Raw genomic sequence first — 55365 nt, 5'->3', positions numbered from 1 at the left:
AGCTGGACCGCGCGCGAGGCCTCCCACACGGCGTCGTCGAGCCTCCCGAGGTCCGCGAGCGTGGATCCCATGCGCAGCAGCAGGTTCGCCTCGGCGTGGTCGTCGTCGAGCGAGCGCGCGGCGTGCAGGCCGACGCGGAAGGCGTTGAGCCGGTCGACCCGGTTGCCGCGCCGGAAGTAGAACGCGTCCAGGCACAGCGCGAGCTTCCACGTCCGCTCGTGCTGGCGGCCGTGCGCGGCGATCTCCAGCAGCAGCCGGAGGTTGGCCTCCTCCATGGCGAACCACCGCACGGCCTCGTTGTGCGAGGACAGCACGGGGAAGCTGGCGGGCGGGTGGTCGAGCGCGCCGAGCGGGCGCGCGTGGTCGGCCAGGTGCGCACGGGCGGTGTCGGCGACGTGCAGGTAGTAGTCGAGCAGGCGTTCGGTGCTGATCGCGTTGTCCTCGCCCGGTTCGGTGATCACGAGGTGCCGGGCGAACAGCCGGACCAGGTCGTGCCGGGAGTACCGGTCAGGCGTGGACTCGTGCAGGAGGTTGGCGTAGGCCGCCGTGCGCAGGTGGGTGCGGGCCGTGGCGACGTTGATGTCGAGCAGCGCGGCGGCGGCGTAGCAGTCGAGGTCGGTGCCGGGGTGCAGGCCGAGCCTGCGGAACATCCGCGCCGCGCCCTCGGGCAGTTCGCGGTAGCTGACCGCGAGCGCGGCCCGCACGCCCCGCCGGGCCTCGGGCAGCGACAGCGCCGCCAGCCTGCTCTGCTCGTCGTGCAGTTCGTCGACCAACGACCTGATCGTCCACTTGGGACGGGAGGTCAGCCGGGCCCCCGCGATGCGCAGCGCGAGGGGTAACCGGTCGCACAGCTCCACGAGTTCCGCGGTCGCCTCGGGTTCCAGGTCGGTGCGGCGCCTGCCCAGCATCCCCACCAGCAGGTTCTCGGCGGCCTCGTGTTCCAACGTTGCAACAGGAAGGACGGAAGCGCCCTCGGTCACCACGAGGTCGTTGAGGCCGTGCCTGCTGGTCACGAGCACGAGGCAGTCGGCGGACCCCGGCAGCAGCGGTCGCACCTGGCCGACCGACCGGGCGTTGTCCAGCACCACCAGCACGCGCTTGCCCGCCAGCAGCGACCGGTACCGGGCCGCCTGCCCCTCCAGGTCCGTCGGGATCTGCGCGTCGGCGAGGCCCAGCGTGCGCAGGAACCCGATCAACGCCGTCCTCGGGTCGACCGGCTCGGTCTCGTCGAACCCTCGTAGGTCCAGGAACAGCTGCCCGTCCGGGAAGTCCGCCGCCACGCGGTGCGCCCAGCGCAGCGCCAACGCCGTCTTGCCGACGCCGGGCGGGCCGACCAGCAGCCCGATCGCCGAGTCCTGCCCGGTGAGGTGGTCGTCCATGTCCGCGAGTTCGCCGTCGCGCCCGACGAACCCGCGGTGCTCGCGCGGCAGTTGGGCCGGGCCGCTGAGGGGCGCCGTCGGCGTCTCGACGGCCAGGACCGACTGGTACGCCGCCCGGAGTTCGGGGCCGGGGTCGACGCCCAGCTCGTCGACCAGCCGCTTCCTGGTGCGGTGGAACAGGTCCAGCGCCTCGGCCTGGCGTCCCGCCCGGTGCAGCGCGAGCACCAGCCGCGCCACCACCGGTTCGCGCAACGGGTCGTTCTCCACGACCTGCGCCAACGCGGTCACGGCGTCCGCGGGCCGGTCCAGCCGCAGCAGCCGTTCGGCCATGTCCTGCACGGCCACCAGCCGCAGCTCCTCCAGCCTGGCCGCGGTCGCCTCGCCGAGCCCCGGACTCGGGACGTCGGTGAGGAAAGGTCCACGCCACAGGCGCAGCGCGGTCGTCAGCTGCTCGACGGCGTCCTCGTCGCGCGCGTCGCGGGCGGTGCGCACGAGGTCCTCGAACACGAACACGTCCACCGCGCCCCGGTCGCCCTCGAGCAGGTAGCCCGGCGAGCGCGTGACCAGCTCCAGGCCCGGCCCGAGCACCTTGCGCAGCTGGGCGATGTGGCCCTGGAGGGCCGCTTTCGCCTGCGGCGGCGGCGATCCGTTCCACACGAGCGAGAGCAGCCGGTCACCCGACACCACCCGGTTCAGCTCGAGAGCCAGCGCCGCGAGCACCGTGCGGCGTTTGGCGGCGCCCAGTTGGACCGGGTCGCTGCCGGAGGCGACGAGTTCCACGGTGCCGAGCAGGTTCACCCGCATCCGGAAATCCTATCGGCCATAGATGAAGTTCCCTCGCAATATTGACACAGCCGATCACGCGTTGGAGACACGTTGGTCGGGCGTTGGCGGTTGCCCGGAGGCTGGACGGACCACCGGAGAACCGTGCCCGCAGGGGGACCAGAGGACATGCAGAACGCGAACGAGCCCGCACCCCCGTCCATCAACGGCCAGGCGATCGAGCTGAGCGAGAACATCAAGTCCGGCAAGGTCATGCTCGACCCCGCCACCGGCGAAGAGCTGCGGAAGCTCCTGCGCGAGCAGGTCGAGCAGGTCGACTCGTGGCTGGCCCGCGCGGGCAGGCTCGCCCGTCCCGCGCCGCTCGGCGCGAACCCGGTCAGCGACGCGATGGCGACGAAGTTCGAGGCCCGCGCCGAAGGCGACCCGCTGTCGTTCGTGAACGTCATGTCCGCGTACCGAACGGTCCTCCAGGACACGCACGACCAGGTCAGCGCGGCCATCACCAAGTACCAGCAGGTCGACGAGGACCACCGCGCCGGGCTGACCAAGATCAACGGCATCTGAGGCGAGAGGCGCACCGCTCATGGCTCCCGAGGTCGACCCGGTACTCAAGGACACGCAGAACTGGGACTCGCACTCCCACCGCGCCCTCTACGAGGCCGTGCACGTCAACAACGACCCCGGCCAGTCCGGCGAGATCGGCTCCGAGTGGGCCCAGTTCGCCACCGAACTGGCGGAATCGGCGCAGGTCATCACCAGTCGCATCGTGGCGACCGAGACCGGGTGGACCGGTGAGTCCGCCGACGGCGCGCGAACAGCGGTGAAGAAGCTGTCCGACTGGATCTCCGGCACCGCGCAGACCGCGGGCCAGGTGGGCGACCGGGTCGCCGACCAGGGCCGGGTCATGCAGGACGCGCGGGCGAACATGCCCGAGCCGATGGAGTTCACCTGGGCGGGCGCGACCGGCACCATGGTCGGCGGCGGCCTCCCCGGCCTGCTCGCGTCCACCGCGGACGTGCAGGCCGCGAACGCGAAAGCCCAGGCTGCGAAGGAACTCGCGGTCACGGTGATGACGAACATGGAGGCGAGCTCCCGAGCGATCGACCAGTCGACGCCGGTGTTCACCGCCCCGTTCAACCCCGTGACCGGCAAGACGCAGGAACCGCAGCTCGTGGCGCTGCACCGGGTCGAGGCGACCCGCGAGACCGGCGTCCTGCAACCGTTGCAGATGGTGGGGATGGAGTCCTCGCGCCGCGAGGTGGGCGAGCTGTCCGCGCGCCAGGAGGCGTTGCAGGCAGGGCAGACCACGACCGCGGCGGCCGCGTACGCGCCGACGCTCATGCCCGGCTCGGTCGACGCCGGGGCGAGCGGAGCCGGTGGTTATGGCGGCGCCGGCGGTTACTCCGGTGCGGGCGCTGGAGCAGGTGGCTACACCGGTGGCGCGGGTGCTTACCCGGGTGGTTACACCGGTGGCGCGGGAGCCGCCGGGTTCACCGCGAGCGGGGCCTATGCCGCTGGTGGAGGCGGTTTCCCGGCCGCGGGCGGTGTCACAGGAGGCTCGTACGCGGGCAGCCGCTACCCGGTGGGCGGCGAGGACTCCGAGGACGAGTCGGTCTACCGGTCGAGCGGCACGACGACGGCCGCGGACGCCGCGGCGTCCATCCCCGTCGCGAACACCTACCACCCGCCCGTCGCGGGCGGCGGTTACGGCTACTCCGACCCGACGAACTACGGCGGCCCCGGAGGCGCGACCGGGTACCCCGGAGCACTTCCGGGCACCGGTCAGAAGGGCTCTGCCCCTTCGCGCACTCCTGCACCCGGTTCTGCCGGCAATCCTGCTGGTTACCTCGGCGTGCCGGGCGCTCGTCCGCCCGGTGTGCCCCTCGAAGGCATCAGCGGCACGGGCCCGACCGGGCGTGGCGCGGGCGGTTTCGGCGGCGGTGGCTCGGGCTTCGGTGGCGGCGCTGGCAGTGGCGCCGGCTTTGGCGGTGGTGCTTCCGGTGGCGGCTTCGGCGGCAGTGCCGGGGGAGTCGGTGGCGCGGCGGGCGGCGGTTTCGGTGGCGGCGTAGGCGGTTCCGGCGCGGTCGGCGGGGCGGGTGGCGCGACCGCGGGCGGCGCGACCGGCGTCGTGCAGCCGGGTGCCCGTGGCCAGATGCCGACCGGCGCGTTCCCCACCGGGGCACCGGGCGCGCCCGGCACGCCGGGCATGGGCGGAGCGCCGATGGGTGGCGCGGGTGGCGCACGGTCCGAAGAGGACAAGGAGCGCAAGTCCGCCTCGTACATCATGGGCGGCGACCTCTTCGACATGCCGGGCGAGAACCTGCCGCCGTCGGTGATCGGCGGCGTCAAGGCGAAGAAGAAGAGCGGGGACCAGCAGTGATCACCCCGGAGTACCTGCTCAGCCCGGCCGAGCTGGACGTGCTGTGGCACGACCTCGACCAGGGCAGGCTGCCGTACCCGTTGGACGTCCCGAGCCTCGGCTCCACCATGGAGGAGCGGTCCAGGCTGCGCCTCGACGTGCTCGACGGCCTCCAGCGACGTGGCCTGGCGAACGACCAGCGGCTGCTGGACCTGTTGCGGCTGCTGGCGAACCACCGGGTCGCGGTCGACGCCGTGGCCAACATGGAGCGGCGTCCCGTGCGGGCCGTCGCCGCGTCCGACGGCGACCAGGCCGTGCTCGCCGTCATCGACGAGGAGCAGATCGGCCTGCTGGAGGTGCGGCCCACGTCGTTGGCGAAGTCCATCGTCGGCGTGCTGTCCGACGGCACGGCCGGACCCGGCAGCGCGCTGTCGCTGCGGGTCGAGACGCTGACCGCCGCCGTGGCGCTCCAGGAGGAGCCCGAGGAGTCCGACGACCCGTGGGGCGACGAGGACCTGGACGAGAAGCAGGCCCTCCAGCGGGCCGGACTGTCCAAACAGGACGCCGCGGTCATCGGCGAGCTGGCCGAGAACCGGGTGGCGGGCGGCCAGTTCGGCGTCACCCGGCGCGACGGCTCCCGGTACCGCGAAGAGCGGTCCGACGTGCTGGTCAACTGGTTCGACACCCCGCAGGGCCGGTACCTCATGGTCCGGGAGAACGGCTGGTTGAGCCTGTCGCCGACCGACAACGAGCGGATCGCGAACCGCATCGACTCGGTGCTCGCGTCGGTCTGACGCGACCCGCTCGACACGAAAGGGAAGACGTGGACCCGCTGGGCCCGATCGACGCCAACCGGATGAAGCACGTGGATCCGGATCAGTGGCTGACCGACATGCAGACGCGGATGGCCGACCTCCAGCAGAAGTCGGCCGACCTGGCGGAGAACCTCGCGCAGGCCAGCGCTACCGCGACGTCCAACGACGGCGCGGTGACGGTGACCATCGCGCCCACCGGCGCGCTGCAGAACCTGGAGCTGACCCAGCGGGCCGCGGGGATGAACCCCGGCAAGCTGACCGCGTCGATCATGGAGGCCGTCCGGAAGGGGCAGCACGCGGCGTCGGCGAAGATGGTCGAGGCGTTCGCGCCGCTGGGGGCGGGCACCGAGTCCATGGACCTGGTGCTCAGCTACCTCCCCGCCGACGAGGAGGACGACGAGGTCGAGGAGCACGACCTCAAGGCCGTGGACGCCCTCGACGAGGACCAGCCCCCGCCGCCTCCTCCTCCGCACCCCCAGCCGTACCAGGCGTACCCGCCGCGGCCGCCGATGCCCCCTTCCCAGCCCTTCCAGCCGCCCCAGCCGTCCCAGCCCTTCCCACCGCCCGTCCAGCCCCCGCCCGCCGTCCAGCCCCCGCCGCCGGTCCGCCCGTCGCGCGCGCAGCCGGACTACGAGGAAGACGAGAACCACCCGTGGTGACCGCTGTCCGTTCGAGTGGAAGGAGTTGGCCGTGGCCGCGGGCTTCGAGGTGAAACCGGACGACCTGGACGAGTTCTCGAAGAACCTCCAGTCGCTCGTGGACAGCCTGGCGGAGTCGAAGAACGTCCTCAACGGCGTCCACTTCGACCCGCTGGTGTTCGGCATCATCGGCCAGTTCTTCAGCATCGCGGCCCGCAACAAGGTCAACGAGGCCAAGGACTGCATCGCGAAGTACGAGGGCTCGATCGCCAGCGCCAAGGAGAACACCAAGTTGACCGCGGACACCTACCGCAAGGTCGACCAGGGCAACGCCGACACCTTCAAGGGGTAGGAGATGGCCGACACGGCCACCGAGGAGAAGAAGGACATTCCCGGCCTCACCCTCACGCCCGGCTTCGGCAAGGGCACGGAGTGGGTGGACGGGTTTTCCGGCGCGGGCATGGTCGACACCGTCGCCGGCTTGGTCAAGGCCGTCCAGGACGGCAACAAGGCCGCCATGGCGGCGTACGGCGTGGGCCTCGGCTTCGACGTCGTCGGCGCGGTGCTCAACCCGTTGGGCGCGCTGCTGGGCGCCGGCGTGGGGTGGTTGATCGACCACCTGTACTTCCTGCGCGAGCCGCTGGACCTGCTGATGGGCGACAACATCGCCGTGCGGCAGGAGACCGAGAAGATCAAGAGCGACGCGGAGAAGTACCAGGCGATCGCCACGACCCACGTCGAGGCCCTGAAGAAGCTCGACCCGTGGACCGGCCAGACCGCGGAGGCCTTCAAGGCCAGCATGAAGAAGGTCGCCGACGAGCTGGAGTCCATCGGCCTCGCCATCAACGGCTCGGCCGAGATCATGGCCACGATGGGCGCGTGCGTGACCGCGTTCCGCTCGCTGGTCCGCGACATCATCGCCATGGTCATCGGCAACCTCATCGGCGGCGCGCTCGTGGCGGCGGGCCTGGCCCCGTTCACCTTCGGCGCGTCGATCGTGGCGTTCGTCGGCGTCGCCGTGGCCACCGCCCTGGAGGCACTGGGCCGCATCATCCGCCACATCACCAACCTGAAGTCCCTGCTGGCCGTGAACAAGACCGCGGGCGACCAGCTCGGCACGGCGCTGGTCAAGATCTCCGACGACGCGGGCAGGCTCAACAGGGGCGGAGGCGGCCCCACAGTTCCTTCCAGCGCACCCCCCGTGAAGCCACCGGCCAGCAAGCCCCCAGAGGTCCCAGGGGCGAGCACGCCTCCGCCCAAACCCCCGGACACCCCACCGGCCCCGCCGGTGAACAAGCCCCCGGAGGTCCCCGGCGCGAGCACTCCGCCGCCCAAGCCCCCGGAGACCCCACCGGCCCCACCGGTCAACAAGCCCCCGGAGGTTCCGGGCGCACCGCCACCCAAGCCGCCGGACTCTCCGACGGTGCCCGCCAGCGCGCCTCCGGTGACGAAGCCGCCGGAGATCCCCGGCACGCCGCCACCCAAGCCGCCGGACTCCCCGACGGTCCCCGCCAGCGCGCCTCCGGTCACGAAGCCCCCGGAGATCCCCGGCACCCCCGCGCCCAAACCGCCGGACCCGCCCACGGTGCCTGCCAGCGCGCCCCCGGTGTCCAAGCCACCGGAGGTCCCCGGCACGACCACCCCGTCGAGCGCGCCCCCGGCTCCCAAGCCGCCGGACCCGACTCCGACCCCGACGCCCACCCCACCCGCCAAGCCCCCGGCCGCTCAGCCGCCCAAGTGGTCGCTCCAGGACATCAAGGACATCGCCAACAAGATCAAGAACGGCCGCAAGGACGGCATGGAGCAGTTCGGCAAGTTCGGCAAGGGCAAGCTGGAAGCCCGCCTCACGGGCCCACCGCACAACAAGACCCCTCAAGAGGCAGCCGACATCGCCCGCTGGGTGAAGAACTTCGAGGAGATCGCCGCCCCCGGCGGCACGGTCAACGTCGGCGGCAAGGTCATCGCCACCGGCACCCTCCTCCACTTGGCACACGAACTGTGGAAGGAAATGGCTCCAGACGTGGAGAGCCGCAAGGAGAACGAGGGCTTCATGGGCGACCTAAGGGACTACAACAAGAACAACTGACACGGCATGCACCAAGGCGGCTCCCTGCTTACCATCTCGTCACCCGACGAGAGCAGGGAGCCGCCATGGTCTTCCGCCGCACCCTGACCCCCTACGAAACCACCATCGCCCAGAAGGTCTTCGGCGACGCCCTGGACACCACCACCCTCAGGCTCGCCGAAGGCGGCCTCCTGGGCAGCTTCGGCGTGGCCAGAACCCTCCCCACCCTCGTCACCTTCCCGAGGGGCACCCTCACCACCCCACAAATCCAGGCAAGGTACGAACGCTGGCTAGTACACGAGCTAACCCACGCCTACCAGTACCAACACGGCCACAACATCCTCAGCCTGATTCCAACGGCACTGGCAGGCTTCTTCAAGAAGGACCTCTACAACTACGGCGGCCCCACAGCCCTACAAACAAAACCCTTCACAGCCTTCAACACAGAACAACAAGCAAACATCATCGCCGACTACTACTACCTCAGCACCTACGAACCCCACCAAGACCTATCCCCGTACACCCCCCACATAACCCACATCCGCACCCAATCAACCTGACCCAACAAGAAGTTCGCTGGTTCAACAACGCCGGTGGCTTGAAAATCGTCGCCAAATTCCCTGCACTGCCTGCTCAAGGCGTGGGGTAGGCATAGGTCGGGGTGTGTAGTGTCACGAAGCGTGACCTACACGGATGAATGGGCTGCGGCGGTCGAAAGTCGTCTTCGCGAACGACTGGACACTCTCGACTTCGAGACCACGCGGATACGATTGGTTTCGTTCGACCGCCAGGGAGGTCGGTTTCGGATCATCATCCAACGCCAGCCAGATGCGCAGCTCATCGGATTCACCAGAAACATCGAAGGATGGTACGACTCGGCCAAAGGTCATCCAGCGAGCGTTGCGGATGCTGAATTCTGGACCATCGTAGAGCCTTTGGGCAATGCTCGAGTCGTCGAACTCGACGGCGTACTTTGGCACGGTGATGTTCAAACCGACCCAATGTTCGGGGAGATGCATCCCTGATGACTCGCCTAGTTCGGCGTGGCTGACCCGGACGAGCGAGCCAAGCTCTTCGCCATCAACGACCGTCGCGACAGTGTCCACAGCACGGATTGAAGATCAACTTCAGCACCCACTGAAAACTAAGGCCTCTGACCGTATCTGCAGGTCAGAGGCCTTAGGTCACCCGGCGAAAGGTGAGTGCCCCGGCAGGATTCGAACCTGCGACACACGGTTTAGGAAGGCACGACAGACAAGCGGTCCCACGTACCCCGTTACCTGCGGTCGAGCGGTCTTCAGACCCTCCCGCCCACGGCGTCAGTCCGTCAGGAGTCCGCAGTCCGCGCGCCATATTCCTGACGTCACCCCGATCCGAAGCCGATCACGCGGCCGGTAGCGCTGGGTCAAGGTAAGCCCTCCGGCCTTGACGCGGCACTACCGGCCGTCGCCATGCTCACCAGTCGGGGTGACCGCCTGGCTCCTCATCCCGTCGCCCTGGCCCTCGATGTCGTCCACTCGATCCCCGTGGCAAGGCGGCGCAGCCGTCGCGGCAGCCGAGCGCCCTGCCCCATTTCGCGGTGACCCCTCGGCGCTCGTAGGGACCGTGGACGAACGGCCTCATGGGGTCAACAGCTCCTCGTCGGCAACCGGCCCTCAGTACGGCGCTCCGCGCCGCCCGGTCGCCCGGCGCAGCGAAGCGGAGGCCGGGCGTGCCGGGATGGATGTGGCCAAGCTGCCAGCGCAAGGACCCGCACGCGCCGCCGGAGGCGGCGCTCTTGATCCTGTAGAGCCAGATTCGGCAATATTGAGTTCAACACAGAATCAAGTGGTGATCCAAAACAGCCCTAGGAGGAAGCATAAAGAAGAGGTTGAGTTATAGTCTATTTCGTAATCGACTACTCTGCTATTACGGATGTGCGGTCTTCGGCGCGTACCTCTGCAGCTTCCCAGCATCGTCGGAAGGGGTTGTTATTGATTCTATCTCGACGTTGCGCTGTTAGTGAACAGAAAATTCCGAAAATTGCAGACAGTGCCATTGCTGGCAGTGTCGGCCACGGCATTGAGCTCTTTATTGTTCCGAAGCCAATCCACATTAATGCCACAAGCTCAATAATTCCAAGTGTAAATATAATTGCTGAGATCAAATCCAAAAATCCGCTGAATGTTCTAGTTGCAAGATACAGTCCGGCGGGTGGCGCCAAAAATCCTACTATTAGCAGGTAGCATAGCCAGATTGGAGTAAAATTCAAGGTTCCGATCAAGGATAGAACTAGTCGCCCAGCGCCTATAGCTATCACGCCAGAAATGATGACTGTCATCACTGAAATGAAAGCGCGCCGGAGGGCTTTTGTGGCGCGTCTAGGTGTACGTACAGTTGTCCAGTCGCTTGTGCGAATTCTATTTTCTGACAAACTGTCGGATTGGCTCAGTAAAGTGCCGAATAGTGTGGCCTGCACTGGCCAGCTAAGCATACTGATTAGCTTCCGGTGAAGTGGATTAAGTTTACATGCAGTTATAATTGCTTCTTGAACTTGGATTGTTGTCAAATCTGGGCCTGATATTATCCTTTCGGAGAAGTAGCGGCGAATAATCCCCCGGTGTCTGTATGCGCTGGCATGCACGGGGGCTTTATCGCGCCCTCTATACGTTCCTTTTCCCAGTAAAGATGTGACCCCGGCCAAATTTTCGGGCGCGATAGGGTTTGCATTTTTGAGTAGGCTAATTGTGATGGGCAATGCAAGTCGTGGATCAATGTTATTTTGTTCTTTTGGTATCTCATCAACGCTGGAATGTGTAAGTAGTTGACCAATGCGACCAGCGATCTTTATCATTGGATCATTTTTATTTTTTGCAAACGGGCTCCAGATCCAGGTTGCTTCGCTCTGGGTTAACGAGGATGGTGAATTTCGACGCAGCTCCTCTTCCACGTTTGGGTTCTCTATTAGTGACGCCAGCAGCCACGCTGCATGGGTACTCGATGACTTATCAGTCCATAGTAGATCGACCAGAGCGACTGCTGCGGCAGGCGTGCCCACGAACGCAAGGTCGTCTGCTGCCCACTCGAATCCAAGTTTCGCTCGAGATATGAGTACAGGCAGTGCTAGTTCACCCATTCCACGTAGGGCTGCTCGCGCGTCGTCATCAAAATGATTAATTGATGTGTTGCCTGCCGTTTGAGGTGCTAACACCTGCGCTGCCTCTGGTCGTCCTGATGCGGATAACGCAAGAAGTGCATCAGCTCTTGCTGGAGTGTCTGCCCATCGGATTATTTCTGCCAACTGGTTCAATAGTCCGCGGCCACGCGGCCTACTGTCGGCAGCTACGGTACCTAGCGCACGAACGATTGCCAAATGATCTATTCCAGCATTGCCCAGTCGCACCAAAAAGTAATTAATGATCTCCTGTGCAAATTCGTTATCTACGCGGATAACCTCGGCCAAGCATTCTAATGCAAGAATCTTGTGTTGAATCTCTGATGAGGCAAATATATCTGCGATTACTTTCGTGCTGTCTTGGCTACTTACGCCACACCAGAGCTTCACGGTCTCCCGCCAAGCAAGAGGATCGTTACGGTACCGCCGCAGCAATCCTTCTGGGTCGCCGGCAAGTTCCATTGCGGCTAGATACTCTTGCAGGGTTAAGTGACGGAACATAAAATGGGATTTACGTTTGTCGACAGCAACAAGCAACTGACTGCGGTCAACGATTTCTTCGAGTAGACTTTTAATCCTGGCTGCATCCATGTTGAGATCAGCCAGCAGATTCTCTGCGGTTTTGGTCAATGCGCCCCAAGAGATTGTAAGCCGGTCGACTTCGCTGTTGGACTCCATTGTTGTCAGTGCCATTCGTTGAAGCACGGAAAACTTCTCCGCGACCTCATATACTGTTAAAGAACCAGCCCGCCCCATATCGGCATCGCGACCTAGTAGGTGTGTGATCGCCTCTTGGTAAAACGCTGATCGTGAAGTTGGAAGGCTGCGCCCACTCACGCTGAGCTTTTCGGTGTGCAGATAGGCAACCATTGTAAGTAGTAGCGGACTGCGAGCCAATCTCATCAGGGCCGGGTTATTACGCAGACTTGCATAGAGTTCCGCGCGTGCAGACGGTTCGGTTAGGCCGCGCCAATTTCCAAGGAGCCGGATTACAGCTGCGTCGTCTAGTTCGGCTACTCGCACTACGTGCGAGAATCGTTCACCAAGCGGCTGTCCGTTATAGACAACATCGCGTGATGTAACGATGAATTGACACTTCTGGTATTGCCTGGCGAAGTCGCGGATCGCCTGAAATACTCGATCCCGATCTGCTTTAGATACTTCATCAAGCCCGTCAAGGAATAGCGACATTGCGCCATTTCGCAGTCCGCGTTCAGCTAGGGCTTGAATTCTGTCAACTCGGCCTTCCTTGTCTACTCGCGACCGAGCGAGTTCGGCGACAACCAGATCGGTCAGTGTGTGGGTTGTGCCGTTGCAGCGATGCAATTCGATCAGTACTGGCACTTGCTCGGACTGCCCATTTCCGGCTCTCCGGGCCCACATCAACATGGAGTTCTTTAGTAGCAAAGACTTTCCCGCACCTGCTGGGCCCAGTACAACTGAGCAAGAGTGCTGGCGAATATTCTCGTATAGATCTTGGCGGTTACCTTCGACTTCATATTGCAGCGGAACATACACCTCGTCAATGTCAACGACGCCACCGGTAACAAAGCCCATTGAGTGCTTACTGAAATCACGTTCGACCGCTTGAGCATATCGACGGACTAGGCGCCTGCCGAACTTCGTACTTCGAGAGAAACGACGTTGCGATCGATCAAATGCGCTGGCCCCTGATTTTTTGAAAAATTCGCCAAGGTACTGCTTCGCGGCCCATGCGAGGAAAGCAAATACGATTGTCCCAACTCCAAAAGGTACAAGGTTAATGATGGCAGTCATAGGTACCAGATCGGTTGAGTGCTGCACTTCGTTACATTGATTCTATGTGGACTAGAATATTGATGCGGAGGCGTATACTGACTCGTGATGCCTCTATGAGAGCTAGGCCGGGTGAGTCTAGGATGGTGCAATGCCGGACGCTGAACAGGCTTACGCGACTGCAAGGGACCTGCTGGCATCGTCGTTGCCACAGAGGTGGGCGCACGTTCAAGGTGTTGCTAAGCGCGCGTCGCTTGCGGCCCTGTCCTTTGACGAGGAGGATGCCGATATTCTTGAGGCTTCGGCCGTGCTCCACGACATCGGCTACGCGCCATCACTGATTGTGACGGGTTTCCACGCTCTCGATGGCGCAAGTTATCTGCAGAACCGGGGAGTGTCCAAAAGGTTGTGCGGCCTTGTGGCCCATCACTCTTGTGCATACCGTGAAGCAGGGCTTCGGGGGCAGTCGTCGGCATTGGCGGAGTGGGAAGATGAAGGCACTCCGCTTAGGGATGCCTTGTGGTGGGCCGACATGACTACGACCCCAGATGGCCGTCAAACAAATGTGCACAAAAGGATTGAGGAAATACGGGAGCGCTATGGGCCTGACGACTTGGTGACCCTCTTCATCGGGCAGGCGAAGGCTGATCTTGTAGCGGCGGTTGAGCGGACTGAGCAACGGCTGCGCGCAGCTGGTATTAATTATACGGTGAAGTAGGGCTTCGACTGCTCGTCGAAGCCGTGCTTGATCCGGAGTTGGATCGACGGGTGGATATTCAATACTTGTAGGGCTCCTTGGCTTACCCAATGAACTTCGCTTGACTCGTTACTCGTCCGCAGTTCGCCGCCGACTGGAAGCGCGCGAAAGCAGATTGAGAACTGTTGGCGGACTTCACCGTCGGTGTAGGAGATGACGTGGGCTGGGTCGGAGTAAACACCGATTAGGTCGGTGGGTTCGACGTCGATTCCGGTTTCCTCCTTGACCTCCCTTACGACCGTATGGCCAATGGTCTCGCCGACGTCCTGTGCGCCTCCTGGGATCGAGTAGAGGTCGTTGTCGGTGCGGCGGATCATGAGTAGCTGGCCTCGTTCGTCCTGCACAAACGCCGTTACGGCTACGACGATGTTGGTCGCCTTAGGGGCGTTGGGGTCGTGGTAGTGATCGGTGCGTGCCATGTCTACCTGCCTACCACTTAGGGGGCTTGGCGGCGTCCCAGACGCCCTGGAAGCTCTCTGCGTAGGTCTCGAACAAGTCCCCGCCGGAGAGGCGTCGCAGGTGGAGGACGGGCGCGTGACCTGCCATGAAGCCGTGTACGTGGGTGTTGACGAGCATCTCGTCGTCGAAGCGGTAGATCGAGTTGTAGAGCGTGGTCTTGTGGCACCTGACCTCGGCGTGGCCGGTGTCTGCCAGTGGCTTGAAGAACGCTAGGGCGTTGCGGACCTTGGCTGCGAGGGTGCCCTTGCCGATGCCTTCTTCCTCGCTGCGGCGGGCTACCTCGCGGCTTGCTGGGTCGCCTAGTAGGAGGCGGATCTTGACGCCGTCCTCGGCCTTCTGGCGCATGGTGCGGATCAGGGCCGGGTTGTCCGTGAGGAACATTCCTGAGTAGACCAGGATGGAGACGTTGAGCTTGGCCTGGTTGAGCAGGTGTGCCCAGACGTCCTGGGTGATCGAGTGTCGGTGTGCGTAGACCTGCACGACCTCGGACTCGTTGATCTCCTTCTTGGTCTCGCTGGCTAGGGCGTTTGGCCAGAGGTATGCCTCGGTCTCGCCCACGAGAGTCGAGATCGCATGTCGGTGGCGGGGGTACGGGGTGCGGTCCTTGGTGATCCACCGTTCGACCGTCTTGGGGTCCACGCCCGTGGTGTTGGCCACGTGTTCGAGGCTCAAACCGTTGCGTAGCAAGGAATCCCGTAGGCGTTGGTTCGGCATGGCCACCCCTTTGTGACAGGTTGGGACGTCTTCAAGGTAGCAAGGACGTCTGTAGTTGTCCTGTTGTGCGGTACTGACGTCCCGCCAAATGGCCCAATGTGATGAGTGTCGAGAACGCCCGACCGCAGGTCAGGCCGACGCTAGTGACAGGAGTGGCTGATGGCGATCACAGGTGGGAGCAGGCTCCCCGCGGGTCATGACTTCGTGTTCCCTCGTGGGGCGTTGGTGATGGGTGTGGAGCCGGTGCTCAAGTTCCAGTCCGCCGATGAGCGGGCTAAGGGGCTGCCGGTGGAGCAGGAGAAGGACAAGGAGAACGGGCTCCTGGTGTGGTCGGTGCTTGTCATTGACCAGGCTGCGGAGCGCAAGACGGATGCGGTGGTCACGGTGAAGATCGCGGCTCCTCACCAGCCGGTGCCGCCTGAGGCGATTCCTGGCACGGACGTGCGGCCGGTGTTGTTCGAGGGTCTGACGGTTACGCCGTGGATCGATGACAAGGGTTGCCGTCCGGGCGCGGCGGGGGAGCGTCACCGTTGCCGGGCGAAGCTCGGGTACAGCTTGCGGGCTACCGGGATGAAGCCCGTTGTTGCCAAGAGCGCGCCCAAGGCCGCGTGACCGGGTGGCGGACATGGTGCGGGTGCACGTGACCGCGAATCTTCCTATCCGTGTTGAGCCGATGGTGTTCGCCGACCGGGTGGAGATTCGACTTGGCAACGCGTTTCCGGCGGTGCTGGTCGTGGATCGGGAGGCGTTGCCTCGGCTGGCGGGCGCGATTGGTGAGGGGCTGGCGGCCTTCGATGCCTCGGCCAAGCAGAAGGGGCAGGGCTGATGGGGTTCAACGTGACGTGCTCGCCGGGGCGGGAGGCGGCTGCGGGGATGGTGCACATCACCGAGGAACTGCCCGCGTTGGTGATCTACCTCGACCCGGTAAACGTAGCTATCCAGTTGCCGCCGTTTCCCGGTGGGGTGGAGCTGCTGGCGAAGTTCTGTCGGGAGTTGTCGCGGGAGGCGGGCAAGCTCGCTGATCATCTCGACGGCCGCGAAGGGCGTCACACGCTGGCGGTGCAGGAGTGAGCGCGCAGCCGAGTCGGGCTACGCCTCGGCGGGATGACTACAACCACGTCATGGGTGCGCACCTGAGGGTGTTGCGGCGTGAGGCTGGGGTGTCGCCTGGGCTGATGGCGCGGGCGTTCGGGGTTTCCACCGCGTTGATCTCCAAGCTGGAGCAGGGGCGGCGGGGGTTGTCGTCGCAATCGTTGGGGATGTACTGCGACGCCTTGGACGTGAGTCCGCTTGATGTGTTCATGGATGTGGCGGAGCAGTACCGGGCGCAGTGCGACCCGTACCAGCCCGATCGCTATCGGGCGGTTCGTAGCTCGGTGCGGGTGCTTGACGGCCTGGCGCTCTATGCCGATGTGCCGGAGCGGTACTTGCCCGCGGGGGCTTTGCGGGTGGCGATCTCTGCGCTGAACGAGGCCTGACGGGGATGGCACGAACGTGTGTGAGGAGGCGGCGATGGCCGCGACGGTGAAGGTTGATCCGTGGGCCGCTGTGCGGGATGTGCGGACCTTGAGGGAAGCGCACGAGGCGTTGGGGAAGTTGCAGCCCGCGCCCAGCTCGGCTCCGGCGGTGCTGCGGGAGTACTACCTGCGTAGCGCGGTGATCTACGGGCAGGTCGCGGAGACCGATCGGGGGCACCACCACGAGGCGTTGTACTGGTCGGCTCGTGAGCGGGAGAAGGGGGAGCGGATCAGCGTCGACTAGGAGTCGAAAGTCCTGTTAGGACGGTCCGCGTGATCTTGAGGGGTCATGTGGCGATGCCGCGCGTCTTGTTGCGGCATAACGAGAACGTAAGACGCAGGAGCGGAACCCGGCTACCAACCTCGCCGCTCCTGCGCTGTCCACCACGCGTAACGGAGTGAACGAGATGAGCGTAGAGCCTGGGCGTGTTCCAGCGCCAGACAGAGGTCCGAAAAGCCGGTGTGCGACGTGCAAGCGCTTCGCCCGGTTGCTGCCCGGTCAAACCGAGTGTGACTCGTGTGCCGGTGTTCTGGGGCTGGACTTCTCCAGCTCGATCCGGCGGGGCGGTGACGTCCGATGAGGGGCAACCGGTGGGTTGATCCGGCTCCGTTCGAGGGCTACCGACCTCGGGTTCCGTGGTGGGCGTACCTGCCAGGGTGGACCAAGGTCGTGGCCGCGCCGTTCGCGCTGGTCGGTGTCGTCGTGTGGTTGATCGTGCGCCTGGCGCTCGTTGCCGTTCGGTACCCGGTCACTGTCGGGGCGCTGGTGGCGGGCTACTGGATGTACGTCACCTGGGGGCTGTCGCCGTTGGTGCTGGCGCTGCTGTCGTTGATCGCGGGTCTGGTCCTCTGGGCTGGTCTGGATCTGCCGTCGTTCCTGCGGCACGTCTGCTACCGGGTCCTCACGGAGTGGCGGCGGGTGACCATCTACGTGCCGCAGTGGCGGACCGTGATGCGGCTGTCGGATCTCGCGAAAGCACAGCGGGGCAAGGAATACCGGCCTCGGCTGCGGCGGGTTCGGTCCGAGGGATGGCGGGACCGGGTTCGGGTGCGGATGATCCCGGCACAGTCCCCGGAGCAGTGGGAAGCGCGGCGGGAGAACCTGGCGCACTCGTTCAACGCCCGGTCGTGTCGGGTGCGGGTGCTGCGGCCTCGGTTGCTGGAACTGGACTTCATCCACTCCGATCCGCTGTCGCGTCCGGTGCCTGTACCTGCGCTTTCGGTGGATGAGTCCGCGGTGAACCTCAGGAAGATCGTGGTCGGTCGTACGGAGACTGGGCGGGCCTGGACGCTGCGGCTGCTCGGGGCTCAGCTCCTTGTCGTGGGCGTGCCCGGTGCGGGTAAGGGCTCGGTGTTGTGGTCGATCGTGTGGCAGCTCGCGCCCGCCGTTCGTGCTGGGCTAGTGCGCCTGGTGGGCATCGATCCCAAGGGCGGGATGGAGCTGGGGCAGTGCCCGGACGCCTTCGATCGGGTCGTCTACGACAACGGTCCGGACGCGGTCGCGTTGCTGGAGGAGATCGCGGCTGAGGTCAAGGAACGGGCGGTGCGGTACCGGGGCGTGCGGCGGCTGTGGGCGCGGTCGACGGGGGAGCCGTTCACGGTCCTGATCGTGGATGAGCTGGCCGACCTGATCGCCTACCAGCCGGACAAGCAGCTCCGCGAACGCGCATCGCGGGCTATCCAGACCATCACCTCCCAGGGACGTGCACCCGGCTATGCGCTCGTGGGCCTGGTCCAAGACCCGCGCAAGGAAGTCGTCTCCTTCCGGCACCTGTTCAGCACCCGTGTGGCGCTTCGGCTCGACGAGCCACAGCAGGTGGACATGGTCCTTGGGGACGGCGTTCGGCAACGGGGTGCGGCGGCTCACGAGATCAGCGAGAACACGCCTGGTGTTGCGTGGCTCAAGACGGACGGGCAGCGGGAGCCGGAGCGTGCGAGGGCCTTCCACGTCACCGATGCGGACCTGATCGAGTTGGGCGCGTACTTCACGCGGGCGACCGTTCATGACTTCCCCGGCCTGCCTGCGGGCGAAGGGAGCGCGGCGGCATGAGCGAGTACCTGACCCGCGCCGACCGGATGAAGCAGCCTGCGGCCCTGGATGTGGCTCGTGCGGTGGCTGAGCAGCACGGCGTTTGTGTCCGTCCGCTGGCGAAGGAACGGATTGACCTGGACACAGGGCGCGTGGAGATCATCCCGATCCCGTGCGGCTCGACCGTGGCCAGCGTGTGCCCGACCTGCGCGGAGAAGAACCGCCGGTTGCGGATGGCCCAGTGCCGCGAAGGGTGGCACCTGACCGAAGAACCCGACTTCACGCCGAACGAGCCGACCGCCGAACAGCGGCAGCTCACCGAGTACCGGGCGGACCTGGTCAAGGTCTACCGCCAGGTGATGGAGGAGGACGACGAAGTTGGCGGGGAGGAAGTTCGGGAAGAGGTTGAGCGGGTCGACGCGGAACTTCGGCAACTGGGAGTCCGCGGGAACCTTCCGTCGCTCGAACCGCGTCCTCGGGCTGTTCGGAAGCGGTCCACGCGGCGGCGGCAGGATGCGGCGAACCTGCCTCGGCGGCCGGTGCAGAAACGCACGGTGGGGAAGGTGTTCGGCGAGAAGTACCAGCCGTCCACGTTCCTCACGCTGACCCTCGACAGCTACGGCAAGGTGCGCTCGGACGGCACTCCTGTGGACCCCGACCGATACGGCTACCGGCGGGCCGCGAGGGACGCTGTTCACTTCGCCGCGCTGCTCGACCGGTTCGTGCAGAACCTTCGTCGGTGTGTCGGGTGGGACGTTCAGTACTTCTCGACCGTTGAGCCTCAGCGGAGGTTGGCGCCCCACTGGCACGCCGCCATCCGGGGCTCTATCTCCCGCGCTGAGCTGCGGGCGGTCGCGGAAGCCACCTACCACCAGGTCTGGTGGCCTGCCCACGACGAGATCAAGTACAGCGGTGACCGGCTGCCCGTATGGGACGTGCGCGCCAAGGGCTTCGTCGACCCCGACACGCGTGCGGCCCTGCCCACCTGGGAGGAAGCCCTAGACCAGGTCGAGGCGCCCGCTCACCTCGCGCGCTTCGGCGTCCAGGTGCACTCCAAGGGCATCGTCGGCGGCACGCCGGAGGCCGGGCGGCACATCGGCTACCTCACGAAGTACCTGACCAAGAGCATCAACGAGTGCCACGAGGCGGGGACGGCGCGTCAGGAGCGGCACACCCAACGGCTCTGCGACGAGCTGGCCGTGACGCCGTGTTCCCCGCAGTGCGCGGTATGGCTGCTCTACGGCGTTCAGCCTCGGAGTGCTCGGCTGTCGATGAATCCTGGGCTGTGCAAAGGAAAGGCGCACAAGCGGACCACGCTCGGCGTCGCGGGCAGGCGGGTCCTGGTGTCCCGGAAGTGGTCCGGGAAGTCGCTCGCCGACAACAAGCACGACCGGAAGACGTTCGTTCGGCAACTGCTCGCGGACGTCGGGATCGTCCAGGACGACCAGCCCACACGGGTCGTGTGGAACAACGTTCAGCCCGGTGATCCGAACGTTCCGCCGCGACAGCACATGTTGCTGCGGGCTGTGTCTGAGCGCATTCGGTGGAAGGCCGAGTACACGGCGGCGTTACTGGCGTCTGCTGGTCCGCCAGATCGTTCGGCAACTTCGCACGCTGCATAAACGAGGGGGAACCATGTCCGGCAAGGTTCGGCAGATCGCAGAGTTGATGTCCGTTCCGGAGATCCTGGAGGCACTGGGAGGGGTCTCGCGGGACACGTTCTACAAGTGGCGGCAGACCGGTAAGGGGCCGCGTTGTTTCTCGCTGCCCAACGGTGAGTTGCGGTGCAAGCGCGTGGACTTCCTGGCCTGGCTTGATGGTCTCTACGGGGCGGCGGCATGACTAACACGTTCAAGGTCAAGTTCTGGGAGATCAAGCGGCGTGAGGGGCGGAAGCGGCCGTACGCGGTGCGGTGGCTGACGGACAAGGTCGAGCACTCGGAGTGGTACGCCGCGAAGGCGTTGGCTGTCAGCCGGTTGTCCGATCTGACTCGGGCCGCGCGCAACGGTGAGCCGTTCGACGTCGAGAGTGGCTTGCCGGTTAGTGAGCTTCGGCGGCGGAACTCGTTGTCGTTTCTGGAGTTCGCACAGTCCTATGTGGATCTCAAGTGGAGTGATGCTGCCGCGAAAACGCGATCGAGCACCGTGGAAGCTCTGACCACTGCGGCGGCTTCGTTCGTCCGTGATGGTGTTGGCAGGCCGGAGGTCGGGGAGCTTCGAGGTGTGCTAACCCGGACGTTGCTGCCGCCGACAACGCGGGATCGTGACGTCTCCGGCTCGGATGCGGAGGTGATCGACTGGCTGAGGCGCAACTCTCGGCCGCTGTACGACCTGACGGACGCGGTGGCTGTTCGGGCGGTGTTGGACGCCCTGGCGGCGAAGCTGGACGGCAAGGCGGCGGCTGCCTCGGTGTACCAGCGCAAGCGGGCGGTCCTGTTCAACTTGCTGTCGTACGCCGTGGAGCGGGAGTTGATCCCGGACAACCCGTTGAGCCGGATCAAGCGGAAGGTGTCCAAGGTCGTGGACCAAGTGGACCCGCGCGTGGTGGCCAACCCGAAGCAGGTCGGGGAACTGCTGACGGCCGTAACGTACGTCGGGAAGCGGAACAAAGACCGGGGCGCGCACCTGGCGGCGTTCTTCGCGGTCGGCTACTACGCGGCGGCTCGTCCGGCTGAAGGGTTGGGACTGCGTGAGGACGATTGCACGCTGCCTGAGAGCGGTTGGGGTGCGCTGGCGTTGGGGGAGTCTCGACCGGCGGCGGGGAAGCGGTGGACGGACTCGGGGGAGGTGCACGACCGGCGTGGGCTGAAGCATCGGGCCAAAAAGGAGGTTCGGATCGTGCCGATTCCGCCGGTGTTGGTCCGCATCCTGCGTGACCACCTCGACCGGTACGGGGTCGGGCCGGATGGGCGGCTGTTCCGGTCACCGAACGGCGGGGTGGTGTCGTCCTCGACGTACTACCGGGTCTGGGATGACGCTCGTCAGTACGCGCTGATGCCTCCTCAGACGGCCTCGCCGTTGGCTGGTAGACCGTACGATCTGCGGCACGCTGCGGTCTCTCTGTGGCTGAACGGCGGGATACCGGCTACCGAGGTGGCGGAGCGGGCCGGGCACTCGGTGGACGTTTTACTAAAGGTCTATGCAAAGTGTATCGACGGACAGTGTGAGACGGTGAACAAGACCATAGAGAGTCTTATCGGATCTTGATAGTTGACTATAGTTAGCCTCGGTGAATCTTGATTTATGCGAGGAAGCTCGATGTCTGGGATTGCTTCTTGTCTCAGGTTTCGCCTTCGGGTGCTAAGGTACGCTGGTAGTGTGGATGTTGCGGTGTTGAACCAGATGATCACAGCTAGTGCGGCACTTCTTGGTGCTGGAGTAGGAGCTGCAACTACGGCATCAGTTGCTCGTTTCACAAGCAAGCGAAGTATTGAAGCGGAGCGCCTGAAAGAGAAGCGTGCTATAGAGGTCAGGACTGCGGAAAGCTGTTCGTCTGCGTTTTCTGAACTTCGGGTGCACGCTTCCAGTTTTGCCAGCTCGGTAGCCTATGACGTGCGAAAAGATATTCTTGCTGCGCAGCGAAAGTTTAATGATTCTGTTCAGCGGACGAGTTTGATTTTGATCCATGCCCCGAGGGCTCTGCGTGAAGGTTTGAAGCTACCTTTTGATCTTGTCTGGCTGGCTCTTGAAATCGGATCCTATGGAGAGCAAGAAGGGCTACATTTTAATCATCCTCTGGTCATTATTGCGGAGGCGAGTGACTATGCGCAATCTCTGATTGCTTGTAGTCTTCATGCTGAAATTCATTCAGGGCTAACGCGTGAGATGGCCGAGTATGAAGTCGCCTTGAAAGAGTACGATTACCGACTTGGCAATATCGGTGACATTGAATCCCGCTTGAATGGGATTGACGTGATGGAGGATTTTACTCGCCCTGATCAGGAAGTGTTCGACGCCCGTGTCGTCAAGTGGTACGAGAAGCACCCCCAGTTCAGGAATGACCACTTGTGATGAGCGATCTAGATGGTGGACTGCTAGCGGGAGCCTGGTCCAGGCGAGACGCATCCGGCGGCGCGCATCGCAGCTCGTTGTGAAGAGGATCCCTCGGGTGCCAGTCCGTGGTGAGTCCGTAAACGGTGGCAAACAGGGGCATATTCCAGCCGACGGTGGCATATGACTCGCCCTGAAAAAGATCAAGCCCCGAGCGCGTTTCCGCTGCTCAGGGCCTGATTCACCCGGCGAAAGGTGAGTGCCCCCGGCAGGATTCGAACCTGCGACACACGGTTTAGGAAACCGATGCTCTATCCCCTGAGCTACGAGGGCGGGGCTGTCGTGGGGGTAGTTTAGCGGCGGGTGTTGATCAACTGTGGTGGGGGGCCCGCTTGTGGGTCCGTGTGCCTAGGCTTGGGTGGTGAGCCTGAGAATGAATGATGTGCGGGGGGCCGCTGTCGCTGCCGGTCTGCGGGTGTTGGCCACGGTGACGCCGTACGTGGAGCCCGAACTGGTGGGGTTGCGCGGGGTGGTTCGGGGTGGGGACGTGTGCCTGGACATCGGGGCTGCGCTGGGGTTGTACACCGTTGTGCTGTCGCAGCTTGTTGGTCCACACGGGACTGTGCACAGCGTTGAACCCCTTGTCTTCGCGCACCCCGCGCTGTCCTACGTGTTGCGGCCCCGTGAAGGGCGGAACGTGGTGCGGCACTCGCTCGCCTTCGGCACCGAGGACGGGCGGGAGGTGATGAGCGTTCCTGTTCGGCACGGGGTGCCGGTGACCGGGCGGTCGTTCCTCACCGCGGGCTCGAACGGGCTGGGGTCGAACGTGGAGTTCGCGGAGCACCTGGAGGTCGTGGTGCGGACTCAGACGTTGGACGGGTTCGTGGCCGAGCAGGGGATCACGCGGCTCGACTTCGTGAAGGCCGACGTCGAGGGTGCTGAGCTTCGGGTGCTCGAAGGCGGGTCCTCGGTGGTGGAGGAGTTGCGGCCGAAGATCCTGCTCGAGGTCGAGGAGCGGCACGTCGCGCGGTTCGGGTACGGGGCGCAGGACGTCGTCGCGTGGCTCGCCGAGCGGGACTACGGCATGAAGGTGTGGCGGCAGGGCGGGTGGCGGACGGTCACCCGTGTCACCGACGACGTGCGGAACTACCTGTTCGTGCCTCGTTGACCTGCGAGAACCTCTCCGGACAGCGGAAGACCCCGGTCCCTGGGGGTGGACCGGGGTCTTCCTCGGAAGTGGTCTACTGCGGGTAGACCTCGAGTTCGTAGAGCGAGTATCCGTAATTGGTGCCCCGTTGGGTACCCGTCATTCGTACGAACCGCGCGTCGGTCGGGGTGAACGACACGTTGTCCGTGACACCGTTTCCTTCAGCGGTAACGAAAACCTGCCTCCACGACGCCCCGTCGGCGGACACCTCGATCCGGTACGCCTTCCCGTAGGAAGCCTCCCACCGCAGGAACACGCGCCCCACCCGCTGGACCGACCCCAGGTCGACCTGGAGCCACTGGTTGTCGCTCCAGTCGCTGGCCCAGCGCGTGGTGCCCACGCCGTCCACGGCGTTGGCGGGCGGGGAGTTGTACGCGCCCCGCTCGTAGCTGCTGGCCGTGGCGGTCTTGCCCTGCGCCACGTTGGCCACCGTCGTGCCGCGGTGGGCCGGGAACTGGACGACCTGCTGGTAGGTCGGCCGGTTCTGCCACTGGATCTTGTCCTGGGTGATGCCGCCCATCGCGCGGTGGATCACCGAGTCGGCGCACCACTGGTCGCCCGCCGCGCAGTCGGCGTCACCGGGGTAGACCTGGTTCGCGGGCACGGCCGCCGCGGCACGAAGGCTGTCCAGCAGCACCGTGCGGCACGCCGTGACGTCGCCGCCACCGCAGTACGTGCCGGTCAACGGCCCCGCGACCTGGTCGCCCAGCACGCGCCGGATGTCCTTGTCGACGTAGCTCCACCAGCCGTACTGGAACGACGAGCCCTTGTGCGGGGCCGCGCCGTGGGTGTCCGACGGCGCCTCGTCGACCTGGACGGCCCTGGTCAACTCCGTGTACAGGTCCGGACCGAGACCGGGCTGGAACTCGGCCTGCACCAGCTTGGGCCACCACGCGTCGAGCACGCGGATCGCCTCGGCGTGGTTGTAGACCTTGCTGCCCTTGGTCGTCTCGCGCCGCAGCGAACCGGACTGCTGCCACGCCTTGAGCTTCTGCACGGTCGCGGCCAGCGCGGGGTCGGTGACCGCGGACTTCTCGATCACCCGCAGCAGGTCGGGGAGCACCTGCTCGGCGCGCAGGTCGGCGCCGGCGGCCTCGGCCATGGCCTTGGTGACCGACGCCCGCGACGCCTTGCCGCCGTTGGCGATCAGGGCCTTCACCCGGTCGTCGAGCAGGTCGCCGCGGTGCACGGAGCCGTTGCCGAAGCCGGACGACGTGAAGTCCAGCGCCTGCTTGTTGTTCCAGCTGATGTAGTAGTCCTGGTTCACCGACTGGGGGTGTTCCGAGGCGGGCGTGTAGCGGGCGGTGTTGGTGTTCGGGTCCCAGTCCTGCCACTCGTACGCCTGCGCGGCCTTGATCGGCAGGTTCGGGTCCACGCCCGCCTTGCGCACCGGGTTCGTGCCGGAGTTGTAGTACGCCGTGTCCTTGGAGTCGACGTAGAACCAGTTGAACGCGTACCCGATGTGGTCGGCCGCGCGCTGGAAGTCCTGCGCCGACTTGATCGCGCTCGGGTCGTTGAACTCCTGGAACCCGATGATCGGGTCCACCTCGTGCAGGTACGTCGACCGCAGCGCGGAGTACGCCACGGGCTTGCCGCCGACCGTCGCGCGGCTCTGCACCAGGCCGTACTTCGTGCGGTACACGACGAGCGTGTACGACCCGGCCGCCGTGCCGTCCGCGACCGTCGGCTTCCACGCGTTCTTGCGCTCCAGCCGTTCCATCGCCACGCACTGGCCGCGCAGCAGGTAGAAGTTCGACGCCTTCGTCGCGGGCTTGCCGTCGGGCTCGCACAGGTCGACGGCGAACGTGTCGACGATGTCCTGCGACGCCGACGTGGCGCTCCACGCGTAGTCCTGGCCGCGGCCGAGCTGCACGTACATGCCGACGCCCGCGAAGGACACGCCGCGCGCGCTGATGCCGGGGCCGTTGAGCTCCTGGAGCATCAGCAGCTGCGGCGCGAAGTAGCCGGTCTGCGGGCCGAACACGGCGATCGGGTTGCCGGTGTCGGTGTGCGCGCCGGACACGACGAGCGCGTTGGACATGCCGTGCTTGCGGTTCAGCAGGTCCGCGGGCAGCACGCCGTCGGCGAAGATGCCCTGCGCGGGTTCGAGCGAGCCCGCGGCGACGGGCGTCGTCGAGGCGTTGCCGACCTGGTCGTAGACCATCGGTTCGGGGGTCACCGAACCCGCGTCGGGCATCGCCACGCCGACGGGGTTGGCGGGGCTCGCGGAGTACGGGTAGCGCTGGCCGTCGTGCAGGGTCAGCACGGCCTCCGGGTCGTTCTGCTCCCGGAACGACTTCCACACCTGCTCGCCGACCGTGGCGCCGTACTTGTTCTGCGCGGCCAGCCGGACGAGCGCGGACTGCACCTCGCCGCCACCGCCGGAGCCGAACAGGCCGCCGACGACGGCCGCGATGGCGACCATGTCCGTCGCCTTGAACGGCTGGATGTCGTTCCAGTTCGTGATCGCGTCCGCGTGCCCGGACAGCACGTACTCGCCGGGGAAGTTCCGCGCCGAGATCGACTGCGCCATATACGCGTTGATGCCCGCGATGTAGTCGTTGACGTCCTGGTTCGCCTGCGCGCCACGGGGTCCGCTCGCGGCGACCCGGTCGATCTGGGCCTGGAGGTCCGCCTCGGTGTAGCCGATCTGGGAGTAGAAGCTCTGCTCCAGCACGCGGTTGCCCTCGGCTCCGCCCGCGAAGCCGGTGAGCTGGCTGCGGCCGAGGTGGCGGAACACGTCCATCAGCCACAGCCGGTCCTGCGCGGCGGCGTAGCCCGCGCCGAACTCGGTGCCGGACCGGGTGGTGCCGTAGACGTGCGGCATCCCGATGGCCTTGTCGCGGATGATCGTCACGTCCGCGCGCGGCTTGACCGTGCTCTCGACCTGGTCGGGGGCGACGCCGAACGAGGCGTCGTTGAAGAACGTCGTCAGCTGCTCGTTGGTCAGCCCCTGGTAGCCGGACGAGAGGGCGTCGTACTTCGGCAGCTGGTCGGCCGCGTGGGCGGGCCGCGTGCCGAAGACCTTGTGGCCGAGGATCTCGGCGAGGGTGGCGCTGCCGTTGTTGCCCGGCGGCAGGATGTCGTTGCACTGGCCGAGGCAGTAGTCGTCCGGCGCGAACGCGGCGGTGGTGGGCGGCGCGGGGGCCGCCTGTGCTGTCGCGGTGGTGACGGAGGCGGTGGCGAGCAGGGCGACCACCACCAGGGGTAGGGCGGCTCTCCGCATGACGCGAAGCTCCTTCCATGCAGGGCTGGTGTGGCGCACGTTACGTTTTCCTCAACTATTCTGAAAGGTCTTCACGTTTTTTTGCCCCGATCGGCTGGCAACCCCCGTTACCAGTTGACCGAGTGCCCCGGTACTGGGAAAACCTTGACCATGGTGCGACGACGAACGCTGCTGGGCGGAGTGGCCGCGTCCGGCCTGCTCCTCGGGTTCGGCGCGGCGCCCGCGAGGGCCGCCCTGCTGCCGATCCGGACCTGCGACGACTGGGGCGCCCGTCCACCGTCGAGCCCCACGACCGTGCTGCACCAGCAGCCGGAGCGGATCCTCGTGCACCACACGGCGACCGAGAACGTCACCGACTACTCCGAGGCCCACGCGCACGAGCACGCCCGCTGGATCCAGAACCACCACATGGACGACAACGGCTGGATCGACTCCGGCCAGCACTTCACCAACAGCCGCGGCGGGTTCCTCCTCGAGGGTCGCCACGGCAGCCTGGACGCGTTGCACGCGGGCGACCGCATCGTGCAGGGCGCACATTGCCCCGGCCAGAACAACATCGCGATCGGCATCGAGAACGAGGGCCTCTACACCTCCGAGGAACCGCGCCCCGAGCAGTGGGACTCGCTGGTGTCGTTCTGCGCGTACACGTGCGAGCAGTACGGGATCCCGCCCACGGCCATCGACGGGCACCGCGACCACTACGCGGACACGCAGTGCCCCGGCGACAAGCTCTACGCCGCGTTGCCCCGCCTGCGTGAGGAAGTGGCGCGAGTCCTCGGCTGACCGTGTTTCTTCCTGGCAACTGTGAACGCGGTGGTGAGAGCCTTTCCACGGCGCTCAACGCTGGGCAAACGTCCTACCACATGGTGAGATAACGTCGAATTAACGCCAGCTTGCGCACTGGTGCGCGATGCTGGGCCTGTATGAACACGAAACGCCAACTCGGGGAGGCGTCGTGATCAAGGTGATGCTGGCCGACGACGAGGACCTCGTCCGGTCCGGGCTTCGCATGATCCTGAGCAGCGCCGGTGACATCGAAGTAGTGGCCGAGTGCGACGACGGGCACCTGGTGGCCGACCTGGCCCGCCAGCACCGTCCGCACGTGGTCCTGCTGGACATCCGCATGCGGTCCAACGACGGGCTGGTGGCGTTGCGCAGGCTGCGCACGCTGCCCGATCCGCCGAGGATCGCCATGCTCACCACGTTCGACGTGGACGAGTACGTCAGCGAGGCCTTGCGCTTGGGCGCCAGCGGCTTCCTGCTGAAGGACACCGAGCCGGAGCAGCTGGTGAGGGCGGTGCGCGATCTCGCACGAGGTGGCGCGGTGCTCGATCCCGGTGTGGCGGCACGGGTTCTCGCGGCGGTGGCCGACGGCGAACGCGCCGCGGAGCCCGCGCGAAGACTGCTCGCCATGCTGTCCGAACGGGAGCGCGAGGTGCTCGTGCTGATCGGCCAGGGCATGTCCAACGCCGAGATCGGTGGCACGCTGCACCTGTCCGAGGCCACGGTGAAGGGCTACGTGTCCTCGGTGCTCGGCAAGATCGGCGCGGTCAACCGCGTGCAGGCCGCTCTGGTGGCCTTCCGCGGCGGGTTGATCGCCTGACCAACGCGAACCGGTCGGGAGCCTCGAAGCCGAGGCTCCCGACCTAGTTCACGATCTCCTGCAACGGCGGCTCGACCTCGACCCGGTTGCGGCCGTGCCGCTTCGCCCGGTACAGCGCCATGTCCGCCGCCGCGAACAGCTGGTCCAGCTTGGCCGGTCCCGCAGCGACACCGATGCTGACGGTCGGCCGCTTCGCCGTGCCCAGGACCATCGACCAGTCGTGCCCGTCGACGGCAGCCCGGATGCGCTCGGCCACGGTCGGGCCGACCTCCGCGTCGGAGTTGCCGTTGTCGCCCAGCAGCACCACGAACTCGTCACCGGCCCAGCGCGCCACGAGGTCGTCCGTGCGGCACTCGCGGCGCAGCAGTTGGGCTATCTCGCGCAGCGCCGCGTCACCGGCGGCGTGACCCGCGTCGTCGTTCACACCCTTGAACCAGTCCACGTCGACCAGCACCAGCCACGGCACCCGGCCGCGCGACGCGGTTCCCTCCAGCAGCCGGGCCGCCGCCATCTCCAGTCCGAGCCGGTTCGCCAGGCCCGTCAACGGATCCCGCGCCGCGGCTTCCTGCGCCGCCGCCGCGAGTTGCTGCGCGCGCAACGCGGCCTGCCGGTGCTCCAACGCCTGCCCGAGGCCCTCCTGGAGGGTTTCCGACGCCGTCTGGCCCGCGGCCACGCTGCACCGCAGCGCGGCGGCCTCGCCGACGGGGTCGTCCATCTCGGAGCAGATGTTCGCCAGGTCCAAGGAGAACCGCAGCATCAGCGACGTGTCGTTGATGGACTGCGCGGACGCGACGGACCGGCTGGCGAGCGTGCGGGCCTCCACCAGTTCACCGCGTTCGCGGTGGACGGTGGACAGCACCCAGTTGCCGACGGCCATGCCCCAGTGGTCGGTGATGGCGGACGCGAGTTCGAGGGTCTTGCGGCCCGCCTTCTCGGCGGCGTCCAGCTCGCCGATGCCCGCGAGCGCCCGGCCGTACGCGCCGAGCAGGCCGCGCCGGACGTGGTCGTCCACGGTGTCGAGCGCCAGTCCCTCGGCCAGGTGGCCCCTGGCCTCCTCGAAGATCGCGGGCGCGGCGGCGGGTGGACCGGAGGCCGCGCGGAAGTTCAGCGTGCCGCCCAGCCGTTGCAGGCAGTGCGCCAGCGTGTCCGGGCCGTTGGCCCGTCTGGCGACCTCGACGGCCCTGCGCACCATGTCCAACGCGGCGTGCCGGTGCCCGATGCCCTCGAGCAGGTAGCCCAACGTGCCCATGGTCTGCGCCGCGGCGGGGCTGTCGGTGGTCTCGGAATCGACGTCCAGCCACCCTTCGGCGGCCAGTTCCAGCGCCAGGGGGATGCGGCCCAGCCGCCACGCCATCACGGCCCTGTGCACCAGAACGGCTGAGCGGACCCAGCGGTCCGCGCTCGGAGGGGCCTTGGTGACCACCTCGTCGAACACGGCGTTCGCCTCGGGTAAGCGCCCAGCGTTCAACAGCACCCGGACCCTCAGGTCCATGTGCGTCACGTGTCCCGCTGTCAGCGGATCGCGCTGCTCCACTCGTGCTCGACACTCCATTCCGACTCGCCGAGCGGGAACACGAGGTCCCACCCCTGCCGGCACGGCCCCAACAGGCTACCGGGAGGAGCGCTCCCTGTACCGCTCGTGGTGCATGACGTCTTCGACAGGTATGCGGTTCCGCCATCCCGCGCGTTCCAGATCGGGTTGATCGGGCAACCCTGCCACGGGTCCGACGCAAAGCCACGCGACCGGCCGAATTCTTGCCGGAATGTGCAGCAACCGACGCAGGACGTCCTCCCGGTAGAAGCTCACCCAGCCCACGCCGAGGCCTTCCGCGGTCGCCGCGAGCCACAGGTTCTGGATGGCGAGGCAAACGGAGTAGAGGCCGGCGTCCGCGATGGCGTGCCTGCCCAGCACGGCGGGGGAACCCCGGTCCGGGTCGTACGTGACGACGATCCCGAGGCTCGACTCCAGGATCCCCTCGACCTTGATGCGGCCGAACAGCTCGGCGCGCTCGGCGTCCAGCTGGGCGGTGAACAGGCTGCGCTCGGCGTGCACGTGGTCGCGGAACGCCCGCCGGGTGGTCTCGTCGCGCACCAGGACGAAGTCCCACGGCTGCGACAGCCCGACGCTCGGGGCCGCGTGCGCCGCCGTCAGCACGCGTCGCAACGCGTCCGGCGCGATCGGGGCGCCGGTGAACTCGCGCCGGGTGTCCCTCCGCCGGTGGATGACGTCGTATAGACCGGATAGTTCGGTGGTGCTCATTGGCACGATCGTGCCCGGAGCGCGGAACGACCACCAGCGTGGGGGTGGCCGCTCCGCGCGCGGCTACTTCCCCTGGGAGGGGTAGGGGAGCAGCGCCATCTCGCGGGCGTTCTTGATCGCCGTGGCGACCTGCCGCTGCTCCTGCGGCGTCAACCCGGTGACCCGCCGCGAGCGGATCTTGCCGCGGTCGGAGACGAACTTGCGCAGCAGTGTCGGGTCCTTCCAGTCGACCTCGGTGATCCCCTCGCGCTTGAGGATGTTCACGCGTCGCTTCGGGATCCCGCGCCGTTCGGGCTTGGCCACGGCGGTCACCAGCTCGACTTGCTGACGCCGGGCAGTTCGCCGCGGTGCGCCATCTCGCGTAGACGGACGCGGGACAGCCCGAACGCCCGGAAGTACGCGCGCGGCCGTCCGTCCACGACGTCCCGGTTGCGCAGGCGGGTGGGGCTGGCGTCGCGCGGCAGGCGTTGCAACCCGGCCGCGGCGGCGGCGCGCTGTTCGTCGGTGGACGAAGGGGAACGCAGTTGTTCCTTGAGCAGAGCGCGTTTCTCGGCGTACTGCGCGACGACGATCCGGCGCTGCTGGTCCCTGGCGATCTTGGACTTCTTGGCCATCAGCGCTCCTCCTTGAAGTCGACGTGCTCGCGGATCACCGGGTCGAACTTGCGCAGCACCAGCCGGTCCGGGTCGTTGCGCCGGTTCTTGCGGGTGACGTACGTGTAGCCGGTGCCCGCGGTGGACCGCATCTTGATGATCGGCCGGACGTCCGTGCTCCTGGCCATCAGACCTTCACCCCCGTGGCGCGCAGCTTCGCGACGACGGTCTCGACGCCGTGGCGGTCCACGGTCTTGATCCCCTTGACCGACAGGGTCAGCACCACGTGCCGCCCCTCGGACGGCAGCCAGTAGCGGCGGCGCTGCGTGTTGGGCAGCCAGCGCCGCGAGGTGCGCCGGTTGGAGTGCGAGACCTGCTTGCCGAAGCCGGGTTTGCGGCCCGTCAGCTGGCAGTGGCGTGACGACACACGACCTCCTTTGAAATGACATCCATTTCCATCTACAGTAACCCACATGAAAACCGTTGTCGTCATGGTGGCCGGAGTCGCGGAGCACCCGGTGGCCGAGGAGGTCTGGCGCGCGATCGAGGGGTCGGTCCTCGTGCGCCACGACCTGAGCCGCATCGCCGAGGGCGTCGTCGACCGCTGGGTCGACGGCCGCGTGACGCGCGTCGACCTGGCGCACGGCTGCGTGTCGTGCACCCTGCGCGAGGACCTGATCCCGTTGCTGCGGTCGCTGGCGGGCCGGACGGTGGTGCTGCACCTCGACCCGGCCCTGGAGCCGGAGGCCGTGTGCATCGCCCTGCCCGCCGACGCGGTGCACGTGGCCTCGGTGATCGCCGTCCTCGACCGGGAGACCTGGCTCGCCGACGCCACGGGCGAGATGAGCCTGGCCGAACGCGGCCTCGGCGCGTCGGGCGACGACGAGCGCACGGTCGCCCAGGTCGTGGTGGGGCACGCGGAGTTCGCCGACGCGCTGGTGCTGATGGGCGAGCCGGGGGACGTCCGGACCGAGGCCGTGCTGGACCGCGTGGCACCGGGCGTTCCTCGCCAAGAGCTGTCCTCTTTGGACGTTCCGGCGCTGCTGGCCGCGCCGGAGAACCGGCCGTACGACGCGTTCGGCCCGCTGCTGCGCGGGCTCCCGCTCGAACCGGACGGGCCCGTGGCGACCGTCCACTTCACCGACCGCCGACCGTTCCACCCGGAACGCCTGCACGAGGCGCTGGACGTCCTGCTCGAAGGCGTGGTCCGCACACGCGGCCGGGTCTGGGTCGCGACCCAGCCGGACATGGCGCTGTGGGTCGAGTCGGCGGGCGGCGGCCTGCGCATCGGCGACGCGGGCAACTGGCTGGCGGCCGTGGACGACTGGTCCGACGTGGACGCCGAACGCCAGGTCATGGCCGAACTCTCCTGGGACCCGTACTACGGCGACCGGGCCCAGGAACTCGTCGTCATCGTGCACGAGGCGTCGACGGCGGAGATCGAGGCGACGCTGCGGGCGGCGCTCGTCACGGACGAAGAACTGGCGGAGGGCGACTTCACCGCCGACCCGTTCGCCCACAACTCGAAGGAGGAAGCATCGTGAAACCCGGCATCCACCCCGACTACCACCCCGTCGTCTTCCGGGACAGCTCCACGGGCAAGCAGTTCCTGACCCGCTCGACGGCCACCTCGGACAAGACGGTCGAGTGGGAGGACGGGAACACCTACCCGTTGCTGACCGTCGACATCACCTCCGACTCGCACCCGTTCTGGACGGGCACGCAGCGCCTGATCGACACGGCGGGCCGGATCGAGAAGTTCAACCAGCGCTACGGAAAGCGGCAGAAGTAATGGCGGTCCCGAAGAGGAAGACGTCCCGCTCCAACACCCGGCACCGGCGCGCGCAGTGGAAGGCGACCGCGCCGGACCTGGTGGAGGTGCGGACCCTGGACGGCAAGGTGCTCCGGGTGCCGCGGCGGTTGGTGGCGGCCTACAAGCGGGGGCTGTTGGGCTAGCCGGTCGACGCCGGAGCCCTGGAACACCCCGCCACGGCTCCGGCGCGCACTACCCGCGTGGACCCGCCTGGACCTGCGTCTCGCCGTCCGGCGACTCCCGCCACTGCTCGAACGGCCGGTCCAGCCGCCACTCGACGCCGTCGTGGTCGAGGACCCGCTGCCCGCACGTGTCCAGGTTGGACAGCGACTCGAACAGCTCCACGCTCCACGAGAACAGCCGCCTGCACAGCAGCCGGATCGTCAGGCCGTGCGACACGATCAGCACCGTCCGCGGGTGGCGGGGGTCCTTGCGCATGTGGAGTTCGAGTTCGCCGAGGAACGCCGCCAAGCGGTCGTCGACGTCCGCGCCGGACTCGCCGTTGGGCAGTCGGAAGAAGAAGTGGCCGAACGCGTGCCGCTGGTGCTTGAGGACCTCCTGCTGCACCGGGTCCTGGAGGTTGCCCCAGTCCTGCTCGCGCAGGCGCGGTTCGGCGATCACCCGGTCGACGACGTCGCCGAGCTCCAGTCCGGCCAACGTCTTGCGCGTCCGCAGGTACGGGCTGACGTACACCGCGACGGGCCCTTCGCCGATGAGCCCGCGGATCGACGGTCCGGCCGAGCGGGCCTGCTGCTCCCCCAGCGCCGTGAGGGGGAGGGAGTGGTCGGGGACCCGGCAGTACGCCGACTCGTCGACGTTGCCGAGGCTCTGGCCGTGTCGCAGCAGGATGATCCGCACCCCACCATCTTGCGGGAGAGACTGATCAGGGCAACCGGTGGACGCTGTTACAGTCCAAGCGGAAAAGCGACAGGGAGTGTCACATGATCAAGTACGTCGCGCTCTACAAGAAGCCCGCCGACGTGGCGGACTTCGGCGAGAAGTACTTCTCCTCGCACCTGCCGATCGTGGCGAAAACCCCTGGCCTGCTGCGTGCCGAGGTGGCGAAGGTCGATCGCGTGCTGGTGCCCGGCTTCCTCGGCGACACCGACCTGCACGTGCTCGCGGAGATGTACTTCGAGTCCGCCGAGGTGATGCGGGCGGCGTTCCAGACGCCCGAGTGGCACGCCGCCGGGGCGAACCTGTCGGAGATCGGCGGCCTGGAGCTGGTGGCCATGTTCACCGCCGAGGTGGTCGCCGAATGATCGCGGTGGTGATCGGTGGCGGCACGATGGGCGCGGGCATCGCGCACCTCCTCCTCGCGGGCGGCCACGACGTGACGCTCGCCGAAGCGGGCGCGGACCGGGCCGAGGCCGCCCACGGCGCCGTGCTGCGCTCGCTGACCAAGGCGGCCGAACGCGGGAAGCTGGCGGCCACGCCGGACGAGCTGCTGGCCCGGCTGACCGTCGTGCCGGACCTGGCCGCGGCGCCGTCGGACGCGGAGCTGGTGGTCGAGGCCGTGCCCGAGAACGCCGACCTCAAGCGCCGGGTCCTCACTCAGGCCGCAAGCGTTTGTCCACAGGCCGTGCTGGCGTCCAACACCTCCTCGCTCTCGATCTCCGCGCTGGCCGAGGGGCTGCCGGGCGACCGCCTGGTCGGGATGCACTTCTTCAACCCCGTCCCGGTCCAGGAGCTGGTCGAACTCGTCCACCACGCGGGCGTCGACCCGGACGTGGTGGCACGGGTCCGCGCGTGGGCCGAGGCGCTGGGCAAGACCGTCATCGAGGTCCGCGACTCGCCCGGCTTCGCGACCTCGCGGCTCGGCGTGGCGGTCGGCATGGAGGCCATCCGGATGCTGGAGGAGGGCGTGGCCAGCGCCGACGACATCGACACCGGCATGCGCCTGGGCTACGGCTGGCCCATGGGTCCGCTGAAGCTGACCGACCTCGTCGGCCTGGACGTGCGGCTGGCCATCGCCGAGCACCTGGCCGCCGAACTCGGACCGCGGTTCGCGCCGCCCGCCCTCCTGCGTGACAAGGTCGACAGGGGTGAGCTGGGGCGGAAGACCGGTCAGGGCTTCTTCACCTGGTAAGCAGGACCACGTGGAAATTCGGGAGTACACCGAGGACGACCGGGACACCGTCGTGCGGATGCGCAAGCTGGCGTTCGCGAGCACGGGGGAGCCGCCGGAGAAGCTGCTCACGCCCGGCACGTTCGGCGTGCTCGCCCACGAGGGCGGCCACGCGCTCGGGTCGCTGCTGATCAACGACTTCGCCCAGCACTTCGGCGGCCGCCCGGTGCCGATGGGCGGCATCGGCGGGGTCGTGGTGGACCCGCACGCGCGCGGCAGGGGCGTGGCGTCGGCGCTGGTCGACACGGCCCTGCGCCGGATGCGGGAGCAGGGGCAGGCGCTCTCGGTGCTGTACCCGACCGTGCCAGCCCTCTACCGGGGCCGCGGCTGGGAACGCGCGGGCGTGCTGGAGCGGATGACGTTCCCGATGGACCGGCTGCTCATGTCGCCGAAGGCGACGCACCGGCTGGCCACCCGCCGCGCCACGAAGGCGGACCTGCCGGACATTCACGCCGCCTACCTCGCACTGGCGGCCACCGTGGACGGCCTGCTCGACCGCCACGAGCCGACCTTCCAGCCCGAGAAGCTGCTCGACCTGGACGTCGCCACCGTCGTCCACGACGCCGACGGCGTCCTGCGCGGCTACCTCACCGCCGACCGGCTGAAGGAGGGCCTCAAGGTCCACGACCTCGTCGGCGCGGATCTGGACGCCCAGCTCACCCTGCTCGCCGAGCTGACGTCGTGGGCCGGGGTGCTGGACAAGGTCGACCTGCGGGTCCTCGACCCGGCGTTCACCGGCCTGCTCACGTCGCAGGCCGTCCGCTTCGACATGTCCACCAACCAGTGGCTGCTGCGCGTGGTCGACCTGCCCGCCGCCGTGGCCGCGCGCGGCTGGCCGAACGCGGCGGGCCTCAAGGGCGGCGCGGTGGACCTCGACGTGGTGGACGAGCACGCGCCGTGGCACGCGGGCAGGCACCGGCTCGTCGTGGACGACGGCGAGGTGTGGCTCGAACCGGGCGGCAGCGGGACCGTGACGCTCCAGGCCAGGGCACTGGGACCGTGGTTCACCGGCGTGCAGAGCACCCACGCGCTGCGCCGCGCGGGCCTGCTGACCGGCGACGCGCCCCTGCTCGACCAGCTCGTGGCCGCTCCGGGAACCCCGCGCCTCGCCGACTTCTTCTAGCGCACCTACCCTGGCCCCTCGTGCTCCTCATCGTGCTGGAACTGGTCGGCATCGCCGTGTTCGCGGCGTCCGGCGCACTCGCCGCGGTCCGCGCCCGCCTGGACGTGTTCGGCGTGATCGTGATCGCCCTGACGACCGCGCTCGGCGGCGGTGTCATCCGGGACCTGCTGCTCGGCGTGCACCCGCCGAGCAGCCTCACGAAGTGGCCGTACCTGCTGGTCCCGGCCGTGACGGGCCTGCTGGTGTTCTGGTTCCACCCGCACGTCGCGAAGCTCCGCAGGGCCGTCCAACTCCTCGACGCCATCGGCCTAGGCCTGTTCGTCACCGGCGGCACGTCGACCGCACTGGCCCTGGGCGCTCCGGCGTACACGGCGTGCCTGATCGGCATGACCACGGGCATCGGCGGTGGAGCCCTGCGCGACATCCTGCTGCGCGAGATCCCGCTCGTCCTGCGCAAGGAGATCTACGCCGTCGCGGCCCTCCTGGGCGGCGTCGTGGTCGCGGGCGGCAGCCTCCTGAACCTCCCCGACGCCCCCATGGCACTGGTCGGATCGGCCCTCGTGGTGACCGTCCGCCTCCTCGCCCTCTGGCGGAAGTGGAACGCTCCCGTGGCTGTGTTGGATGGCCGCTCCTCCGGAGACGGCGGCGAGGCCGCCTGAAAGTCGGCAGTTCGGCCCCGATTTTTCCGCGGCGGGAGACTTCGTCACCCGCCGCGGAAAAATGGTGACCGACCTACCGCCGCGGCCTCGCGGACTTGACGCCTAGTTCACACGGTTTGTTGGGCTCCCTCTCAGGCGTCTCTCAGGACGAAGGGCAACACTTACCCCCATGCGCATCCTTGTTGTCGACGACGACCGGGCCGTGCGTGAGTCGCTACGCCGCTCACTGCAATTCAACGGCTACCAGGTGGAAACTGCCGGCGACGGCCAGCAAGCGCTCGAGTCGGTGACGACGGCGCGCCCGGACGCGATGGTCCTGGACGTGATGATGCCGAGGCTCGACGGGCTCGAGGTGTGCCGCAGGCTGCGGAGCACCGGCGACGACCTGCCGATCCTCGTGCTGACGGCCCGCGACGCCGTGTCGGACCGGGTGTCCGGCCTGGACGCGGGAGCCGACGACTACCTGCCCAAGCCGTTCGCGCTGGAGGAGCTGCTGGCCCGCCTGCGTGCGCTGCTGCGCCGGGCGAGCACCGAGCAGGACGAGGCCGAACGCGCTCGCGCCACGCTGAAGTTCGCCGACCTCGAACTCGACCCCGGCACCCGCGACGTGCGTCGTGGTGAGCGGGCGATCAGCCTCACCCGCACCGAGTTCGCGCTGCTGGAGCTGTTCCTCGCGCACCCGAAGCAGGTGCTGACCCGAGGTCGCATCCTGGAGGACGTGTGGGGCTACGACTTCCCGACCTCCGGAAACGCCCTCGAGGTCTACGTCGGCTACCTGCGGCGCAAGACCGAGCTGGAGGGCGAGCCCAGGTTGCTGCACACGGTGCGTGGCGTCGGCTACGTGCTGCGGGAGACCCCTCCGTGATCCTCACGCCCAGCCCGTCGGACGACGTGCTGGCGACCGGCAGGTTCCAGCGCGTGTCCCTGCGCGTCCGCGTCACCCTGCTGGCGGCGTTCTGCGTCGCCGGCGTCGTGGCGATGGTGTCGCTGGGCGCGTACATGACGGTCAGCCGCAACCTCTACACGCAGCTCGACGAGACCTTGCGCCAACGCGTCACCGACGCCATCGCCACCCCGTCCATCCGGGGCGGCGAGGACCTCCAGACGTTCCCCGGCGCGTTCCTGGTGGCGGGCGACATCCGCATCGGCCTGCTCGACGAGTCCGGCCAGATCTTCTACGCCAAGGGCACGACCCCACCCCCGACGAACGGCAACGACCTCAAGGTCGCCAAGGGCGAGCTGGCGGAGAACATCTGGACCGACGACCGCACCGGTTTCCGGGTGATCTCCAAGCAGTACAGCCCCAACGGCCAGGCCATGGTCATCGCCCAATCCATGAAGCCACTACGAGCAACCTTGGGCAAGCTCAACGTCGTCCTGTTCGTCATCAGCGGCCTCGGCGTCCTCATCGCCGCAGCAGCGGGCACAGCCGTGGCCAGAACAGGCCTACGACCAGTGCAACGCCTCTCGGAAGCCACCGAACGAGTGGCCATGACCGGCGACCTCCGCCCGATACCCGTCACAGGCGACGACGAACTCGCCAGACTCACCCAACGCTTCAACGCCATGCTGGGCGCGGTAGCCGAATCCCAAGAACGCCAAAGACGCCTGGTAGCCGACGCGGGCCACGAACTCCGCACCCCACTCACGTCCATGCGCACCAACCTGGAACTGCTGCTCGCCTCCGAACGCCCAGACGCCCCGACCCTGTCCGATGTGGACAAGGCCGAGATCAACGACGACGTACGGGCCCAGCTCGACGAGCTGACCACCCTGATCGGCGACCTCGTCGAACTGGCAAGGGAAGACGCACCACAGGTCGTACAGGAACCGGTCGACCTGGTCGAGGTAGTAGAGCGGGCCTTGGACCGAGCACGACGACGTGCGGTGACCCACGTGACCTTCGACGTCCACTTGCAACCATGGTCCCTGCTGGGCGACTCGAACTCACTAGAACGAGCAGTCCTCAACCTCCTCGACAACGCCGTCAAGTTCAGCCCCGACGACGGAGTCGTCCGCCTGGAGCTGAAGCAAATCGGCGACGGCAGCGCGGTAGTAGAGGTAGCCGACTCCGGCCCAGGCATCGAAGACGCGGACATGCCCCACGTGTTCGAGCGATTCTACCGGTCGTCGGAGGCCAGGACCCTACCGGGTTCCGGTTTGGGCTTGGCGATCGTCAAGCAGGCGGCCGAACGTCATGGCGGCATGGCTTACGCGGGCCGCGCACCGGAAGGCGGCGCACTCTTCGCCATCAGACTGCCAGGAAGGCCCTGAGGCGGTTCGACACCGAACCGCCTCAGGGTGTCAGCTCTTCACGAAGTACCGAGGAACAGCCCCGGCCAACAACCGCCGAGTAGTCTCCAACCCCCACGAATCCAACTGGTCCAACCCATCGGACGACCCACGAAGCCCACCAAACCGGGCAACGTGCTCCGCCCACTCCTCCCGCCGCTCCACCTCAGGCCGGGCCACGATGCAATCCGGGTCGTTCACCCAGAACCGCCCGTGCTGAAATGCCCGCGACACCCCGTTGAGCACAGCCCCACGCTGCGACGGCTGCGAAAGATCCCCGTTCCCAGGCAGGAACTCCGGCGCGATGTCCGCGCTCACCCGCATCGAGTCGAACAACCCGATGCTCGGCAACTGCGGCGCCCCACACCCCAACAGGTACGAGTCCCCGATCTCGGACCGGATCAACTCCACACCCGTCCGATAAGCCTCAACAGGCGTCACATCGGCATACCGCCGCCCAGGCAACGCAGCGGCATAAATGAAGTCGATCTTGTGAAAGTCGATCCCCCACGAGCCGAACGTCGAGAACACCCGCCGCAGGTACTCGACAGCCCCAGGATGCGTGGTGTCCAACGCGAACAGGTCCTGCCCCCAGTTGTGACCCGCGCTGACAGGTGCCCCGCCTTCACTCCGCACCAACCACTCGGGATGCTCAGCGAAGGTCCGCGACCGCCCTCCCACCAGGAACGGCGCGGTCCAGATCCCCGCCCGCCGCCCATGATCCGCGATCCGCCGGAACAACCCCGGCACGTCCGCGAACCGCCCGGACGGCACCAACCAGTCCCCGATCTCCTCCTGGTACCCGTCATCCACCTGCACGACGTCGATCGGCAGATCCAGCTCGTCCATCTTCGCCAGGTTCAGATCGACGTCAGCCTCGGTGACCTTCGTGAAGTACTGGTACCAGGAACACCACGTGGTAGGCGCAACCCGAGGCGCGGCGAGCCCCAACTCCCGAACCACCGAATCCGCCCACCGCGCAAAGGCTCCTTGAACCCCACCGGGCCCATCATCGATCCGCACCACGACATCACCATCGGCCGACACCACCACCCGATCATCCACAAAGGACGCCAAAATGGTGGGAACCACAGCAGTGGGCGAAGAAGCCGCGATCACCGCGATGGGCCCACCCTCACCGGGATCGACCGCCAACAACCCCTCACCGCAGTAAACCCCAGCCGCGGGATCCGACTCGGCCCGATAACACACGATCCGGTGATGCGGCTCCACCCACCGATGGGGCAGTTCCCCCACCCGGTACCCCGTCGACGGCGACCACGACTGCCACCCCTGCTCGTGGATCCGAACGGAATCCGGGTCGACGGAAATCTCGGCAACCGTGCGCAACTCCCGCAACTCCCGCAACTCCCGCAAATCCCTAGCCCTTCGTCGATCCGAGGGTGAGCCCCCCGACGAACTGCTTCTGCAACGTGAAGAACACGACCAGCGTCGGCAACGCCACCAGCAGCGACCCGGCGGCCACGAGGTTGTTGTCGGTGAAGAACGTCCCCCGCAGGTTCTGCAGCGCCGACGTGATCGGCATCTTGTCCCCGGTCTGGATCAGCACCAGCGCCCACAGGAAGTCGTTGTAGATCCAGGTGAACTCCAGCGTCGCCAGTGCGGCCAGCGCCGGGCGGCACAGCGGCAGGATCACCTGCCAGTACTGCCGGAACACCGATGCCCCGTCCACCCGCGCCGCTTCCGTCAGCTCGTGCGGGATCGTCTTCATGTAGTTGCTCAGCACGAACGTGCAGAACCCGATCTGGAACGCCACGTGGATCATCACCACGCCGAGCTGGCTGTCGATCAGCGACCCGCTGTCGCTGATCCACTCCGGCACCTCGATCAGCCGGTACAGCCGCCACAGCGGCGTCACGATGACCTGCTGCGGCAGCAGGTTCCCCGCCGTGAACAGCATCAGCAGCCCGAGGTTGAACTTGAAGCTGAACCGCGACACCCCGAACGCCACCATCGAGCTGAGCAGCAGCGTCAGGATCACCGCGGGCAGCGTGATGACGAACGTGTTGATGTAGTAGTGCGGCAGGTCCCCGGTCGTCCACGCGTTGGCGAAGTTCTCGAACGTCAGGCTCTCCGGCAGCGAGAAGTACCCGTTGCGGGCCGTGTCCTCGTACGTCCGCAGCGACGCGTACACCGCCCACAGCAGCGGAGCCAACGTCATCAGGCACGTCAGCACCAGGAACACGTGCAGCACGACCCGACCGGGTCGCAACGGGGCTTTTCGGGCACTCACCGATGTCGTCACGCCCGGTTCTCCTTGCTGAACACCTGGTACAGGTACGTGATGATGAAGCCGAGGGAGATCAGCAGCAGGATCACCGCGAGCGCTGACCCCCAGCCGATCCGGCTCGACTCGCCGATGATGTTGTCGGTCACCAGCACCGACAGCAGCTCCAGCCCGTTGCGGCCCTTGTTGATGATGTACACGATGTCGAACGCGCGGAGCGCCTCGATCACGGTCACCACCAGCACCACGATGTTCACCGGCTTCAGCACCGGGAAGGTGACCCTGGTGAACGTCTGGAACGCGTTGGCGCCGTCGAGCGACGCCGCTTCCTTCAGCGCCGGGTCCACGGACTTCAGGCCCGCCAAGTACAGCAGCATGATGTACCCGGTGTGTCGCCACGCGGCGGCGACCAGCACGGCGTAGAGGTTGATGTCCGGGTCGCCGAGCCAGTTCGTCGGGTTGTTGTCGGCGGTGCCGAGCAGGTTGTTCAGCAGGCCCTGCTCCGGCTGGTAGATGAGCTGCCAGATGAAGCCGACCAGCGCGAGCGACAGCACCATCGGCAGGTACAGCGCGCTCTGGTAGATGCGGCCGAACTTGATCTGCCGGTCCAGCAGGACCGCGAGGAACAGGCCCGCCACCGTCGGGATGACCAGCAGGAACGCCAGCCAGATCAGGTTGTGCTGGAACGCGGGCCAGAACCGCGGGTACCGGGTGAAGATGTCGACGTAGTTCTGGAACCCGACCCACTTGATGTCCTCGAACCCGCCGATGCCGTCCCACGAGCTGAAGGACAGCGCCACCGACCCGAGCGACGGCAGCCACACCAGGACCACGTGGATCAGGGTCGGGATGCCCAGCATCAGGCCCAGCACCAGCTTGTCGGTCCCGCCCAGCGCGGTGGCCTTCTTGCGGCGGGACCGCACCCGAGGAGCAGGAGTCTCCTCGGGTGCGGCCTTCTCGCTCAACGCGGTCAACTCGTCACCCCGTGAAGATCGTCTTGGCCTGGTCGGCCATGCCCTTGAGCACGGAGTCGATGTCGTTCGGGTTCTGGATGAACGCGTTCAGGCCGTTGGTCGCCGCGTCGCTGGCGAACCGCGGGTCCGTGTCGCGGTCGAGGAACTGGGTGATGTGCTTGGCGTTCTTGATGACGTCGACGGCCTTCTTCTGGAGCGCCGTGTAGCCGGAGGTGTCGGCCTTGGTGCTGGTGGCGATCGACGACGGGTCGGACTTGAGGTACGCGAGCTGCGTCTCGGGCTTCGCCAGGTACTCCAGGAGCTTCTTCGCGCCCTCGGGGTTGGCGGGCTTCTTCGCCATCATGTAGCCGTCGATGGGCGCTTCCACCGTGTCCTGGCCGAACTCGGGGTTGATCTCCGGGAAGGCGAAGAAGTCGAGGTCGTCCTCCTGGCCCTTGAACTGCTGGGCCACGAACGTGCCGAGCAGGTACATGCCGGACTTGCCCTGCTGGACGCTCTGCGCGGCCTCCTGCCACTCGCGGCCGAGGCCGTTCTCCTGGTGGAAGGGCAGCAGGCGCTTCCACTGGTCGAACACGTCGCGCACCTTCTTGCCCTGCCAGTCCTCCTTGCCCGCCATCAGGTCGACGTGGAACTGGTAGCCGTTGGTGCGGAAGTTGAGCTGGTCGAACGTGCCCATGCCGGGCCAGCCCTGCTTCTGCGCGAACGCGATGGGCGCGAGGCCGTCGGCCTTCATCTTCGTGGAGAGGGCGACGAACTGGTCGATGGTCTTCGGGACCTCGTAGCCCTTCTGCGCCCACACGCTCTTGAGGTAGAAGACGCCCCACGGGTACTGGGTGAACGGGATCAGGTACTGCTTGCCGTCCTTGGCGGTCGCGGCTTCCTTCAGCGCGGGCGCGTAGTTGTCGCCGACGGTGGACCACACGTCGCTCAGGTCGCCGGTCAGGCCCTTCTCCGCGAAGAAGCGCATCCGGTAGCCCGCGAACCAGGCGAGCACGTCGTCCGGCTTGCCCTGGAGGTAGTTGTTGATCTGCTCCTGGTACTGCTCGTGCTGCTTGGTGTTGATCGAGATCTTCAGCGCGTCCGTGTCGAAGCCCTTGAGGGCGGCGGTGATCGCGTCCTTCGGCACCTGGTCGGACAGGTTGTTGCCGAACGTGACCGTGCCGTTCGACGAGGACCCGGAGCCCGAGCTGCCGCAGGCGGCGAGGCCGCCCGGCACCGCCGCGATCCCGGCGGTCAGGAGCAGGCCTCGGAGCACGGCCCTGCGGCCGAGGAGGGGATTCACGGACTGGGAACTGGGCGTGTACCGGACCATCGTTGCTCCTGAGGACACTCGACCAAACCAACCGAACACGGAGTCAAACAAAGTTGCGCATAATGTTGCGTCCAGCACACGAGGTGTCAAGCCCCGTTACGAAGCCGTTAACCAGGTACAACGTTGTAAAAACACCGCGCCTACCTGGTACAACGTTGTAAAAATGAGCCGGCTCACATGTTCTGGCCGCTGATCAGCTCCAACAGACCCAAACGGAGGATCTTGTTGGACTGTGTTGACGTTGTGGGTCCCTGTCAGCCACCCTTGCCACCATGACCACTTGGCCCACTGGAGTGCCCGGCCTGGCTTGGGGTGCCGACTACAACCCCGAGCAGTGGCCGGAGGAGGTGTGGGCCGAGGACGTCGAGCTGATGCGCCGGGCCGGGGTGAACCTGGTCAGCGTCGGCATCTTCTCGTGGGCGCTGCTGGAGACCTCCGAGGGCGAGTACGCCTTCGAGTGGCTCGACCGCGTGCTCGACCTGCTGCACGAGGGCGGGATCCGGGTCGACCTGGCCACGGCTACCGCCTCGCCGCCACCGTGGCTGACCACCGCGTACCCGGACGTGCTGCCCGTGCGCGCCGACGGCGTCCGCTTCACCCACGGCTCGCGCCAGGAGTACTGCCCCAGCTCACCGGTGTACCGCGCGAAGGCCGTGGCGCTCGCGACGAGGCTGGCCGAGCGCTACCGCGACCACCCCGCGCTGGCCGCGTGGCACGTCGGCAACGAGTACGGCTGCCACGTCGCCCGCTGCTACTGCGACCGCTGCGCCGAGGCGTTCCGCCGGTGGCTCCAGCGGAAGCACGGCGACCTGGACACCCTCAACGAGGCGTGGGCCACGGCGTTCTGGAGCCAGCACTACTCGGCGTGGGACCAGGTCCTGCCGCCGCGGGTCACGCCGACCTTCGGCAACCCCGGCCACCTGCTGGACTTCGACCGGTTCTGCTCGGACGCGCTGCTGGAGCTGTACGTGGCCGAGCGCGACGCGCTGCGCGGGATCACGCCGGACGTGCCGATCACCACGAACTTCATGGTGGGCTGGACGTTCGACGCGCTGGACTACTGGTCGTGGGCGCGCGAGGTCGACTTCGTCTCCAACGACCACTACACCCGCTCCGAGAGCGACGACCGGCACGTCGAGCTGGCCATGGCCGCCGACCTGACCCGCGGCCTCGCGGGCGGGAAGCCGTGGCTGCTGATGGAGCACTCCACGTCCGCGGTCAACTGGCAGCCGCGCAACATCGCCAAGCAGCCCGGTGAGCTGCGGCGGAACTCCTTCGCGCACACCGCCCGCGGCGCGGACGGCACGCTGTTCTTCCAGTGGCGGCAGTCGCGCGCGGGCGCCGAGCGCTTCCACTCGGCGATGGTCCCGCACGCGGGCACGGAGACGAAGGTCTACCGGGAGGTCTGCGAGGTCGGCGCGGAGTACGCCAGGGCCTCCGAGCTCGTCGGGTCCACTGTGGACGCTGCCGTGGCCGTCGTCTACGACTACCAGTCCCGTTGGCTCTCCGGCCAGCAGGCGCACCCGACCGCGGACTTCTCCTACCAGGACACCGTGTTCGCGCTGTACCGGCAGCTCTGGGACGCGGGCGTCACGGTCGACTTCCTCCCGCCCGATGGCGACTTCTCGCCGTACGAGCTCGTCGTCGTGCCCGCCCTCTACGCGGTGACCGACGCCGACGCCCAACGCCTGGCCGACTACGTCGACGGCGGCGGGCACGTGCTGGTCACCTACCTCTCCGGTGTCGCCGACGAGCGCGGCCACGTGCGGCTCGGCGGCTACCCCGGCGCGTTCCGCGACCTGCTCGGCGTGTGGACCGAGGAGTTCTTCCCGTTGCGGGAGAACGAGCACGTCACCCTCGACGACGGCGGCGTGGCGGGCGTGTGGACGGAATTGCTGCACCCGCGAGGTGCGGAAGTCGTCGCCTCCTACGCCGACGGGCCGCTGCCGGGCGTGCCCGCCGTGACCCGCAACCGGCACGGCGGCGGCACCGCGTGGTACCTGGCCTGCGGACTCGGCGGTGACGGTCTGCGACGGGTCGTCGACGCCGCGCTGGAGCACGCGGGCGTGCCGTCCGCACCGGGCGTGGAGATCGTTCGCCGCCGGGGTCGCCTCGACGGCGAGGCCGTATCGTGGCTGGTCGCGGTCAACCACTCGGCGGTGGCCGCCGAAGTGGCCGCGGCCGGCGTCGAACTCCTCACCGGCGCCCGTGTCGACGGACCGTGGGTGGTTCCGGCCGGGGCGGTCGCAGTGCTGAGGGAGATGGTGTGAAGTGCTGGCACGGCAACGACAAGCGGTGATCCTCGAGGAGATCCGCCGCACCGGGGCGGTCCGGGTGAGCGACCTCGTGGTGCGGCTCGGCGTGTCGGACATGACGGTCCGCCGCGACCTCGACGTGCTGGCGGCGCGCGGAGTCATCGAAAAGGTCTATGGCGGGGCCACCTCCATCGTCGGCCGCAGCACCGACGAGCCGGGGTTCGAGGCCAAGTCCGTGCGGCAGCTCCCGGAGAAGGAGGCCATCGCCCGGCAGGCCGCCGCGCTGGTCCGCCCCGGCACCGCCATCGGGCTGTCCGCGGGCACCACGACGTGGACGCTCGCGCGGTTCCTGGAGGACATCCCGGACCTGACCGTCGTGACGAACTCGATCCGGGTCGCCGACGTGCTCCAGCAGAGCGGCCGCACCGACCGCACGGTCGTGCTGACCGGTGGCGTGCGCACGCCGTCGGACGCGCTGGTCGGGCCGGTCGCCGTGCAGGCCCTGCGGTCGCTGCACCTGGACGTGGTGTTCCTCGGCGTGCACGGCATGGCCGAGCGGTCCGGCTTCACCACGCCCAACCTGAACGAGAGCGAGACCGACCGGGCCCTGGTGGACGCGGCGGGCCGCGTGGTGGTCGTCGCCGACCACACCAAGTGGGGCACGGTCGGCATCTCCACCATCGCCGACCTCGACGAGGCGGATGTGCTGGTCACCGACGAGGGCATGGCGGACGACGTCAAGGCCATTCTCGTCGAGCAGGTCGGGGAACTCGTGCTCTCGCACGTGCCCGGAAGGGGAGAGGAACTCGCGTGAAGGAAGCGTTGCGGCGGACCGCGGCGAAACTCGCGGATGGTCGGGAGATCATCTACTTCGACGACACCCCGGACGCTCCACCCCGCACGGCGGTGGACACCAGGGACCTGCCGGAGTCGCAGCCGCAGTCGGAGGTCCGCCGCGACCCGCTGACCGGCGAGTGGGTGCCGATGGCCGCGCACCGCCAGACCCGCACGTACAAGCCACCGGCCGACCTCTGCCCGCTGTGCCCGACCTCGCCGGGCAAGCCGACCGAGATCCCCGAGTCCAGCTACGACGTCGTGGTGTTCGAGAACCGCTTCCCGTCGTTCGCCGAGGACGTCCCGGACGTTCCGTCCACTGTGGACGGCATGCCGATGGTCGCCCGCGCGCCCGGCCGTGGCCGCTGCGAGGTCGTCGGCTTCACCTCCGACCACAACACGTCGTTCGGGCAGCTCACCCAGCACCGGGTGCGGACCGTCGTCGACGTGTGGGCCGACCGCACCGAGGCGCTCGGCGCGATCCCCGGCGTGGCGCAGGTCTTCCCGTTCGAGAACCGCGGCGAAGAGATCGGCGTGACGCTGCACCACCCGCACGGACAGATCTACGGGTACCCGTTCGTGACGCCCAAGACCGAGCGGATGCTGTCGGTCGCGGGCGAGTACTTCGCCGAGCACGGCACCCACGTGCTGGGTGACGTGCTGGCCGCCGAACGCGCCGCGGGCACCCGGATCATCGCCGAGGGCGAGCACTGGACGGCGTTCGTGCCCGCCGCGGCCCGCTGGCCCGTCGAGGTGCACGTGGTGCCGCACCGCCAGGTGCCGGACCTGCCCGCGCTGACCGACGCCGAACGCGACGACTTCGCGCACCTCTACCTGCGGGTGCTGCACATGCTGGACGCGCTGTACGACCGGCAGCTGCCCTACATCGCCGCGTGGCACCAGGCGCCCGTGCGCACGGGCCGCGACCTGGCGTGGCTGCACCTGGAGGTGTTCTCCGTGCTGCGCACGAAGGACAAGCTGAAGTACCTCGCGGGGTCCGAGTCCGGCATGGGCGTGTGGATCAACGACGTGACGCCGGAGCAAATGGCGGAACGGCTGCGGGGCTGAGTTTTGGCCGCCTGAATTACTCACACGCGATGCCCAGGTGCGTTTAAGGGTTCTCTCAGGCGGGCACCGCACAGTATGGGCATGACCGAGAACAACCACGGTGCCGCCGAGGACCAGCCTCAGCACGAGGCGCCGCAGACGCCGCAGCAGACCCCTCCTGCCGTGCCGAGCGAGCAGCCCAGCCCGTGGGCAGCCCACGCTCCTGCCTCCCCTCAGCAGGAGCAGTGGCAGCCGACTCCCGGTCCCGCCCACCCCGGTTTCCAGCAGCAGGGTGCTGGACAGCCGGACCCCGGCCAGCCAGGCGCTTTGCAGGGGGCGTCTGGCCAGCCGGGGACTTCTACCTCCCAGTTCGGCACGCCGCCACCCGGTCTGGGCGTTCCGCCGCAGACCGGCCCGTTCTACGCCCAGCCGGGCGTGTCGTACCCGGTGCAGCAGCAGGCTCCGCGCAAGCCCGGTCGGGGCCGGGTCGTGGCGGGGGTGGCCGCGGCGGTGCTCGCCGTCGGCGCGCTGTCCGGCGGCATCGGCGGCTACATCGGCTACCAGGCCGCGGTGGACGCCCGGCCGGTGACCAACGCCCTCAACGCGCCGAAGCCCGTCCAGCAGAGCAGCAACGCCCCAGCGGGGTCCATCGAGAGCGTCGCCGAGAAGGTGCTGCCCTCCGTGGTGAAGTTGCAGCTCTCCGGCGGTGAGGGCTCCGGCATCGTGATCAGCTCGGACGGCTCGATCCTCACCAACAACCACGTGGTCGAGGGCGCCGCCGCGGGCGGTCAGATCCAGATCGTGTTCCAGGACGGCAAGACCACGACCGCCACCATCGTCGGCCGCGACCCGTCGTCCGACCTCGCGGTGGTGAAGGCGGCGAACGTGAGCGGCCTGCCCACGGCGGAGCTGGGCAGTTCGGGCGACCTCAAGGTCGGCCAGCAGGTCGTGGCGATCGGGTCGCCGTTCGACCTCCAGGGCACCGTGACGTCCGGCATCGTCAGCTCGATGAACCGCCCGGTCCGCGCCGGTGGCGAGTCGGGCAGCCAGGCCTCGGTGCTGGACGCCATCCAGACCGACGCGGCGATCAACCCCGGCAACTCCGGCGGCCCGCTGGTGAACATGCAGGGCCAGGTCATCGGCATCAACTCCGCGATCTACAGCCCGAACTCCACCCAGCAGACGCAGGGCGGCTCGGTCGGCATCGGCTTCGCCATCCCGATCGACCAGGCCCGGCGCACGGCCAAGGAGATCACCGACAGCGGCAAGGCCACGCAGACCGTGCTCGGCGTCTCGGTGAAGGACGGCGACAACGGCGGCGCGCTGGTCAGCGACGTCACCGCCGGGGGAGCGGCCGAGAAGGCGGGCATCAAGTCCGGTGACGTGATCACCAAGTTCGACGACCGCAACATCGACACCTCCGACGCGCTGGTCGCCGCGGTCCGCTCCAAGGCCCCCAACGACAAGGTGAAGCTCACCATCGGCACCGACAAGACCGTCGAGGTCACCCTCGGCAGCCAGGTCGTCGAACCGAAGTAACCGCAGACCCCCGGCGTGATTGCCCCTCGCGCCGGGAACGGGTTCCCGGCGCGGGAGCAGGGAACGCAGGGAGAGCGAAGCTACCCCGGCGACAGGAACCCGAACACCTCGGCCGCGTCCGACAGGCCCCCTCACCTGTCAGGGCGCGGCCGGGTGTTCTCGCGTCTGGCCAGCCCGACGATCGCGACGACGACCCACACGACGGTCAACGCGACCAGCAGGCCGAGCAGGTACGGGCGGTCGTGCAGGCCCGGCGTGAGCGGCCCGGAGAACGAGCGCCACAGGTACGGGATCGACAGCACCACGAGGATCGCGCTCACCACCAGGCCCGCGCCGACCGGAGCGCGCCACGGCTTCGGCAGCACACGGGCGATGACCACGCCGCCGACGCCGACGACCGGCGCGATCAGCGCGTCGTGCACGACCGGCCCGCCGACGAGCCAGCCGCCCAGCGACAGCGGGCTGTCGAGCACCACCGGCAGCAGTTCCACCGCGCCCCAGCCGAGCAGCACGAGCCCCACGGCCCCGATCACCCACCTCATCACCGCACCTCCAGCCGGGAGACCCACTTCGTCTGGAGCACACCAGGCCTGCTGGGCGCGATGAGCCTGCACGGGTAGCCGTGGTCCAACGTCAGCTCCTCGCCGTTCATCCGCAGCGCCAGCAACGTCAGCGGGTCCGCGGTGTGCGTGCCGGGCAGGGTCGTCGACCGGTACAGCCCGCCCTGCTCCGACGACTCGACCTGGACCTCGCTGCCCGCGGGCAGACCGGCCCGTTCCAGCAGGTCCTTGACCGGGACACCGGTCCACGTGACGGTCGCGCTCCAGCCCTCCACGCACGCGATCGGCAGCTCCGCCGTGGTCTGCGGCATCGCCCGCAGCTCGTCGAGGCTGAACCGGCGGTCGCCGACCGTGAGCCGCCACGACGAGTCCGCGGCGGTCACCCCGGCGGCCGCGGCCAGCCGGTTGATCGGCACGCCCGTCGCGGACCGCGAGGCGAACACCGAGACGTTCCGCAGCCACGGCACCGTGCCGCCGACCGTGGCCAGCACGGCGACGCCGACGGCCCCGCCGGTGGTGAGCAGGAAACCCCGTCGGCTCAACGCGCCGGTCGTGGGCTTCGGGTCCTCGGTCGTCTTGCGGGTCAACGCCTCCCGGATGACCGGGAGCTTCACGGCGATGTGCACCAGCAGCGAACCCGTGGCGATCCACGCGACCGCGTAGTGCGCCGTGGGGAAGAAGAACGCCCACGGGTAGTTCTGGGCGACGTTGAACACGCCGGTCAGCAGTTCGAAGAACGACGCGCCGATCAGCACGAAGATCGAACCGCGCTCCAGCGCGTGCGGGATCGACTTGACCAGCGGCTTCCCGAACAGCTTCGGGTACACGCTCCACAGCTTGGCCAGCAGCAGCGGGATCGCCGCGACCCCGGACGTCACGTGGATCCCCTGGGTGATCCGGTACAGGTTCACCGGCCGCGACGGCCAGGTGAACCACGCGGCGGGGTGCTGGATGCCGTGGCTGATCAGGCCCGTGGCGAAGCACAGGCCGAACGCGATCCCCAGCCACAGCCCGATCCGCGCCGACACGCGCGGCCCGTGCGTCGGGCTCGTGAAGTCGGTTTCCTCGGGTGGACGCACCTTCACGACTGCTCCAGTTCGGCGAACCAGCGGCCCGCGCGCTCGGTGAGCCAGCGGATCCGGAACCCGGCCGCGCGGGCGGCGACCGCCAGCGCCTCCGGGTCCAGCCAGGCCCAGTCGAACCACGTGCCCCAGGAGTCCTCGCCCCCGACGCGGGCGCGCTCCTGGCGCAGGCCGCAGCCGGGCGGGTCGACCTCCAGCAGCACGGTTCCCCTGCGGTGCAACAGCATCCGGGCCCGGCGCAGCAGCGCCGTCGGGTCGCCGCCGATGCCGATGTTGCCGTCGGCCAGCAGCACGTGCGACCAGCGGCCCTCGCCGGGCAGCGTGGTGAACAGGTCCCGGCGCAGCGCCGGGCCGCCGCGCGACTGCGTCAACGAGACCGCGACCTCGGAGTTGTCCACGCCCAGCGCGATGATCCCGCGTTCCACCAGCGCGGCGACGAGCCTGCCGGGCCCGCAGCCGAGGTCGATGGTCGGGCCCGCGCACGCGTCCACGAGCACGCGGTCGGCGTCGTCGGCGTCGTCGTGCCACCTCGTGATCGGCATGTCGATCCGCCTCCCGCCACCCAGGTCCAGCCAGCACCGGGACCCGCGCAGCCCCACGTCGAACGCCGTCACCGCAACGCCCCGACGAGCAGCGCCTCGGCGAAGCGGCTGTCCGGCAGCAGGGCCGCGACCTCGCGCGCGGTCGCCATGTCGTCCACATCGGACAGTTCGGGGAGCAGGCCGATCCGCAGCCCGGCCTGCTTCAGCGCGACGGCCGTCAGCGCGCCGGTGTCGGCGCGGGACATGGGGACCGTCCGCAGCGGGCCCGCGCGGTAGCCGTCGCGCAGGCCGAGCGCCCACCAGCCGCCGTCGGTCGCCATGCCCAGTGCGGCGTCGACGTGCCGCAGCTTGTCGACGCACTCGTCCAGCAGTTCGGGGGTGACCTGCGGGGTGTCCATGCCGATCTGGAACACCGGCAGGCCCGCGTTCACGTGCGCCGCGTCGGCGTGGGCGTTGACCAGCCTGGCCGCGAAGTCGTCGCCGCGCTGCGGCACCAGGATCACCCGCCGCAGCAGGGACCGGATCTCCCGCGAGCGCTTGGCCCGCGTCAGGTCACCGGTGAGCGCGACGAGCGGCACCACACCGGGCGTGGCGAGCACGGCGTCGAGCGTGTCCAGCAGCGACGCGGCGGCGATGTCGGCCGCCTGCTCCGGCGGCACGGCCGGGCTGAGCCGGGTCTTCGCCTGGCCGGGGACGGGGGCCTTGGCCACCACCAGGACCGTGGCGCGGGCGGTCACCGGAGCACCCCCGCCATGTCGCGGACCGCGCGCATCGTGCCGCGCACCGAGCCGGAGACCTTCGACTTCGTGCCCGCCGCGCGCGGCCCGTACGTGACGTCGCGCTCCTCGATTCGCCACTTCGCCTCACCCGCGCGCAGCAGCAGTTCGAGCGGGTAGCCGAACGCGCGGTCGCGGATGCCGAGGTCCAGCAGGTCCTGTCTGCGGAACACCCGCATCGGCGCGATGTCGCGCACCGGCAACCCCTTGGCGCGCAACAGGGTCGCCAGCACGGCGTTGCCCGCTCTCGCGTGCCACGGCCACGCGCCCGCCGCGGTCGGCACGCGACGGCCCACCGCCATGTGCGCCCCGGCGCGCACCAGCGCGACCAGGTCGGGGAGTTGTCCGGGGTCGAGCGAGCCGTCCGCGTCGAGCACGCAGACGATCTCCGACCGGGCCTGTTCCACACCGGTGTGCGCGGCGGCGCCGTAACCCTTGCGCTGCTCGTGCACCACCCGTGCGCCGAGGGCGGCGGCCACCTCGGGGGAGCCGTCGCGGGAGCCGTTGTCGACCACCAGCGCGCGGAAGCCCGGAGGCAGCGCGCGCAGCACGCCGGGCAGAGCCGCGGCTTCGTCCAAGCAGGGGAGCACCACATCGATCTCGTCCACAACGGACAGAGTGGGCCTGATCGGGGGTCGGGAAAACCCTTTTGCTGCTTACCGAATCCTGACGTGTGACGAGTTCTTACGGGTGTCTGACGGATCCCGGTTTGAGCCGGTGACCTGCGCGGATCTCCTCTACGGTCTAGCCCGTGTCACGTGTCCGATGGGCGGTCCTGGGGGCCTCGGTACTGGTGGTCCTCGCGGTTGTCGTCGGGGCGCTGCTCGGCGGCTCCCGCACGTTCGCGGGCTTCCCGCCGCTGTTCGCCTACTGGCTGCCGCACGTCGGCATCGGCACCCCGTTCGCCGTGCTGGTCGCCGTGCTCGTCGTCGCCAGGGGCCCCGAACTGGCCGAGCGGCTGCCGTGGCGGAGGGCTCTGGGCGTCGGCTACCTGGCCGCGGTGGCGTGGACGGTCTCGCTCGCGCTGGTCGACGGCTGGGACCGCGGGTTTGCGGGCAGGCTGACCACGTCCGACGAGTACCTGCACGAGGTGCCGGGCGTGACCGACATCGGCGCGATGCTGCGCGGCTTCTCCGCGCGGATCCTCGACTACCAGCCGGACTCGTGGACCACCCACGTGTCCGGGCACCCGCCGGGCGCGCTGCTCGCGTTCGTCGGGCTCGACCGGATCGGGCTGTCCGGCGGCGCGTGGGCCGCGCTGCTGTGCGTGCTGGTCGGCGGCCTGACGGCGGTCGCGGTGCCGGTGGCGCTGCGGGCGTGGGGCAACGACGAGGCCGCGGCCCGCGCCGTGCTGCCGTTCGCCGCGCTGTTCCCCGGCGCGGTGTGGATCGGCGTGTCGGCCGACGGCCTGTTCGCCGGGGTCACGGCCTGCGGCATCGCGCTGCTGGCGCTGGGCAGGCCGCTGCTCGCGGGCCTGCTGCTCGGACTGGGCATCTTCCTCTCCTACGGCCTGGTGCTGATCGGCGTGATCGCGCTGGTCGTGGCGTGGCGGCAGTGGCGCGCGCTGGCGCTGGCCGCGGTGGCGGCGCTGGCCGTCGTGGGGGTGTTCGCGCTCGCCGGGTTCTGGTGGCTCGACGGCTACCACCTCGTGGTCGAGCGGTACTACCAGGGCATCGCGTCCTCGCGCGTCTACTACTACTGGGTGTGGGCCAACCTCGCGGCCGCGCTGCTGGCCGCGGGCCTCGCGCCGATCGCCGGGCTCGCCTCCGCGCGCCGGTCGCCCGCGCTGTGGCTCGCGGGCGCGGGCGTCGCCGCGATCCTGTTCGCCGACCTGTCGGGCCTGAGCAAAGCGGAAGTGGAGCGGATATGGCTACCGTTCACCGTGTGGCTGACCGCCGCGACCTCGTTCCTGCCCGCCGCCACGCGCAAACCGTGGCTGGCGGTCCAGGCGGGCACCGCGCTGGTGGTCAACCACCTCCTGCTGACGAACTGGTGAGGGCGATGACGAACGAAGGTGTGGCCGTCGGACGCGTGCTCGTCGTGGACGACGACATGACCGTCCGCGACGTGGTGCGCCGCTACCTGGAGCTGGGCGGCCACCAGGTCCAGCTCGCGGGCGACGGCGAGACGGCGCTCCGGCTGTTCGCCGAGAACCCGCCCGACCTGGTCGTGCTCGACCTGATGCTGCCCGGCATCGACGGCCTGGAGGTGTGCAGGCGGCTCCGGCAGCGCAGCGCCGTGCCGGTCGTCATGCTCACCGCGCTGGGCGAGGAGGAGGACCGGATCGCGGGCCTCCAGCTCGGCGCGGACGACTACGTGACCAAGCCGTTCAGCCCGCGCGAACTCGCCCTGCGCGTCACGTCCGTGCTGCGGCGGGCCCGCGCCGTGCAGGCACCGCCGCCCGTCCGGACCCTGGTCGACGGCGGTCTCGGCGTGGACCTCGGCGCGCGCACGGCGCGGTTGAACGGCGTCGAGCTGTCGTTGACCACCAGGGAGTTCGACCTGCTGACGTTCCTCATGTCCAATCCCGGCAGGGCCTTCGGTCGAGCGGAACTGCTGGAACGCGTGTGGGGCTGGGAGTTCGGCGACCAGTCCACCGTGACCGTCCACGTGCGACGGTTGCGCGAGAAGATCGAGACCGACTCCGCGCGCCCGACGCGCATCGCCACCGTGTGGGGCGTCGGCTACCGCTACGACCCGACTCCGGCAGGCCGCTGATGCTCGTCGAGATCTCGCACATCGCCCCGTTCGCGATCCTCTTCTCCCTGCCGCTGGCCCTGCTCGGCGCGTGGCTGCTGACGCGCAAGCTCGTCCACGGCTCCCTCACCACGGCCCTGTCCGTGCTGGCGATCGTGCCGGTCCTCGCCACCATCGGCGGT

59 protein-coding genes and 1 tRNA gene (2 of these 60 running past the window's edge) are annotated in these 55365 nt (G+C 67.9%); 37 read left to right on the top strand and 23 right to left on the bottom strand.

Annotation, left to right across the window (positions count from 1 at the left end):
• On the bottom strand, positions 1 to 2183 hold the 5' portion of the coding sequence (locus tag ACFWW9_RS07095) for a BTAD domain-containing putative transcriptional regulator (RefSeq protein WP_390372581.1). Its footprint begins 538 nt before the window's first position; the window shows 2183 of its 2721 coding nt (coding positions 1-2183); its start codon is at positions 2181 to 2183; the stop codon falls past the left edge of the window.
• A 147-nt stretch (positions 2184 to 2330) separates the two neighbouring features.
• Here ACFWW9_RS07095 and ACFWW9_RS07090 point away from each other — a divergent pair, with 147 nt between their 5' ends.
• From ACFWW9_RS07090 to ACFWW9_RS07060, 7 genes are all read left to right on the top strand, one after another.
• Positions 2331 to 2726, top strand: a complete 396-nt coding sequence (locus ACFWW9_RS07090) for a hypothetical protein (RefSeq protein WP_390372579.1) — start codon at positions 2331 to 2333, stop codon at positions 2724 to 2726.
• A 19-nt stretch (positions 2727 to 2745) separates the two neighbouring features.
• Positions 2746 to 4542, top strand: coding sequence for a PPE domain-containing protein (locus ACFWW9_RS07085; RefSeq protein WP_390372576.1), 1797 nt, complete (start codon positions 2746 to 2748; stop codon positions 4540 to 4542).
• Positions 4539 to 5315, top strand: coding sequence for an ESX secretion-associated protein EspG (locus tag ACFWW9_RS07080; protein WP_390372573.1), 777 nt, complete (start codon positions 4539 to 4541; stop codon positions 5313 to 5315). The genes ACFWW9_RS07085 and ACFWW9_RS07080 overlap by 4 nt, the downstream gene beginning before the upstream one ends.
• A gap of 29 nt (positions 5316 to 5344) precedes the next feature.
• Positions 5345 to 5995, top strand: coding sequence for a YbaB/EbfC family nucleoid-associated protein (locus tag ACFWW9_RS07075; RefSeq protein WP_390372570.1), 651 nt, complete (start codon positions 5345 to 5347; stop codon positions 5993 to 5995).
• Positions 5996 to 6026: 31 nt separating this feature from the next.
• Positions 6027 to 6326, top strand: coding sequence for a type VII secretion target (locus ACFWW9_RS07070; RefSeq protein ID WP_390372567.1), 300 nt, complete (start codon positions 6027 to 6029; stop codon positions 6324 to 6326).
• A gap of 3 nt (positions 6327 to 6329) precedes the next feature.
• Positions 6330 to 8060, top strand: a complete 1731-nt coding sequence (locus ACFWW9_RS07065) for a hypothetical protein (RefSeq protein WP_390372564.1) — start codon at positions 6330 to 6332, stop codon at positions 8058 to 8060.
• Positions 8061 to 8125: 65 nt separating this feature from the next.
• Entirely contained in the window at positions 8126 to 8599 is a 474-nt protein-coding gene (locus tag ACFWW9_RS07060; RefSeq protein WP_390372562.1) for a hypothetical protein, read from the top strand.
• A 111-nt stretch (positions 8600 to 8710) separates the two neighbouring features.
• On the opposite strand, the gene ACFWW9_RS07055 is transcribed toward ACFWW9_RS07060, so the two are convergent.
• Together ACFWW9_RS07055 and ACFWW9_RS07050 are read right to left on the bottom strand one after the other, a co-directional pair.
• Entirely contained in the window at positions 8711 to 9145 is a 435-nt protein-coding gene (locus ACFWW9_RS07055) for a hypothetical protein (RefSeq protein ID WP_390372560.1), read from the bottom strand.
• A 791-nt stretch (positions 9146 to 9936) separates the two neighbouring features.
• Complete coding sequence (locus ACFWW9_RS07050; protein WP_390372558.1) at positions 9937 to 12996, bottom strand: NACHT domain-containing protein; 3060 nt, start codon at positions 12994 to 12996, stop codon at positions 9937 to 9939.
• Between the two features lie 103 nt (positions 12997 to 13099).
• On the opposite strand from ACFWW9_RS07050, the gene ACFWW9_RS07045 reads away from it, so the two are divergent.
• The gene (locus ACFWW9_RS07045; protein WP_390372555.1) at positions 13100 to 13666 is read left to right on the top strand and encodes an HD domain-containing protein; all 567 of its coding nucleotides are present in this window, start codon (positions 13100 to 13102) and stop codon (positions 13664 to 13666) included.
• Here the strand turns inward: ACFWW9_RS07045 and ACFWW9_RS07040 are convergent.
• On the bottom strand, positions 13651 to 14124 hold the full coding sequence (locus tag ACFWW9_RS07040; RefSeq protein ID WP_390372552.1) for an NUDIX hydrolase: 474 nt from the start codon (positions 14122 to 14124) through the stop codon (positions 13651 to 13653). The genes ACFWW9_RS07045 and ACFWW9_RS07040 overlap by 16 nt on opposite strands.
• A gap of 10 nt (positions 14125 to 14134) precedes the next feature.
• Positions 14135 to 14878 (bottom strand): DUF5919 domain-containing protein, encoded by a 744-nt coding sequence (locus ACFWW9_RS07035; RefSeq protein WP_390372549.1) that lies wholly within the window; start codon positions 14876 to 14878, stop codon positions 14135 to 14137.
• A 228-nt stretch (positions 14879 to 15106) separates the two neighbouring features.
• Here ACFWW9_RS07035 and ACFWW9_RS07030 point away from each other — a divergent pair, with 228 nt between their 5' ends.
• From ACFWW9_RS07030 to ACFWW9_RS06985, 10 genes are all read left to right on the top strand, one after another.
• The gene (locus ACFWW9_RS07030) at positions 15107 to 15490 is read left to right on the top strand and encodes a plasmid replication, integration and excision activator (RefSeq protein WP_390372634.1); all 384 of its coding nucleotides are present in this window, start codon (positions 15107 to 15109) and stop codon (positions 15488 to 15490) included.
• Positions 15491 to 15494: 4 nt separating this feature from the next.
• The gene (locus ACFWW9_RS07025; RefSeq protein ID WP_390372547.1) at positions 15495 to 15704 is read left to right on the top strand and encodes a hypothetical protein; all 210 of its coding nucleotides are present in this window, start codon (positions 15495 to 15497) and stop codon (positions 15702 to 15704) included.
• Positions 15704 to 15949, top strand: a complete 246-nt coding sequence (locus tag ACFWW9_RS07020) for a hypothetical protein (protein WP_390372545.1) — start codon at positions 15704 to 15706, stop codon at positions 15947 to 15949. The genes ACFWW9_RS07025 and ACFWW9_RS07020 overlap by 1 nt, the downstream gene beginning before the upstream one ends.
• Positions 15950 to 15999: 50 nt before the next feature.
• Positions 16000 to 16356, top strand: coding sequence for a helix-turn-helix domain-containing protein (locus ACFWW9_RS07015; protein ID WP_390372542.1), 357 nt, complete (start codon positions 16000 to 16002; stop codon positions 16354 to 16356).
• A 34-nt stretch (positions 16357 to 16390) separates the two neighbouring features.
• Positions 16391 to 16639, top strand: coding sequence for an AMED_5909 family protein (locus ACFWW9_RS07010; RefSeq protein ID WP_390372539.1), 249 nt, complete (start codon positions 16391 to 16393; stop codon positions 16637 to 16639).
• Positions 16640 to 16972: 333 nt separating this feature from the next.
• Positions 16973 to 18445: an FtsK/SpoIIIE domain-containing protein gene (locus tag ACFWW9_RS07005; protein WP_390372536.1), complete on the top strand. Its 1473-nt coding sequence runs from the start codon at positions 16973 to 16975 to the stop codon at positions 18443 to 18445.
• On the top strand, positions 18442 to 20046 hold the full coding sequence (locus ACFWW9_RS07000) for a replication initiator (RefSeq protein ID WP_390372533.1): 1605 nt from the start codon (positions 18442 to 18444) through the stop codon (positions 20044 to 20046). Before ACFWW9_RS07005 ends, ACFWW9_RS07000 begins: the two co-directional genes overlap by 4 nt.
• 13 nt (positions 20047 to 20059) lie before the next feature.
• Positions 20060 to 20266, top strand: a complete 207-nt coding sequence (locus ACFWW9_RS06995; RefSeq protein WP_390372531.1) for a helix-turn-helix transcriptional regulator — start codon at positions 20060 to 20062, stop codon at positions 20264 to 20266.
• On the top strand, positions 20263 to 21630 hold the full coding sequence (locus ACFWW9_RS06990) for a tyrosine-type recombinase/integrase (protein ID WP_390372529.1): 1368 nt from the start codon (positions 20263 to 20265) through the stop codon (positions 21628 to 21630). The genes ACFWW9_RS06995 and ACFWW9_RS06990 overlap by 4 nt, the downstream gene beginning before the upstream one ends.
• A gap of 111 nt (positions 21631 to 21741) precedes the next feature.
• Positions 21742 to 22434: a hypothetical protein gene (locus ACFWW9_RS06985; protein ID WP_390372527.1), complete on the top strand. Its 693-nt coding sequence runs from the start codon at positions 21742 to 21744 to the stop codon at positions 22432 to 22434.
• 239 nt (positions 22435 to 22673) lie between these two features.
• Here ACFWW9_RS06985 and ACFWW9_RS06980 read toward each other — a convergent pair.
• A tRNA-Arg gene (locus tag ACFWW9_RS06980) sits at positions 22674 to 22746 on the bottom strand.
• Between the two features lie 100 nt (positions 22747 to 22846).
• On the opposite strand from ACFWW9_RS06980, the gene ACFWW9_RS06975 reads away from it, so the two are divergent.
• Positions 22847 to 23581 carry an FkbM family methyltransferase gene (locus ACFWW9_RS06975; RefSeq protein WP_390372525.1) on the top strand — a complete coding sequence of 245 codons (735 nt, stop codon included), beginning with the start codon at positions 22847 to 22849 and terminating at the stop codon, positions 23579 to 23581.
• Between the two features lie 73 nt (positions 23582 to 23654).
• On the opposite strand, the gene ACFWW9_RS06970 is transcribed toward ACFWW9_RS06975, so the two are convergent.
• Positions 23655 to 26846: a penicillin acylase family protein gene (locus tag ACFWW9_RS06970; RefSeq protein ID WP_390372522.1), complete on the bottom strand. Its 3192-nt coding sequence runs from the start codon at positions 26844 to 26846 to the stop codon at positions 23655 to 23657.
• 150 nt (positions 26847 to 26996) lie between these two features.
• On the opposite strand from ACFWW9_RS06970, the gene ACFWW9_RS06965 reads away from it, so the two are divergent.
• Together ACFWW9_RS06965 and ACFWW9_RS06960 are read left to right on the top strand one after the other, a co-directional pair.
• Positions 26997 to 27629 carry a peptidoglycan recognition family protein gene (locus ACFWW9_RS06965; RefSeq protein WP_390372519.1) on the top strand — a complete coding sequence of 211 codons (633 nt, stop codon included), beginning with the start codon at positions 26997 to 26999 and terminating at the stop codon, positions 27627 to 27629.
• Positions 27630 to 27801: 172 nt separating this feature from the next.
• A complete protein-coding gene (locus ACFWW9_RS06960) occupies positions 27802 to 28449 on the top strand; it encodes a response regulator (RefSeq protein ID WP_390372516.1) in 648 nt (215 codons plus the stop codon).
• A 43-nt stretch (positions 28450 to 28492) separates the two neighbouring features.
• On the opposite strand, the gene ACFWW9_RS06955 is transcribed toward ACFWW9_RS06960, so the two are convergent.
• The 6 genes from ACFWW9_RS06955 to rpmB form a co-directional block, all read right to left on the bottom strand.
• Positions 28493 to 29941 carry a diguanylate cyclase gene (locus tag ACFWW9_RS06955; protein ID WP_390372514.1) on the bottom strand — a complete coding sequence of 483 codons (1449 nt, stop codon included), beginning with the start codon at positions 29939 to 29941 and terminating at the stop codon, positions 28493 to 28495.
• Positions 29942 to 30058: 117 nt separating this feature from the next.
• The gene (gene bluB / locus ACFWW9_RS06950; protein ID WP_390372512.1) at positions 30059 to 30709 is read right to left on the bottom strand and encodes a 5,6-dimethylbenzimidazole synthase; all 651 of its coding nucleotides are present in this window, start codon (positions 30707 to 30709) and stop codon (positions 30059 to 30061) included.
• Between the two features lie 63 nt (positions 30710 to 30772).
• Entirely contained in the window at positions 30773 to 31021 is a 249-nt protein-coding gene (rpsR, locus tag ACFWW9_RS06945) for a 30S ribosomal protein S18 (protein ID WP_390372510.1), read from the bottom strand.
• Positions 31018 to 31323 (bottom strand): 30S ribosomal protein S14, encoded by a 306-nt coding sequence (gene rpsN / locus ACFWW9_RS06940; RefSeq protein WP_390372508.1) that lies wholly within the window; start codon positions 31321 to 31323, stop codon positions 31018 to 31020. The genes rpsR and rpsN overlap by 4 nt, the downstream gene beginning before the upstream one ends.
• Positions 31323 to 31490: a 50S ribosomal protein L33 gene (gene rpmG / locus ACFWW9_RS06935; RefSeq protein ID WP_390372506.1), complete on the bottom strand. Its 168-nt coding sequence runs from the start codon at positions 31488 to 31490 to the stop codon at positions 31323 to 31325. Before rpmG ends, rpsN begins: the two co-directional genes overlap by 1 nt.
• Positions 31490 to 31729: a 50S ribosomal protein L28 gene (gene rpmB / locus ACFWW9_RS06930; RefSeq protein ID WP_390372505.1), complete on the bottom strand. Its 240-nt coding sequence runs from the start codon at positions 31727 to 31729 to the stop codon at positions 31490 to 31492. Before rpmB ends, rpmG begins: the two co-directional genes overlap by 1 nt.
• Before the next feature lie 46 nt (positions 31730 to 31775).
• Between rpmB and mrf the strand changes: the two genes are divergently transcribed.
• From mrf to rpmF, 3 genes are read left to right on the top strand one after another with little or no spacing between them, the layout of a single operon-like run.
• Complete coding sequence (gene mrf / locus ACFWW9_RS06925) at positions 31776 to 32846, top strand: ribosome hibernation factor-recruiting GTPase MRF (protein WP_390372503.1); 1071 nt, start codon at positions 31776 to 31778, stop codon at positions 32844 to 32846.
• The gene (locus ACFWW9_RS06920) at positions 32843 to 33094 is read left to right on the top strand and encodes a type B 50S ribosomal protein L31 (RefSeq protein WP_390372501.1); all 252 of its coding nucleotides are present in this window, start codon (positions 32843 to 32845) and stop codon (positions 33092 to 33094) included. The genes mrf and ACFWW9_RS06920 overlap by 4 nt, the downstream gene beginning before the upstream one ends.
• Complete coding sequence (gene rpmF / locus ACFWW9_RS06915) at positions 33094 to 33258, top strand: 50S ribosomal protein L32 (protein WP_390372499.1); 165 nt, start codon at positions 33094 to 33096, stop codon at positions 33256 to 33258. The genes ACFWW9_RS06920 and rpmF overlap by 1 nt, the downstream gene beginning before the upstream one ends.
• Before the next feature lie 49 nt (positions 33259 to 33307).
• Here the strand turns inward: rpmF and ACFWW9_RS06910 are convergent, their stop codons facing one another.
• The gene (locus ACFWW9_RS06910; RefSeq protein ID WP_390372497.1) at positions 33308 to 33973 is read right to left on the bottom strand and encodes a histidine phosphatase family protein; all 666 of its coding nucleotides are present in this window, start codon (positions 33971 to 33973) and stop codon (positions 33308 to 33310) included.
• Between the two features lie 83 nt (positions 33974 to 34056).
• Here ACFWW9_RS06910 and ACFWW9_RS06905 point away from each other — a divergent pair, with 83 nt between their 5' ends.
• The 6 genes from ACFWW9_RS06905 to ACFWW9_RS06880 all read left to right on the top strand — a co-directional run bounded on the left by ACFWW9_RS06905 (position 34057) and on the right by ACFWW9_RS06880 (position 39299).
• Positions 34057 to 34377 carry an EthD family reductase gene (locus tag ACFWW9_RS06905; protein ID WP_390372495.1) on the top strand — a complete coding sequence of 107 codons (321 nt, stop codon included), beginning with the start codon at positions 34057 to 34059 and terminating at the stop codon, positions 34375 to 34377.
• Positions 34374 to 35204: a 3-hydroxyacyl-CoA dehydrogenase family protein gene (locus tag ACFWW9_RS06900; protein ID WP_390372493.1), complete on the top strand. Its 831-nt coding sequence runs from the start codon at positions 34374 to 34376 to the stop codon at positions 35202 to 35204. Before ACFWW9_RS06905 ends, ACFWW9_RS06900 begins: the two co-directional genes overlap by 4 nt.
• 10 nt (positions 35205 to 35214) lie before the next feature.
• Positions 35215 to 36366, top strand: a complete 1152-nt coding sequence (eis, locus tag ACFWW9_RS06895; protein ID WP_390372490.1) for an enhanced intracellular survival protein Eis — start codon at positions 35215 to 35217, stop codon at positions 36364 to 36366.
• 20 nt (positions 36367 to 36386) lie between these two features.
• A complete protein-coding gene (locus tag ACFWW9_RS06890; protein ID WP_390372487.1) occupies positions 36387 to 37025 on the top strand; it encodes a trimeric intracellular cation channel family protein in 639 nt (212 codons plus the stop codon).
• A gap of 169 nt (positions 37026 to 37194) precedes the next feature.
• The gene (locus ACFWW9_RS06885; RefSeq protein ID WP_390372484.1) at positions 37195 to 37890 is read left to right on the top strand and encodes a response regulator transcription factor; all 696 of its coding nucleotides are present in this window, start codon (positions 37195 to 37197) and stop codon (positions 37888 to 37890) included.
• Entirely contained in the window at positions 37890 to 39299 is a 1410-nt protein-coding gene (locus tag ACFWW9_RS06880; RefSeq protein ID WP_390372631.1) for an ATP-binding protein, read from the top strand. The genes ACFWW9_RS06885 and ACFWW9_RS06880 overlap by 1 nt, the downstream gene beginning before the upstream one ends.
• Positions 39300 to 39329: 30 nt before the next feature.
• Here ACFWW9_RS06880 and ACFWW9_RS06875 read toward each other — a convergent pair whose 3' ends face one another.
• The 4 genes from ACFWW9_RS06875 to ACFWW9_RS06860 are packed head-to-tail and all read right to left on the bottom strand — an operon-like array spanning position 39330 to position 43851.
• Entirely contained in the window at positions 39330 to 40685 is a 1356-nt protein-coding gene (locus ACFWW9_RS06875; RefSeq protein ID WP_390372482.1) for a glycoside hydrolase family 36 protein, read from the bottom strand.
• 13 nt (positions 40686 to 40698) lie between these two features.
• Positions 40699 to 41583, bottom strand: a complete 885-nt coding sequence (locus ACFWW9_RS06870) for a carbohydrate ABC transporter permease (RefSeq protein WP_390372479.1) — start codon at positions 41581 to 41583, stop codon at positions 40699 to 40701.
• The gene (locus tag ACFWW9_RS06865; RefSeq protein ID WP_390372477.1) at positions 41580 to 42539 is read right to left on the bottom strand and encodes a carbohydrate ABC transporter permease; all 960 of its coding nucleotides are present in this window, start codon (positions 42537 to 42539) and stop codon (positions 41580 to 41582) included. The genes ACFWW9_RS06870 and ACFWW9_RS06865 overlap by 4 nt, the downstream gene beginning before the upstream one ends.
• Before the next feature lie 4 nt (positions 42540 to 42543).
• On the bottom strand, positions 42544 to 43851 hold the full coding sequence (locus tag ACFWW9_RS06860) for an ABC transporter substrate-binding protein (protein ID WP_390372475.1): 1308 nt from the start codon (positions 43849 to 43851) through the stop codon (positions 42544 to 42546).
• A gap of 272 nt (positions 43852 to 44123) precedes the next feature.
• Between ACFWW9_RS06860 and ACFWW9_RS06855 the strand changes: the two genes are divergently transcribed.
• The 4 genes from ACFWW9_RS06855 (at position 44124) to ACFWW9_RS06840 (ending at position 49526) form a co-directional block, all read left to right on the top strand.
• A complete protein-coding gene (locus ACFWW9_RS06855) occupies positions 44124 to 46121 on the top strand; it encodes a beta-galactosidase (protein WP_390372472.1) in 1998 nt (665 codons plus the stop codon).
• 1 nt (position 46122) lies between these two features.
• A complete protein-coding gene (locus tag ACFWW9_RS06850; protein ID WP_390372470.1) occupies positions 46123 to 46920 on the top strand; it encodes a DeoR/GlpR family DNA-binding transcription regulator in 798 nt (265 codons plus the stop codon).
• A gap of 8 nt (positions 46921 to 46928) precedes the next feature.
• Positions 46929 to 48008 carry a galactose-1-phosphate uridylyltransferase gene (gene galT / locus ACFWW9_RS06845; RefSeq protein ID WP_390372628.1) on the top strand — a complete coding sequence of 360 codons (1080 nt, stop codon included), beginning with the start codon at positions 46929 to 46931 and terminating at the stop codon, positions 48006 to 48008.
• 81 nt (positions 48009 to 48089) lie between these two features.
• Positions 48090 to 49526 (top strand): trypsin-like peptidase domain-containing protein, encoded by a 1437-nt coding sequence (locus ACFWW9_RS06840; RefSeq protein WP_390372467.1) that lies wholly within the window; start codon positions 48090 to 48092, stop codon positions 49524 to 49526.
• Between the two features lie 131 nt (positions 49527 to 49657).
• Here the strand turns inward: ACFWW9_RS06840 and ACFWW9_RS06835 are convergent, their stop codons facing one another.
• From ACFWW9_RS06835 to ACFWW9_RS06815, 5 genes are read right to left on the bottom strand one after another with little or no spacing between them, the layout of a single operon-like run.
• On the bottom strand, positions 49658 to 50068 hold the full coding sequence (locus ACFWW9_RS06835) for a hypothetical protein (protein ID WP_390372465.1): 411 nt from the start codon (positions 50066 to 50068) through the stop codon (positions 49658 to 49660).
• The gene (locus ACFWW9_RS06830; protein WP_390372461.1) at positions 50068 to 51171 is read right to left on the bottom strand and encodes a molybdopterin-dependent oxidoreductase; all 1104 of its coding nucleotides are present in this window, start codon (positions 51169 to 51171) and stop codon (positions 50068 to 50070) included. Before ACFWW9_RS06830 ends, ACFWW9_RS06835 begins: the two co-directional genes overlap by 1 nt.
• A complete protein-coding gene (locus ACFWW9_RS06825; RefSeq protein WP_390372458.1) occupies positions 51168 to 51782 on the bottom strand; it encodes an SAM-dependent methyltransferase in 615 nt (204 codons plus the stop codon). The genes ACFWW9_RS06830 and ACFWW9_RS06825 overlap by 4 nt, the downstream gene beginning before the upstream one ends.
• Positions 51779 to 52447 (bottom strand): DUF2064 domain-containing protein, encoded by a 669-nt coding sequence (locus ACFWW9_RS06820; protein ID WP_390372456.1) that lies wholly within the window; start codon positions 52445 to 52447, stop codon positions 51779 to 51781. Before ACFWW9_RS06820 ends, ACFWW9_RS06825 begins: the two co-directional genes overlap by 4 nt.
• Positions 52444 to 53085, bottom strand: coding sequence for a glycosyltransferase family 2 protein (locus ACFWW9_RS06815; RefSeq protein WP_390372626.1), 642 nt, complete (start codon positions 53083 to 53085; stop codon positions 52444 to 52446). Before ACFWW9_RS06815 ends, ACFWW9_RS06820 begins: the two co-directional genes overlap by 4 nt.
• Positions 53086 to 53237: 152 nt before the next feature.
• Between ACFWW9_RS06815 and ACFWW9_RS06810 the strand changes: the two genes are divergently transcribed.
• The 3 genes in view from ACFWW9_RS06810 to ACFWW9_RS06800 are tightly spaced (at most 5 nt apart) and all read left to right on the top strand, a layout consistent with a single transcriptional unit that may run on beyond the window.
• The gene (locus ACFWW9_RS06810; protein ID WP_390372453.1) at positions 53238 to 54482 is read left to right on the top strand and encodes a hypothetical protein; all 1245 of its coding nucleotides are present in this window, start codon (positions 53238 to 53240) and stop codon (positions 54480 to 54482) included.
• A gap of 5 nt (positions 54483 to 54487) precedes the next feature.
• Positions 54488 to 55204, top strand: coding sequence for a response regulator transcription factor (locus tag ACFWW9_RS06805; RefSeq protein WP_390372450.1), 717 nt, complete (start codon positions 54488 to 54490; stop codon positions 55202 to 55204).
• Positions 55204 to 55365: the start of a sensor histidine kinase gene (locus tag ACFWW9_RS06800; protein WP_390372447.1), read on the top strand. It continues 852 nt past the right edge of the window; 162 of the gene's 1014 nt are visible here — the first part of the coding sequence; its start codon is at positions 55204 to 55206; its stop codon lies off the right edge, out of view. Before ACFWW9_RS06805 ends, ACFWW9_RS06800 begins: the two co-directional genes overlap by 1 nt.

Origin of the sequence: Umezawaea sp. NPDC059074 (genome assembly GCF_042738955.1) — a bacterium.
Taxonomy (GTDB): Bacteria; Actinomycetota; Actinomycetes; order Mycobacteriales; family Pseudonocardiaceae; genus Umezawaea.
This window is presented reverse-complemented; position numbering and strand designations above follow the sequence as displayed.

Coding starts and splice junctions, on each gene's coding strand:
- ACFWW9_RS07060 (WP_390372562.1), top strand. CDS start 8,126: ATGGTCTTCCGCCGCACCCTGACCCCCTACGAAACCACCATCGCCCAG.
- ACFWW9_RS06855 (WP_390372472.1), top strand. CDS start 44,124: ATGACCACTTGGCCCACTGGAGTGCCCGGCCTGGCTTGGGGTGCCGAC.
- ACFWW9_RS07020 (WP_390372545.1), top strand. CDS start 15,704: ATGGGGTTCAACGTGACGTGCTCGCCGGGGCGGGAGGCGGCTGCGGGG.
- ACFWW9_RS07040 (WP_390372552.1), bottom strand. CDS start 14,124: ATGGCACGCACCGATCACTACCACGACCCCAACGCCCCTAAGGCGACC.
- ACFWW9_RS06840 (WP_390372467.1), top strand. CDS start 48,090: ATGACCGAGAACAACCACGGTGCCGCCGAGGACCAGCCTCAGCACGAG.
- ACFWW9_RS06905 (WP_390372495.1), top strand. CDS start 34,057: ATGATCAAGTACGTCGCGCTCTACAAGAAGCCCGCCGACGTGGCGGAC.
- ACFWW9_RS07035 (WP_390372549.1), bottom strand. CDS start 14,878: ATGCCGAACCAACGCCTACGGGATTCCTTGCTACGCAACGGTTTGAGC.
- ACFWW9_RS07005 (WP_390372536.1), top strand. CDS start 16,973: ATGAGGGGCAACCGGTGGGTTGATCCGGCTCCGTTCGAGGGCTACCGA.
- ACFWW9_RS07065 (WP_390372564.1), top strand. CDS start 6,330: ATGGCCGACACGGCCACCGAGGAGAAGAAGGACATTCCCGGCCTCACC.
- ACFWW9_RS06860 (WP_390372475.1), bottom strand. CDS start 43,851: ATGGTCCGGTACACGCCCAGTTCCCAGTCCGTGAATCCCCTCCTCGGC.
- ACFWW9_RS07045 (WP_390372555.1), top strand. CDS start 13,100: ATGCCGGACGCTGAACAGGCTTACGCGACTGCAAGGGACCTGCTGGCA.
- rpsN (WP_390372508.1), bottom strand. CDS start 31,323: ATGGCCAAGAAGTCCAAGATCGCCAGGGACCAGCAGCGCCGGATCGTC.
- ACFWW9_RS06990 (WP_390372529.1), top strand. CDS start 20,263: ATGACTAACACGTTCAAGGTCAAGTTCTGGGAGATCAAGCGGCGTGAG.
- ACFWW9_RS06965 (WP_390372519.1), top strand. CDS start 26,997: ATGGTGCGACGACGAACGCTGCTGGGCGGAGTGGCCGCGTCCGGCCTG.
- mrf (WP_390372503.1), top strand. CDS start 31,776: ATGAAAACCGTTGTCGTCATGGTGGCCGGAGTCGCGGAGCACCCGGTG.
- ACFWW9_RS07030 (WP_390372634.1), top strand. CDS start 15,107: ATGGGTGTGGAGCCGGTGCTCAAGTTCCAGTCCGCCGATGAGCGGGCT.
- ACFWW9_RS07010 (WP_390372539.1), top strand. CDS start 16,391: ATGGCCGCGACGGTGAAGGTTGATCCGTGGGCCGCTGTGCGGGATGTG.
- ACFWW9_RS06970 (WP_390372522.1), bottom strand. CDS start 26,846: ATGCGGAGAGCCGCCCTACCCCTGGTGGTGGTCGCCCTGCTCGCCACC.
- ACFWW9_RS07015 (WP_390372542.1), top strand. CDS start 16,000: ATGGGTGCGCACCTGAGGGTGTTGCGGCGTGAGGCTGGGGTGTCGCCT.
- ACFWW9_RS06995 (WP_390372531.1), top strand. CDS start 20,060: ATGTCCGGCAAGGTTCGGCAGATCGCAGAGTTGATGTCCGTTCCGGAG.
- ACFWW9_RS06805 (WP_390372450.1), top strand. CDS start 54,488: ATGACGAACGAAGGTGTGGCCGTCGGACGCGTGCTCGTCGTGGACGAC.
- ACFWW9_RS06900 (WP_390372493.1), top strand. CDS start 34,374: ATGATCGCGGTGGTGATCGGTGGCGGCACGATGGGCGCGGGCATCGCG.
- ACFWW9_RS06955 (WP_390372514.1), bottom strand. CDS start 29,941: ATGGACCTGAGGGTCCGGGTGCTGTTGAACGCTGGGCGCTTACCCGAG.
- ACFWW9_RS06975 (WP_390372525.1), top strand. CDS start 22,847: ATGAATGATGTGCGGGGGGCCGCTGTCGCTGCCGGTCTGCGGGTGTTG.
- bluB (WP_390372512.1), bottom strand. CDS start 30,709: ATGAGCACCACCGAACTATCCGGTCTATACGACGTCATCCACCGGCGG.
- ACFWW9_RS07000 (WP_390372533.1), top strand. CDS start 18,442: ATGAGCGAGTACCTGACCCGCGCCGACCGGATGAAGCAGCCTGCGGCC.
- ACFWW9_RS07085 (WP_390372576.1), top strand. CDS start 2,746: ATGGCTCCCGAGGTCGACCCGGTACTCAAGGACACGCAGAACTGGGAC.
- ACFWW9_RS07090 (WP_390372579.1), top strand. CDS start 2,331: ATGCAGAACGCGAACGAGCCCGCACCCCCGTCCATCAACGGCCAGGCG.
- rpmF (WP_390372499.1), top strand. CDS start 33,094: ATGGCGGTCCCGAAGAGGAAGACGTCCCGCTCCAACACCCGGCACCGG.
- rpmG (WP_390372506.1), bottom strand. CDS start 31,490: ATGGCCAGGAGCACGGACGTCCGGCCGATCATCAAGATGCGGTCCACC.
- ACFWW9_RS06885 (WP_390372484.1), top strand. CDS start 37,195: ATGCGCATCCTTGTTGTCGACGACGACCGGGCCGTGCGTGAGTCGCTA.
- ACFWW9_RS06835 (WP_390372465.1), bottom strand. CDS start 50,068: ATGAGGTGGGTGATCGGGGCCGTGGGGCTCGTGCTGCTCGGCTGGGGC.